Genomic DNA, 56,198 nt, shown 5'->3' with positions numbered 1-56,198 from the left:
CGGCCGCCAAGATCTGGCGGTACGAGGTGGAGGTGAGCGACGCGAAACCCTACGAGGCCGAGATCCCGCAACCCGATGATCCGGAGGGTGATGCCGACGGGATGAAACTCGCTGCCCTGATCCCCCGGCAGGTGCACTACCTGGCGCCGACCGGCTGACCGGAGCCGTGCGGCGGGGGCCGCGGCGCCGCACGGCCGCGCACCGACGCGAGGTGCCACCGGAGGGCGTCGGTGCGGGAAAGCATGCCGAGGGGCTCGGGGGGCCTTCGGCATGCCCGGCGGCGAACCACGCGCGTCCCTCGGCGTGGAGTGTCGGCTGGGTGCTGCGTGTGTGAGGCAGAGGGCGCGCTGGGGGTGCGTGGTAAAGGCCCAGTGAGCGCTTGCTGGGTGCGTACAAGAGGGCTGTGAGTGCGCGGCTGCTGGGCCGGTTGTAGGACGGGTGCCTCAGTCGATCGCGAACGTGCGCAGGACCAGGCCGGTCCTTGGTTTCGGGCCGAAGGAGGTGGATTTGCGGGGGACTCGTTCGCCGCCGGCGGCGACGGCCAGCACGTCGTCGATGGCGAGCGGCTTGAGGATCACAGCGGTCCCGCCCATACGGATGGCCAGCTGTACGGCGGCGTCCGTGTCGTGGTGGACGATGCGTACGTGCTCCTCGTCGTCGCGCAGGCCCCACACGAACGGCAGGACGAACTGGGCGAGGATGGAGGTGTTGAGGGAGTTCCAGCGCTCCGAATGATCGGGCGGCATGGCGCGGGCCAGCTGCACCGGGTCCGGATCAGTCAGCAGGTGGACGCCGCTTTCGCCGACGAGGAGGAACGAGGGCTCTGCGGCTCGCTCAAGCGCGGCCAGGCCCTGGGCCAGGTCGTTGTGGTCGTGCACCTGCCATGAGCCCTTGGCCTTCGCGGCGGCTTCGGTCGGCGGGAGGCCCGGGATCACGCGGTGGATGGCCTTGAGGTCGGGTGGATACGCGCTGGTGTCCACCAGCAAGGCCAGACCGAAGTCCCAGGGGCCCACGGACGGTTCGCCGCCGGGCGGCTGCTGGGACGGTGCTTGGGGGTGGTGGGCGGCGCGTACCTGGCGCTGGAGGACGCGGTACGTCGCGTACCGGTGGTGGCCGTCGGCGATCAGGGCCTGGCGGTCGTGGAGGTCGGCGTTGATCGCGGTGATCTCCGCGTCGTCCGTGATCGCCCACAGCCGGTGGGTCAGGCCGTCTTCGGTACGGGCCGAGACGAGGGGCCGCCGGTTCGAGGCCACCTCGTCCACCAGGCGGGTGGTTGTGCCGTTCCCGCCCTCGTACAGGAGGAAGATGGGCTCCAGGTTGGCCTGGGTGGTGCTCATGAGCGCGAGCCGGTCCGCGATGGGGCCCGGGAGGACGTTCTCGTGGGGAAGGACGATGTGCTGCGCCGGGTCCGTCAGGCCCACGTCCCCGATGAGGCCGCGCTGGAGGATGCCCGGGCCGCGCTGCTCGTACACGTAGAGCCCCGGCACGTCGTCGGGCACCAGCACGCCTGAGGCCAGCCAGGCTCTCAGCGTGTCCCTGGCCTCGGTGTAGCGAGTGTGGAGCGGTGCTTCTCCGGTCAGGGAGGCAGAGTCGGGGCGGAATTGGGCCGACGTGCTGGATTCTGGGGCGCTTGGGGCAGTTGGTGCCCTGCCGGGTTCTGGGTCGGCCGGAGCGAGGCCGGGGGCGGGAGCGGGAGCGGGGGTACGAGCGGGGGTGGGAGCGGGGGTACGAGCGGGGATGGGAGCGGAGGTGGGAGCGCGGGTGGGGCCGGGTTCTGGGCTGGCCGATTCGTCTTGAGGGCCGGTGGGGTTGGGTTGGTCGCCCGTTGGTGCGCCGGTGACAGCGGAGGCGGAGTTGAGGTGGTTGTCGGTTGGTCCGGTGGTGGCAATGGAGGTGCTACCGGGTTGGTCGTCGGTGGGTGGATGGTCGGCGGTAGCGGTGGGGGGTGGGGTGGAGGTGTGGTTCGCGGGTTCCCCGGGGGTGGAGGGGTGGTGGTCCGCGGGGTCGACTGGGGGTTTGGCATCGGGGTCGGGAGTGGAGTTCCGGGTGGCTGGTGTGGCGCTGGAGGAATCGCTGCGGGGAGAGCAGGGAAGGATGAGGCGTACGACGTTGTTCGGGTGAGAGTCCAGAAGGACCTCCACGTCGGCGTCGGAGATCAGGTCGTACGGTGGGGAGGTCACCTTGGCGGGATCTTCGACAGCGAAACGCACGCCACGGAAGGGCCGTAGCACGAGGCCATCCGGCACCGGCAGTTCAGGAGTCCCCATACCGGGCATGCTGCCATAAATGCTTGCGCCTTCCCGACGTCGCCCCATGGTTGTAGTCGTGCCCGTTCCCAGCAGGGCGGGGCAGGGTCCCCCCGTACAGCGATGAAGGAGTCCTCACGCATGGCTCAAGAGGGAAACATTCATGATGAGAGCTCGGGCGCTCCCGGCGGTGGTGTTTACGACTGGTACCAGCGGGGGGTCAAGTTGCTGAAAGAGGGGAGCCCCGCGGCCGCGGCGGCGTTGCTGGAGCGGGCCGCGGCGGCCGAGCCCGAATCGCGCAGCATTTTGGAGGCGCTGGCCCGGGCGCAGTTCAACTCCCGGCAGTACGCCGAGGCGGCGGCCAGTTTCCGGCAGATCGTGGATGCCAATCCGGCTGAGGACTACGCCTATTTCGGGCTCGGGTTGTCGTTGTGGCGGACGGGGGATGTGGAGGCGGCTCAGGAGCCGCTGGCCATCGCGGTGGCCATGCGGCCCGATGAGCGGCACTACGTGTCGGCCTTGAAAAGCGTGCGTGCGACCTTGCGTGCTCGACGGGGAATGTGAGCCGGCCCGCACGCACGACCTCGCCGGCCCATTGTGGAGATCTTCGGTCAGGCGTCGTGGCGGTGGGCGTTGGCGGTGATGGCGGCCTGAAAATACGCCGCCAGGCCCGGAGCCGTTCGGTCGATGGAGGCGGTGAAACGGGGGTCCGCGACGTACATGTCCCCGAGACCGCGGTGGATCTCGTAGGTGCAGTCGTAGCACCAGCGGGTGATGTGGGCGCGGTGCTCCTCCGCCAGGTCCATGGCCAGGTCGCCGTCCGCCGGGGCACCCGAGCGCATCGCCTCCGCCATGCGGGTGGCGATCTCGCCCGCCTCCGCCATGAACCGCTTCCAGTCCTCCTTCGTGTACGACGACGAGCGGCGCATCGCGTCCGTCCAGGCATCCGTGCCGCCCCAGCGCCGCTCGGCCTCCGCCGCGTGATCGTCCGGGTCGAAGCCGCCGAACAGCTCGGCGCGGTCGTCCGCGGTGAGGTTGAGTTTCGCGGGCATGGTCATCCTTACGTCATCCTTCCTGCGGGCGGGTACGAAGGCGACGCTAAAGTCTCACGCAGCGTGAGAGTCAAACGGGAAGAGGCGCTGTGCTGATCGACGGCTATGACACCCTGCTGCTCGACCTCGACGGCGTGGTCTACCTGGGCAGGCAGGCGGTGCCGGGAGCTCCGGCGGCGCTGGAGGAGGCCCAGCGGCGCGGGGTGCGGCTGGCGTACGTGACCAACAACGCCTCCCGCACACCCGCCGCCATCGCCGGCCACCTGCGTGAGCTCGGCGCGCCCGCCACGGCCGCCGACGTGGTGACCTCCGCCCAGGCCGCCGCCCGGCTGATCGCCGAGAGGGTGGCGCCGGGCGCGAGCGTGCTCGTGGTGGGCGGGTCCGGCCTGCGGCTGGCGGTACGGGACCAGGGGCTCCGGCCCGTGTCTACCGCCGCCGAGTCGCCGGTCGCCGTGGTGCAGGGGATCGCGCCCGGTCTGTCGTACGGGCTGCTGTCCGAAGGGGCGCTGGCGGTGCGGCAGGGGGCGTTGTTCGTGGCGTCCAACGGGGACAGCACGATGCCGACCGGGCGGGGCGAACTGCCCGGTAACGGGGCGATGGTACGGGTGATCGCCACCGCTACCGGGGTCGAGCCGGTCTACGCGGGCAAGCCCGATCCGCCGTTGCACCGGGAGTCGATGATCCGTACGGGGGCGCGGCGGCCGCTGGTCGTGGGCGATCGGCTCGACACCGACATCGAGGGCGCCTCCAACGCCGGGGTCGAGAGCCTGCTGGTGCTGACCGGAGTGGCCACGGCGGCCGACGTGCTGACGGCGGAGCCGCGGCATCGGCCCACGTACGTCGGCGAGGACCTGCGGGCGCTGCTCCAGCCGTATCCCGAGGTGCGGGACGGGGCCTGCGGGGGGTGGCGGGCCCGGTGGCAGGAGGGGGCGCTGCACCTCGACGGCGACGGCAGCCGGATCGATGGGCTGAGGGCCGCCTGTGACGCCGCGTGGGCGGCGGCCGGCACGGGACGGGCGGAGGAGGACGCGGTGAAGCCGGTCCTCGATCGGCTCGGGGGTTAGGAAGCCGGGCCTCGATCGGCTCGGGGTGAGGGAGGTAGGGCGTCGGCTGCACCTGGTGCGTGAATTGGGTGGTCGGTCGGTTCAGGGGGGCGGGTCTCGGGGGTGGTTGGTTCAAGGTGGGTGGGTGTCGGGGTGCTTGGTCCAGGGTGGGTGGGTGTCGGGGGTTGATCGGTCAGGGAGTGCGGGTGGTGCGGGGCTGGTGGGTCACGTGACGCGGTCGGCGGTCTGGCGGGTGAACTGCCAGGCGCCCACCGCCAGGAGCAGGACCGACGCCAGCACCAGCACTCCCAGCGACACCGGCAGAGCCCCGCCCCACCCCTGCAGCACCAGCAGCCGCATCGCCTCGATCGCGTACGTCAGCGGGTTGGCCCGCGCCACCGCCTCCATCCACCCGGGCATCGCCGACAGCGGCACGAACGCGTTGCTCATGAACAGCAGCGGCAGCGAGGCGAAGCCAGTAATGGCGAAGAACGTCCCGTGTGAGGGCACCGCGCACGCCAGAGCCATCGCCGCGGCCGTGAGAGCCAGCGTCAGCAGCGCCGTGGCCACGAGGATGGCGGGCACTCCGAGCGGGCCCGAGGCGGGTCGTACGCCGAGAGCGAGCGCCACGAGGAGGATCACGAGCACCTGGGCCGAGTTCATCCCCACCTGGAACACGAACCGCGACACGATCAGCGAGCTGCGCCTGATCGGCATGCTGAGCAGCTTGTCCAGATAGCCCGTCTCCTTGTCGAACAGCAGCGGCATCGCCGCCGAGATCCCGTTGCCCACCACCGTGAAGGCGATGATGCCGGGCACCGCGAACGCGATGTAGTCGCCCGTCCCCACCACCCGCGGATCCACCGCCCCGCCCATGGCCCCGGCGAAGAACACCAGCCACACGGCCGGCTGCAGCACGCTGAACAGCAGGTTCAGGCGTTCCCTCAGCATCATGAGCAGCCAGCGCCGGGACAGGGCCAGCACCTCCTGGGACCACATCAGTGCAGCTCCTCTCGCAGCGCGTGACCGGTGTGCCGGAGGAACACCTCGTCGAGGGAGGCCGCCCCTAGCGCGGACTTCAGCTCGGCGGGCGTGCCGGTGACCACCTGCCGCCCGCGGTCGATGATCGTCAGCCGGTCGCAGAGGCGGTCCGCCTCGTCCATGTAGTTGGTCGCCAGCAGCACGGTCATGCCCTCGTCGCAGAGGGAGCGGATGTGGTTCCACATGTGGTGGCGCGACTGCACGTCGAGGCCGAGCGTCGGCTCGTCGAGGATCAGCAGCTCGGGCCGGTGCAGCAGCCCGCACGCCAGGTCGAGGCGCTTCTGCATGCCGCCGGAGTACTCCTGCACGAGCCGGTCGGCGCTCTCCGACAGCCCCACCAGCTCCAGCACCTCGTCGGCCCTGGTCTTCACCCGCCGCCTCGGTGCGTGGTAGAGGGCCGCCTCGATCTCGGCCTTCTCCCGGCCGGTCAGCATGTAGTAGCCCATGGAGGAGACCTGCTGCATCACGTAGCCGATCCGCCGGCGCACCTCTTCCGCCGCCCGCACCACGTCGTACCCGCAGACACGGGCCGTCCCCGCGCTCGGGGGCAGCAGCGTGGAGAGCATCCTGATCGTGGTGGTCTTGCCCGCGCCGTTCGGTCCCAGCAGGCCGAAGATCTCCCCTGGCGCGATGGCCAGGGTGAGGCCGTCGACGGCGGGGTGGTCGCCGAAGGTACGGCTCAGGCGTTCCGTGTCGATGATCAGACCCAATTTTGTTCGCCCATCGCCTAATAGTTAACGAAACCATTAAATAACTGGGCGACGGGACGGGTCAACGCCCCCGGGCCGGTCCCGTCAGATCACCTGGACCGGCTTCTCAGACGGGGGCGTCAGATGAGCCTGCGCAGGCGCAGCAGGTCGCCGAAGCTAGCGTCGATCTTCACCCGCCCTCCGAGCAGCGCCCGCGCCAGGTCCAGCTCCCCGTCGACCAGCGCGATCAGGTCGTCGCTCACGATCGTGAGCTTGACGTCGGCGGGCTTGCCGTCCGCCGGCGGCTCCTCCGCGAACGGGTCGAGCCCCCCGTGGTGCAGCCGGCCGTAGAAGATCACGTCGAGGTCGGATACCCGGCAGCTGACCGTGCGCTCGACCACGTGCTTGGCGCGGTCCTCCTCGTCGATCTCGTCGAACTGGGCGACGAGCTTGGCCAGTGCCGCCCGGCACTCCTCGACGCTTGCCATGATGCGCATCCTTTCTTTCCTTTTGCGGACGGTAGCGTTCCACATCAGTAGCACCCCCGTATGAGCTTCAACGCGTGACACGCCTGCCAAGGTCCCGGGTGCTCGCGGGAGGCGTTACGGTCGAATCATGAGTGAGCTGCCGGAGGAGACCGGCGACGAGCGGGTCGACGCCATCGTGGCCGGCCTCGCCGGGCTGGGCGAGCTGCCCGTGAGCGCGCACGTCGCGGTCTTCGACGAGGCGTTCTCCGGGCTCGAGAGCACGCTCGCCGCCGTGGACGAGGCCCCCGCGGGGGAGCAGGGCGGCGGTCAAGGCGTTGGGCACGGCGGTGTGCAGGGCGTCGGCGGGCAGGGCCCCGGCTGGCAGGGTGGCGGCTGGCAGGGTGGCGGCGAGCAGGCCGCAGGACACCGGTGAGCCGCAGGATCCGGCTCGACAGCGAGCTGGTCCGCCGGGGCATGGCCAGGTCGCGCGAGCAGGCCGCCCAGCTCATCGAGGCCGGCCGGGTCAGCGTCGCCGGTCAGCGCGCCCGCAAGCCCGCCACCCAGGTCGACACGGCCTCCGCCATCGTCGTGGCCACCTCCGAGGACGGACCCGACTACGTCTCGCGCGGGGCGCACAAGCTGCTCGGCGCGCTCGACACCTTCGTCAACCTGTCGGTGGAGGGCCGCCGCTGCCTCGACGCGGGCGCCTCCACCGGTGGGTTCACCGATGTGCTGCTGCGCCGCGGCGCCGCCCATGTGCTGGCGGTCGACGTGGGCTACGGGCAGCTGGCCTGGTCGCTGCGCAACGATGAGCGGGTGACCGTCATGGAGCGCGTCAACGTACGCGACCTCACCCCCGACATGGTCGGCGAGCCGCCCACGCTGGTCGTGGGCGATCTGTCGTTCATCTCGCTGCGGCTCGTGCTGCCCGCCCTGGCCGAGGTCGCCGCGCCGCGGGCCGATTTCGTGATGCTGGTGAAACCGCAGTTCGAGGTGGGCAAGGAGCTGGTCGGGGCGGGTGGCGTCGTACGCGACCCCGAGCTGCGGGCGCGCTCGGTGCGCGACGCCGCGGCCAAGGCGGGAGAGCTGGGGCTGAGCGTGCGCGGCGTGACCGCCAGCCCGCTGCCCGGACCGTCGGGAAATGTGGAATATCTGCTCTGGATGGGCAAGGGTGAGGGCGAGCCGCAGGTCGCCGACCTCGAAGCCGAGATCCAGCGGGCCGTCGCGGAGGGGCCGCAATGAATCGCACCGTGCTGGTCGCCGTGCACACCGGGCGCGGCGCCGCCGTCGAGAGCGCCCGGCTGGTCATCAACCGGCTGGTCGACGCCGGCATCACCGTCAGGGTCCTGGACACGGAGGCCGGCGACATCGGCTGCCCCCGCGTCGAGGCGGTGCCCGGCGACCCGAGCGCCGCCAAGGACGCCGAAGTCATGATCGTGCTCGGTGGCGACGGCTCGCTGCTGCGCGCCGCCGAGCTGGCCAGGCCCGCCGGCACGCCGCTGCTCGGCGTCAATCTCGGGCATGTCGGATTCCTGGCCGAGGCCGAGGTGGCCGACCTGGCCGCGGCGGTCGACAGCGTCGTGGCCGGCCGCTACGACGTCGAGGAGCGGATGACCGTCGATGTTCTCGCCCGGCAGAACGGCCGGGTGCTGGCCGACACCTGGGCGCTCAACGAGGCCACTGTGGAGAAGCAGGAGCGCATGCTGGAGGTGGTCGCCGAGATCGACGGGCGGCCGCTGTCCCGGTGGGGGTGCGACGGCGTGATCTGCGCCACCCCGACGGGCTCGACCGCGTACGCGTTCTCCGCCGGGGGTCCGGTGGTCTGGCCCGAGGTCGAGGCGCTGCTCATGGTGCCCATCAGCGCGCACGCGCTGTTCGCCAAGCCGCTGGTGGTCTCGCCGCGCTCCACGCTGGCCGTGGAGATCCTGCCCGACACGCCTGGCGGCGTACTGTGGTGCGACGGGCGCCGCAGGTTCGAGCTGCCGTCGGGGACGCGGGTCGAGGTGCGCAGGGGCGCCGAGCCCGTACGCCTGGCGCGGCTGCACGGCGTGGAGAGCACGGGCGCGCCCTTCACCGACCGGCTGGTCGCCAAGTTCGAGCTTCCTGTCCAGGGGTGGCGCGGAAGGGTGCGACCCTGAGTGAATGGAGGGGAGAGCGCGTAGGATCACGTGGGCACGGTGGACCGCATCGAGCGGGCCGGCGCGGGCGGCAGGCTGCTGCTCCCGCGGCGGGTCGCCTCCGGCGGTCCAGCGCGGGCAGCGGCGTCAGACACGGCAGTGAACGGGAGTGGGCAGTGCGACCAAGGGTCGAGGAGGTCCGCATCCAGGGGCTCGGCGTCATCGACGAGGCCGTGCTCGACCTTTCGCCTGGCTTCAACGTGGTCACCGGCGAGACGGGCGCGGGCAAGACGATGGTCGTCACCGGGCTCGGGCTGCTGTTCGGCGGCCGGGCCGATCCTTCGCGCATCCGGCCGGGAGCCGACCGGGCGACCGTGGAGGGCACGCTGGTCATCGAGCCGGGCGGGCGCGTCTCGCAGCAGGTCGAGGACATCGGCGGCGAGGTCGAGGACGGCGAGCTGATCATCTCTCGCACGGTCTCCGCCGAGGGCAGGTCCAGGGCGTGGCTGGGCGGGCGCACGGTGCCCGTGGGCACCCTGACCTACCTCGCCGACGACCTGGTGGCGGTGCACGGGCAGATGGACCAGCAGCGGCTGCTGCAGCCCGCCAGGCAGCGGGCCGCGCTCGACCGCTACGCCGGTAACGAGCTGGTCAAGCCGCTGCGGGCCTACACGCAGGCGTACAAGCGGCACAAGCAGGTGGGTGCGTTGCTCGACGAGCTCACCACCAGGGCCAGGGAGCGGGCGCAGGAGGCCGACAGGCTGCGCTTCGGGCTGGAGGAGATCGAGAAGGTCGACCCCAAGCCGGGCGAGGACGCCGACCTGCGCGGTGAAGAGGAGCGGCTCTCGCACGCCGACGCGCTGCGCAGCGCCGCGACGACCGCGCACACGGCGCTGCTCGGCGACCCGATGGAGGCCGCGGGCAGCCCGCACGACGTGATCTCCCTGCTGGGGGAGGCGCGCGCGGCCGTGGAGGCCGTACGCGACTTCGACGCCCAGCTCGCCGGGGTGGCCGACCGGCTGGCCGAGGCCGGATACCTGATCTCCGATGTGGCCACCGACCTGGCTTCGTACGCGGAGTCGATCGAGGCCGACCCGGCGCGGCTGGCCGCCGTGCAGGAGCGACGGTCGCTGCTGTCCGGCCTGATCCGGAAATATGCCGAGGACAGCGCCGGCGTTCTGGCCTGGGCGCAACAGTCCGCCGCCCGCCTCGCCGAGCTCGAAGGCGACGACGAGCGGATCGACGAGCTGACCCGCGAGCACGAGGAGCTGACCGCCCGGCTCACCGAGCTGGCCGCCGAGCTCACCAAGGTGCGCGAGGCCGCCGCCGAGCGGTTCGGCCAGGCGGTGACCGAGGAGCTGACGGCGCTGGCCATGCCGCACGCCAGGGTCGTGGTCCAGCTCACCCAGAGCGCGGAGTTCGGGCCGGAGGGCCGCGACGAGGTGGAGCTGCGGATGGCGGCCCATCCCGCGGCGCCGCCGCTGCCGCTCAACAAGGGCGCCTCCGGCGGCGAGCTGAGCCGGGTGATGCTCGCGATCGAGGTGGTCTTCGCCGGTGCGGATCCGGTGCCGACGTTCGTCTTCGACGAGGTCGACGCGGGGGTCGGCGGCAAGGCCGCGGTCGAGATCGGGCGCAGGCTGGCCAGGCTGGCCCGCACCGCGCAGGTGATTGTGGTAACTCACCTGCCGCAGGTGGCGGCGTTCGCCGACCAGCATCTCGTGGTGGAGAAGGCGAGCGATGGCAGCGTCGTGCGCAGCGGTGTGGTCACGCTCAACCACGAAGGCAGGGTACGCGAGCTCTCCCGCATGCTGGCCGGGCTGGAGGACTCTGAGCTCGGCCGGGCGCACGCGGAGGAGTTGCTGGGGCTCGCGGCCGCAGACAGGTGATCCTGGGTGACATAGCGGACACGCCGCGTCATGCGTGGCCCCCGCGCTGTTTCGCTCTGGCAGGATGGTCTTGATGAAGGTTCCGGGAAGCAGGATGCCGGGCCTCCGCGGTAGGAAGGTCGGTGACCTTCCCGGTGTAACGGCAGTGGCGAGAATCGACCGGCGTACCAAGAGGCTGACAAAACGCCTCCAGCCCGGAGAAATAGCGATTATCGACCACGTTGACGTTGACCGGGTCAGCGCGGAGGCGCTCGTCGCATGCGGTGCTTCGGCCGTGGTCAACGTCGCCGCGGGCATCAGCGGCCGCTACCCCAACCTGGGGCCACAGATTTTGCTGGAAGCCGGCGTGCCGTTCGTGGACAACGCCAACCAGGAGCTGTTCGAGCGGGTCAAGGACGGCGACGTCGTACGCGTCTGCGACGGGGTCGTCTACCTCGACGACGACGTGATCGGCAAGGGTGAGGAGCAGACGGCCGAGGCCGTCGAGTCCGCCATGGCGGAGGCGCGTGCCGGTCTCGCCGTGCAGATCGAGGCTTTCGCCGTCAACACGATGGAGTACGTTCGCGGTGAGGGCAAGCTTCTCATCGACGGAGTCGGCGTGCCTGAGATCCGCACCCCCATGGAGTGCAGACATGTCCTCATCGTGGTGCGCGGTTATCACTACAAGGAAGACATCGCCACCCTGCGCCCGTACATCCGCGAATACCGGCCCGTCCTCGTCGGCGTCGACGGCGGGGCCGACGCGCTGCTGGAGGCGGGTTACCTGCCCGACGTGATCGTCGGCGACTTCGACTCGGTCTCCACCAAGGCCCTCACCTGCGGCGCCGAGCTCGTCGTCCACGCCTACCGCGACGGCAGGGCCCCCGGCCTGGAGCGCGTCCACCAGCTCGGCCGGGAAGCGGTGATCTTCCCCGCCACCGGCACCAGCGAGGACATCGCGATGATCCTCGCCGACGACAAGGGCGCCGAGCTGATCGTCGCGGTCGGCACCCACGGCACGCTGGAGGAGTTCCTCGACAAGGGGCGCTCCGGTATGGCCAGCACCTTCCTCACCCGGCTGATCATCGGCAGCAAGCTCATCGACGCCAAGGGCGTCAGCAGGCTCTACCGCAGCCGCATCACCACCTCGCAACTGCTCCTTCTCGTGATCACCGCGCTGATCACGATGGGGATCGCGCTCGTACTGTCGCCACTCGGCCAGACCTGGCTGAACGGCCTGCAAGACGCATGGAACGCGTTCATCTTCTGGCTGGTCGGACTCTTCTCGTGATCGATTTTCGCTACCACCTCGTCTCCATCGTCGCGATCTTCCTGGCCCTCGCGGTCGGGATCGTGCTGGGCACCACGCTGCTGCAGGAACCGGCGATCAAGTCCACCCAGGAGGTCGCCGCGGGGCTCACCGCGTCCAACGACGAGCTGCGGGCGCAGATCGACACCCTGCGCGGGCGCGAGGCCGGCAACGACACCTTCATCGCCTCCGTGACGGCCGACCTGGTGGCCGGCGAGCTGTCGGGCCAGCGGGTGCTGCTGGTCGAGGCGCCGGGCTCCAACACCGCCCAGCGCGAGGCCGCCGAGCAGGTGCTCGACCAGGCAGGCGCCGAAATCTCCGGGCAGGTCACGCTGACCGAGAAGTTTTTCGACCCCAAGGGCCGGGGCGTGCTCGACGGCCTGGTCGACCAGCTCAAGCCGGTCAACATGGTCTTCCCCGCCACCGCCACGAGCTGGGACCGCGCCGCGGCGCTGCTCGCCGCCACGTTCGTCACGACCGACCAGACCCAGAGCGGCACCCCCAACCCGGCCACGGCCGACGTCATCAGCACGTTCGAGACCGGCGGGCTGCTCAGCACGGAGGGCGAGCCGGGCAAGCGGGCCACGCTCGTGGTGATGTTCGCGCCGGAGAAGCCGTACGAAGGGGAGAACGCCGAGGCCCAGGCGGGCGCGATCGTCTCCGTCGCCGACGGCCTCGACGTCGGGGGCAAGGGCACGGTGCTGGCCGGGCTCGCCGCCGCCGGTGCCCTGCCCGGCGACGCGATCAGCACCGTACGCGACGAGGGCGAGGTCTCCAAGCGCGTGTCCACCGTGGACACGGCCGATATGCCCGTGGGCCGCGTCGCGATCGTCTACTCTCTCCGGGAGCAGCTGTCCGGTCGCGCCGGCCAGTACGGCATGGGCAAGGGGGCCTCGGCCCCCGTTCCCCCGGTGACGTCCGCGACTCCGTCCCCCACCACCCAGTCAGGGAGCTGACATGCCTGCCAGCCGGGCCCGTGGCCTGCTCTACGCCCTCGCCGGCGCCGCGATCGGCGCGGTGGCCGCCCGAGCCGCCTACGCCGGGTTCACCCGCAACCGGCCCGCCGAGCTGAGCGGCCGCTGGACCAGGAAGAACCACCGCGGCGAGCCCATCACCCTGCTCGAAGGCCCGGCCTTCGTGGCCGGCTCCGGCGCCGCCGCCGCGCTCGTGCCCGGCCTGACCCCCCGCGTACGCGCGGCCGCGCTGCTCGCGGGCGCCGGCAGCGGCGCGCTCGGCGCCTACGACGACCTCTACGGCACCACCTCCTCCAAGGGCTTCAAGGGGCACCTGAGCGCCCTCGCCCGCGGCGAGGTCACCAGCGGCGCCGTCAAGATCCTCGGCATCGGCGCCACCGGGCTGGGCGCCGCCGCCCTCGTCTCCCAGGGCCCGGTGGACACCCTGGTCAACGGCGCCGCCATCGCCGGCACCGCGAACCTCGCCAACCTCTTCGACCTGCGTCCCGGCCGCGCCATCAAGGTGGGCCTGCTGACCGGCGGGCCGCTGCTGGCCGCCTCGCTCCTGCGCGGCTCGCCCGCCGCTGCCGCGCTCGCCGCCGTCCCGCTGGGGGCCGCCGCGGCGCTGCTGCCCGATGACCTCGGCGAGCGCGCCATGCTCGGCGACGCCGGCGCCAACGCCCTGGGCGCGCTGCTCGGGCTCGCCGCCGTGACCACGCTCGGCAGGCCCGGCCGCTACACCCTGCTGGGCACCGTCGTGGCCCTGACGGCGGCCGCGGAGAAGGTCAGCTTCACCAAGGTCATCGCCGGGAACCCGGTGCTCAACCGCCTCGACATGCTCGGCCGCCGCCCGGTCGACCCCGTGTGATCCCCCGGCGCGACTGTCGGTCCGGCCTGCCAGGATGTCTGCGTAAGCGTTGATCCGCTGGGGCAGGGGAGGCCGGGTGGGTGTGGTGACGGCGCGGGGCGTCGCGGGCGGTGCGCTGCTCATCGGGGCGATCACCGTGCTGGCGCGCGTGGCCGGGTTCGCCAAGCAGTACGCCTTCGCCCAGACCGTCGGCACCAACTGCCTGGCCACGGCCTACATGACGGCCAACCAGATCCCCAACATCGTCTTCGAGGTGGTCGTCGGCGGCGCGCTGGCGGGGATGGTCGTCCCCGTGCTCGCCGGGGCGGCCGACCGGGATGCGCGGGACCGGGCCGGGTGGATCGGCTCGGCGCTGCTGACGTGGGTGGTCGTCGTGCTCGTCCCGCTGGGCGTGCTCACGGCGCTGCTCGCCGGGCCGGTCGTGGGGCTGTTCTTCGGCACCGCCCTCGACGGGTGCGACGTGGGCGCGGTGACCGCGGTCGCCACCCGGATGCTGGTCGTCTTCGCCCCGCAGATCCCGCTCTACGGGGTGGCCGTGGTGCTCTACGGCGTGCTGCAGTCGCACAAGCGGTTCGCCGGGCCCGCGGTCGCGCCGCTGGTGTCCAGCATCGTGGTCATCGTGGCCTACCTGCTGTTCGTGCCGTTCAGCGGTGGCGTGAGCGATCCCGCCGGCGTTCCCGGGCCCGCCGAGCTGGCGCTGTCGGTGGGGACGAGCCTCGGTGTGCTGTCGCTGGTGCTGGCCGTGGTCGGGCCGGTGGCGCGGCTGGGGCTGCGGTGGCGGCCGACCTTACGGTTCCCCGCCGGGGTGGCCGCGCAGGTGCGCAGGCTCGCGCTGGCCGGCATCGCGGCGCTGCTCGCCCAGCAGGCGGCCATGGTCGTGGTCCTGGTGCTGTCGAACAAGGCCATCGGCAACGCGGCCATCGCGGTGTACAACTACGCGTGGGCGATCTACCTGGTGCCCTACGCGGTGCTGGCCGTGCCCATCGCCACCAGCGCGTTTCCCCGGCTGGCCGCGCAGGCGGGCGACCCGGGGGCCTTCGCGGCGCTCGCGGCGCGCACCACCCGGGCGGTGGTGCTGGTGTCGGGGCTGGCGGCCGGGGTGCTGGCGGCCACGTCCGGGCCCGGGGCGGTCGTGTTCCTCGCCGGCAAGAGCGAGGTGCCGGCCGCGGAGCTGGCGGCGGCGATCGCGCTGTTCGCGCCCGGCCTGGTGGGATACGGGCTCATCGCTCACCTGAGCCGGGTGCTGTACGCGGCGGGCCGGGGGCGGGCCGCGGCCACCGGGACCGTGGTGGGGTGGGGCGTCGTGATGGTCGCCCAGACCGTCTTCGTGCTGGTGCTGCCGGACGAGTGGGAGATCGGCGGGATGGCGCTCGGGATGAGCGTGGGCATGAGCGTGGGCGGGGCCGTGCTGCTCGGGTCCGTGGTGCGGGCACGGGGGAGCGCGGCCGTGGCTGGGCTGCTCAGGGCGTCGGGGGCGGCGGTCGCCGGTGGGGTGCTGGGGTACCTCGCGGGGGCGGGCGTGGTGCGGTGGCTCGGGGCGGGCGGCATCTGGCCGAACGTGGGGTCAGCCGTGCTGGCCGCGGTCGTGGCGCTGGTCGTGGGTGCGGTGGTGGTGGCGGTGGTGGACCGGGCGGACGCCGGGGCGGTGGCCGGGCTGCTTCGCCGGGGCGGCTCGGGGTGAGGCGTTCGGTCGGGTTGTGCGGCATGGAGGAGGGAGCGGGTCTTGCGGGTGGCTTTTGTGTTGAGCACCACGTCCGGTGGCACCGGGCGGCACGTGCTCATGCTGGTGGAGGGGCTCGTACGGCGGGGGCACCAGGTGCTGGTGGCCGGGCCACGGAGCGTGGAGGAGCAGTTCTCGTTCGGCGGTGCGGGGGCGAGGTTCGCGGAGGTGCGCGTCTCCGACCGGCCGCACCCGGTCAACGACCTCCGCGCGGTCCTGGCGATCAGACGGCTGACCCGGGGCGCCGACGTGGTGCACGCCCACGGGCTGCGGGCCGGGGCGCTGGCCGGGCTGGGGCGGCGCGGGCCGGTGGTGACCCTGCACAACGCGCTGACCGCGGGCGGGTTCGTGGGGTACGTCTACGGGGCGCTCGAACGGATCGTGGCGCGCCGGGCCGGGCACGTGCTGGTCGTCTCGCCCGACCTCGGCGAGCGGATGACCCGGCTCGGCGCCCGCGACGTACGGGACGCCCTGGTGGCGGCGCCCGTGCCTCCGCCCGCGAAGCGGACACCGCCGGAGGTCAGGGCCGAACTGGGTGCCGGCGAGCGGCCCATCCTGCTCACCGTCGCCCGGTTGGCCCAGCAGAAGGGGCTGGAGACGCTGCTCGACGTCGCGGCCGGGTCGTGGCGGGGCGAGCCGCTGTTCGTGGTGGCGGGGGAGGGTCCGCTGCGCGGGGAGCTGCAGCGCAGGATCGACGCCGAAGGGCTTCCCGTCAGGCTGCTGGGCAACCGCGACGACGTGCCCGATCTGCTCGGCGCCGCCGTCGCCCTCGTGATGCCGAGCCGGTGGGAGGGGCAGCCGCTCACGCTCAGGGAGGCGCTCATGACCGGAACCCCGGCCGTAGCCTCGGAGGTCGGGGGGATTCCGGGAATCCTGGGAGAGGCGGGAATCCTGGTGCCGTACGGGGATGTCGAGGGGTTCCGCAAGGCCGTGAATGAGCTGCTGTCAGTGCCCGGAGCTGCGGAAAGACTGGCTACGGCGGCCGCTCGGCGGGGGCGGGAGATGCCCCGTGGCGACGACGCCGTGGAGAGCGTGCTGGCGGTGTACAGGGGGTGAGGGCCGGAGGATGATTAGGTGCGGTCGATGCGTTCTCATATACTGCCTGGGTTAGGGAGGGGAGTATCCCTTCGCGACAGCCTCGTCATCACGGTGCAGCCCCGCTCCACGGGGCCCCCGGGGCTGCCGGTCCGCAGATGTCCGCGGGCGGGAGAGACCTCCGGCAATGAAGCGTGCATGCCGGAGGGTCTGAGTGAGCGAACCTTTGTGGGCCTGGATCGCCGTTATCGGCGGTCTTCTTGTTGTCCTCGCCATTGACTTGTGGATCGTCGACCGCGGAGAAGCCCGAGAGTTCTCCATGCGGCAGGCGGGATACTGGGTCTCGTTCTACGTCGCGCTGGCCGTGGCCTTCGGATTGCTGCTGTGGGTGACGACCGGCGCCGACAGGGCCGGGGAGTTCTTCGCCGGCTACATCACCGAATACAGCCTCAGCGTCGACAACCTGTTCATCTTCTTCATCATCATGAGCCGGTTCGCCGTCCCCAAGGCCTACCAGCACAAGGTTCTGCTCGTCGGCATCCTGCTCGCGCTCGTGATGCGCGGTATCTTCATCGCCCTGGGCGCCGCGGCGCTCGAGCGGTTCAGCTGGCTGTTCTACGTCTTCGGCGCATTCCTCGTCTACACCGCGATCAACATCGTCCGCCAGCACCTCAAGGGCGACGAAGAGGAATTCAACGAGAACGTCGTGCTGAGGTGGGTGCGCCGGGCGTTCCCGACCACCGAGACCTACGTCGGCTCCAAGGTCACCGTCAAGATCGACGGCAAGCGCATGGTGACCCCGATGCTCATCGTGATGGTCGCCATCGGCAGCACCGACCTGCTCTTCGCGCTCGACTCGATTCCGGCCATCTTCGGGCTCACCAAAGACCCCTTCATCGTCTTCACGGCCAACGCGTTTGCCCTGATGGGGCTGCGTCAGCTCTACTTCCTGCTGGGTGGCCTGCTGCAGCGGCTCGTCTACATCAGCTACGGTTTGGCGTTCATCCTGGGGTTCATCGGGGTTAAGCTCGTATTGGAGGCGTTGCACTCCAGCCATGTCTCCTGGGCGCCCGAAATTCCCATCTGGGTGTCGCTCTCGGTCATCGGCGCCACCATGGTCATCACCACTGTGGCGAGCCTGATCAAAGCCCGCATCGACGCGCGCAAGGGCGAGGAAACGCATCCGGAGCAGGTCTAGCGAAAAGGGCTTCGAGGCGCTTTGCTTGTGTAGTTGTGCCGTGCCACAGTTACTCGTTCGGTAACATCACGGCAAAGCGCCCAGTCCAGAAACCACCAAAGGTTGTACGTGTCCGACGATTCTGCTAAGCCGAGCCGTATGAGGCTCGCGCGCGGGGTCTCCCCGTGGCTCCTCCCGACGGCGGCCGCGGCGGCCGCCTCCGCGCTGCTGACGCGCCGAGACCGGCGATGGGCGCTGGCGGCGGTGCCGCTGAGCGCGCTCGCCGGGGGCATGCTCTGGTTCTTCCGCGACCCGCACCGCACGCCGGGGGAGGGGCGCATCCTGTCGCCCGCCGACGGCGTGGTGCAGAGCATCGATCCCTGGCCGGACGGCCGCACCAGGGTCGCGATCTTCATGAGCCCACTGAACGTGCACGTCAACCGTGCCCCTCTTGCGGGAAATGTCGCCTCCGTGCAGCATGTGGCAGGTGGGTTCCTGCCGGCGTTCAACAAGGACAGCGACCAGAACGAGCGCGTGGTGTGGCATTTCGAGACCACGCTCGGCGACATCGAGATGGTGCAGATCGCGGGTGCGGTGGCGCGCAGGATCGTGCCGTACCTGAGTGCCGGCGCGAAGGTCACGCAGGCCGAGCGGATCGGGCTCATCAGGTTCGGTTCCCGGGTCGACATCTACCTTCCCGAAGGAATCTCCCCCGCGGTGTCCGTGGGTGAGAAGACGGTTGCGGGGGTGACCAGAATTGACCGCGGCTGACGCCGGTAGCTGGCAGGCGGAAGAGGAAGAGCCTCGCGGGCCCGTCGGCAAGGCGTTCCGCCTGTCCGCCGCGGACTCGCTGTCCCTGGGCAACGCCGTCTGCGGTTTCCTCGCGGTGTGCGTGCTGGCGTACTCCGCCATCCAGCAGCTCCAGGTGGACGGCGGGCGCTTCACGCCCGCGCCCAGCTACTTCGCCACCGCGATCGTGCTGCTCCTCATCGGTGCGACCTGCGACCTGTTCGACGGGCTCGTGGCGCGCCGCTTCCGGGCCTCCGCGATGGGCGCCGAGCTGGACAACCTGGCCGACGTCATCAGCTTCGGGTTCGCGCCCGCGTTCATGGTGGTGATCTGGGGCGGGTTCACCAATCAGGTGCCCTTCGCCGCCGTGGTCACCGCGGCGGCGGCCGTGCTGGTCGCCGGTGTCGTACGCCTGGCCAGGTTCGCCTGCGTCAAGACCAAGAGCGGCGACTTCATGGGGCTGCCCATCCCGATGGGCGCGATGACCGTGATCTCGATCGTGCTGCTGTTCCAGCCGAGCATCTGGTCGCTGCTGGCCGTGTTCGGCGTGGCCTGGCTGATGGTCAGCCGCATCGAATATCCCAAGCCGAAGGGGCAGCTCGCCGCGGTGGTCCTGGGCTGGATCATGGTGAACGTGGCGTTCCTGACCTTCTGGGTCGCCTGGCCCGAGGGCGGCGACCTGCCGATCAAGATCGGCGCGACCATGCAGATCGCGCTCGTCGCCGCGATCCCGCTGCGGGTGCTGTTCTACAAGCGCGAGCAGCGTAAGGAGGCTCAGCGCATCGGTCACTGATGCGCTGAGTGGTGCGATTTTTCGTCTTACTTCGGTTTTGCTTGGGGCTTGGAGCGTCGTGCCCCGCTTGCCGTAAGGGGCGGGCTCGTCGGCCTGGTGCCGTCGTGCCCGCCCCTTACGGCTTTGCGCGCGGGATCGCCTTACCAGCCCCTGGCCTTCCACGCCGGCAGGGCCGGGCGCTCCACGCCCAGCGTGGTGTCCTTGCCGTGGCCCGGGTAGACCCAGGTCTCGTCGGGCAGGCGGTCGAAGACCCGCTCCACCACGTCGGTGTAGAGCTGGGTGAAGCGCTCGGAGTCCTTCCACGTGTTGCCGACGCCGCCGGGGAACAGGGAGTCGCCGGTGAACAGGTGGTGGCCGGCCGCCGGGCCGCCGTCGTACAGCAGGGCGATCGAGCCGGGCGTGTGGCCGCGCAGGTGGATGACCTCAAGGGTGATCGCGCCGAAGGTGATCGTGTCGCCGTGTTCGACCGTGCGGTCCACGGCCACCGGGAGAGCGGGTGCGTCGAGGGGGTGGGCGATCACCTGGGCGCCCGTCACCTTGGTCATCTGCTCCAGCGCCTGCCAGTGGTCGCCGTGCTGGTGGGTGGTGACGATGGCGCCGACCGGCTGGTCGCCCATCAGAGCGAGCAGGCGGTCGGAGTCGGCGGCGGCGTCGATCAGCAGCCCCTCGCCGGTCTCGGTGCAGCGCAGCAGGTAGGCGTTGTTGTCGTACGGGCCGACGGCGAGCTTGCAGATCGTCAGCGCGGGCAGCTCGCGCACGTCGGCGGGGCCGCCGACCTGGACGTCACCTGTATAGGTCATGGGTAGTCCTCTGAGGGCGTCGTGGGCAGATCAGCGGGGGCCGGCATCGTCAGCCACGGTGGCGGCTCTGGAAGACTCGCGCCCCCGGGGCCGGGTATGAACGACTGCCCCACGGGCAACAGACTAACGCCCTCACCGCCGGACCTGCCGGTGAGCCAGGCAAGCATGTCGCGCATCGTGCCCTGGACGGCCGGGCCGGTGCCGAGGTCGCGCCAACGGGCGAGGATTTCGGTCACGCCTTCGGCCTGGCTTTCGGCCGCCGGCGCTGATGCGTTCGTCGTGGGGCGATCGGTCGCGGCCGGGCGATGAACGGTCGCGCCCGGGGGGTGCTCGGCTGGGTGCGCGGCGGGCTTGGCCGCGCGGTGTCCGGTGGCGTGGGTGGGGCGTTCGGCGAGGAAGATGATCTCGCTCACCGTGCTGTGGTCGCGTGGCCAGGTGGCCAGGCAGTCGTGCAGCTCCCTGCGTACGAACGAGTCCGGCCAGTCCTCCGGGCCGTACCCGGCGGCCAGGTCCACGTGGTGGAAGCCGATCTCGCGCAGGCGGCGTACCAGGATGTACCAGGCGGGATGGGGCGGCGGGCGCATGGGCTCCACCTGCGCCGACCAGGCCCTGGCGGGGAGATCGCGGATGGCGGCGGCCAGGCGGGCGGAGCGCTCCTCGAGGTCGGCCAGGTGGCGGGCGGCCGGTCGGGCGGCGGTGGCCTCGATCTCGGCGGTCCGGGCCTCGAGGGAGGGGTACTGAGGGGTGCGGACGCCGGTCCTCGCCCAGGTCAGGAGGTTGAGATGGGAGTCGGCGTTCCTGGCGACGTGGCTGAGGACGTGACCCCTGGTCCAGCCGGGCAGGAGCGAGGGGGCGGCGATGTCGGCGTCGGACAGGGACGCGGCCGTGGCCAGCAACTGGTTGGTGGCCGAGGCCAGCTCGGCCTGCAGGGCGGGTAGGACGGTCATGTCTTGATATTTCATCATTTAGGGTGTCGGCACTGGGGAGGGCATAAAACAGCAGGTCAGGAGGTTGAATGTTGAAGGGCTCCTGCCTGGTCGGGAGATGGCCGTAACCTGTGAGGGACGGATTTTCGGAGGCCGGGGATCGGGCCACCGAAATTGTCGGAGCCCCCGTCTACCATCCCCCGTGGACCTATCCGCCTTTCGACTTCCGGGATCGCCGTGGCAGACCGCCTGATCGTGCGTGGTGCACGAGAACACAACCTCAAGGACGTCTCGCTGGACCTCCCGCGAGACTCGCTGATCGTCTTCACCGGCCTGTCCGGCTCGGGTAAGTCGAGCCTCGCCTTCGACACGATCTTCGCTGAGGGGCAGCGGCGCTACGTCGAGTCCCTGTCGGCCTATGCCCGCCAGTTCCTCGGCCAGATGGACAAGCCGGACGTCGACTTCATCGAGGGCCTGTCGCCGGCCGTCTCCATCGACCAGAAGGCCACCAGCAAGAACCCGCGCTCGACCGTCGGCACGATCACCGAGGTCTACGACTACCTGAGGCTGCTGTGGGCCCGCATCGGGAAGCCGCACTGCCCGGTGTGCGCGCGCCCGATCGCCAGGCAGATGCCGCAGCAGATCGTCGACCGGGTGATGGACCTGGAGGAGGGCACCCGGTTCCAGGTGCTCGCGCCGGTCATCAGGGGCCGCAAGGGCGAATACGCCGAGCTGTTCCGCGAGCTGCAGACCAAGGGCTTCGCCAGGGCCAGGGTCGACGGCACCGTCGTACGCCTGGAGGAGCCGCCGACGCTGAAGAAGTACGAGAAGCACGACATCGAGGTCATCGTCGACCGCCTGTCGGTCAAGGAGTCGGCGCGGCGCAGGCTCACCGACTCGGTCGAGACGGCGCTGCAGCTGTCCGGCGGCACGATCACGCTCGAGTTCGTCGATCTTCCCGAGGACGACCCCAACCGCGAGCGCTTCTACTCCGAGCACCTCTACTGCCCCTACGACGACCTGTCGTTCGAGGAGCTGGAGCCGCGCTCGTTCTCCTTCAACTCCCCGTTCGGCGCCTGCCCCGAGTGCACCGGCCTGGGCACCAAGATGGAGGTCGACCCCGACCTGGTGGTGCCCGACCCCGAGCGCACGCTCGGCGAGGGCGCGATCCACCCCTGGTCCGGCGGTCACACCAGCGAATACTTCGCCAGGCTGATCGAGGCGCTCGGCCACACGGTCGGCTTCACGCTCGACACGCAGTGGGAGAGGCTGCCGAAGAAGGCGCAGAAGTCGCTGCTGTACGGCCACGACGAGCAGGTGCACGTCCGCTACAGCAACCGCTACGGCCGGCAGCGCTCCTACTACACGACCTACGACGGCGTCATCCCGTGGGTGCAGCGCAGGCACGCCGAGGCCGAGAGCGACTCGGCGCGCGAGCGGTTCGAGGGCTACATGCGCGAGATCCCGTGTCCCGCCTGCAAGGGGGCCAGGCTCAAGCCGGTCACCCTGGCGGTCACGGTGGCCGGGAAGTCGATCGCCGAGGTCGCGGCCATGTCGATCGGCGAGTGCGCCAAGTTCCTGGCCGCGCTCAAGCTGTCCGACCGCGACATGCACATCGCCGAGCGGGTGGTCAAGGAGATCAACGCCCGCATGGGCTTCCTGCTCGACGTCGGGCTCGACTACCTGACCATGGACCGCGCCGCCGCCACCCTGGCGGGCGGCGAGGCGCAGCGCATCCGGCTCGCCACGCAGATCGGCTCCGGCCTGGTCGGCGTCCTGTACGTCCTCGACGAGCCGTCCATCGGCCTGCACCAGCGCGACAACATGCGCCTGCTCGACACCCTGATCAGGCTGCGTGACATGGGCAACACGCTGATCGTGGTCGAGCACGACGAGGACACGATCGCGGCGGCCGACTGGGTGGTCGACATCGGTCCGGGCGCGGGCGAGCACGGCGGCCAGGTCGTCGTATCCGGCACCGTGCAGGACCTCCTCAGCAGCGAGGAGTCGATGACCGGGGCCTACCTGTCCGGGCGCAGGAGCATCCCGATCCCCGCGAAGCGCCGCAAGCGCGACCGGAAGCGGCAGATCACCGTCAAGGGGGCGCGCGAGCACAACCTCAAGGGCGTCGACATCGACTTCCCGCTGGGCGTGTTCACGGCCGTCACCGGGGTGTCCGGGTCCGGGAAGTCGACGCTGGTCAACGACATCCTCTACAGCGCGCTGGCCAAGGAGCTCAACGGGGCGCGCACGGTGCCGGGGCGGCACTCCCGGATCAACGGCATGGACCAGGTGGACAAGGTCGTCCACGTGGACCAGTCGCCGATCGGGCGTACGCCGCGCTCCAACCCGGCCACCTACACCGGCGTGTTCGACCACGTACGCAAGCTGTTCGCCCAGACGACCGAGGCGAAGGTGCGCGGCTACCAGCCCGGGCGCTTCAGCTTCAACGTCAAGGGCGGGCGCTGCGAGGCGTGCGCGGGCGACGGCACCATCAAGATCGAGATGAACTTCCTGCCCGACGTCTACGTCCCCTGCGAGGTCTGCCACGGCGCCCGCTACAACCGGGAGACGCTGGAGGTCCACTACAAGGGCAAGACGATCGCCGAGGTGCTGGACATGCCGATCGAAGAGGCGCTCGGCTTCTTCGACGCGATCCCCGCGATCAAGCGTCACCTGCAGACGCTCAACGACGTGGGGCTGGGCTACGTACGCCTCGGGCAGCCGGCCACGACGCTGTCCGGCGGCGAGGCGCAGCGGGTCAAGCTCGCCTCCGAGCTGCAGCGGCGGCAGACCGGGCGGACGATCTACGTGCTCGACGAGCCGACCACCGGTCTGCACTTCGAGGACATCCGGCGGCTGCTCGGGGTGCTCGGGCGGCTGGTGGACGGCGGTAACACGGTGATCGTCATCGAGCACAACCTCGACGTCATCAAGACCGCTGACTGGATCATCGACATGGGGCCCGAGGGCGGGTCGCGTGGTGGCACGCTGGTGGCCAGCGGCACTCCTGAGGAGGTCGCGCTGGTGGACGAAAGCCACACGGGGCGGTTCCTGCGCAAGATCCTCGCCCTCTGACGCCCCGCCTGTCCGACCCCGTCGGCCCGGCCGCGTGTACGGCCGCCGGGCGGGCGGGGGTTCGGTGGAAAGGGGCATGATCGCGGCCTGGCCGCCGCCGTCGAGCGCGCGCCTGCCACCCGATGACCGGACCGAGGGGGTCCGTCAATAGGGTTGAGTTCGGGTAACAGCCACACCTCCGGGGGGCAAAGGCGACACGGGGGTCGGGCATCGACAACAGGTACGGATCGGGGGCGGAGCCATGTCCGAAAACGGGTTGGGACGGCGGGAGATGCTCGGCGCGGCAGGCGTCGCGGCGTGCGGGCTGGCGCTGGCCGCGTGCGGCACGGGGGGTGCCGAGGCCAAGCCGAGCCTCAAGGGCAAGGTCCTGGTGAAGACGGCCGACGTGCCGGTGGGCGGGGGCAAGCTGCTCGAGGACCTGAAGGTCGTGGTGACGCAGCCGACGGAGGGCGTCTACAAGGCGTTCAGCGCGCTGTGCACGCACAAGGGCTGCCAGGTCAGCACACCCAAGGACAACGTGATCAGGTGCGCCTGCCACGGCAGCGAGTTCGCCACCGACAGCGGGAAGGCCACCAAGGGCCCGGCCACCGCGCCGCTGGCCTCCTTCCAGATCAAGGTCGAGGGCGACGGCATCGTGGTCGTCTGAACAGGTAATAGTGCGTAGTTACCGGGATTGGCATCGGGCACGCTGAACCGGCGCCAGGGCGCTGGCCGTACCTGAAGTGAAAGCCAATCTGGGAGGACGCACCATGACGGAAACGACGCGGCGGACGGTGGTGTTCGGTGCCGGGAGCGCTGGGCTGGCGGCCGTACTGACGGCTTGCGCGAGCTACGGCGCGCCGACGACGGAAGCGAACGAGGAGCCGTCGGCCCCCGAGGAGGAGGCGTCGTCCGCGGCCCCGAAGAAGAAGAGCGAGTCGAAGGCCAAGGCGCTGGCCGACACCAGTGACATCCCCGAGGGCGGCGGGAAGGTCTTCAAGAACCAGAAGATCGTGGTGACGCAGCCGACGGCGGGGGAGTTCAAGGCGTTCACGGCGGTTTGCACCCATGCCGGCTGTACGGTCGCCACCGTGTCGAACCAGACCATCAACTGTCCCTGCCACGGGAGCAAGTTCAACATCGCGGACGGCTCCGTGGCGGACGGTCCGGCGAGCGACCCGCTGGAGGAGAAGCAGATCAAGGTCGACGGGGACAAGATCAGGCTAGCTTGACCCAGGTCTCATGAATTTCTCACCTGAGTGCGTTTGGGTGAGGCGCATGGGACAAGACCTTCAGAGCCGCAGGGCGGTGTTCGCAAGCGTCGGAGCGGGTGGCCTGGCGCTGGCGATCACCGCGTGCAGCGGCGGCACCGACACTGCGCAGACGGCGGACACCGCCACCGAATCGAGCGCGCCCCAGGCGAGCACGCCGGAGTCCAGCGCGCCGCAGGCAGGCGGCGCGCTGGCCAAGACCGCCGACATCCCCGTGGGCGGCGGCACGGTCTTCAAGGATCAGAAGATCGTGGTGACGCAGCCGACGGAGGGCGAGTTCAAGGCCTTCAGCGCGATCTGCACGCACAAGGGCTGCCCGGTCGGCAGCGTCGAGGGCGGCACGATCGTGTGCCCGTGCCACAACAGCAAGTTCGCCATCGCGGACGGCGCGGTGGCGGGCGGCCCGGCGGAGAAGCCGCTGCCGGCCCAGGCGATCAAGGTCGAGGGCGACCAGATCATGCTGGCATAGCAGGCCGGATCGGGACGTGCCCGCCGTACCTTCGCGAAGAGTACGGCGGGCCACCTTGTCGGTGAGGGCTACTAGGCTGGCAACGTGGCGAGATCAGCGGGCAGCACCTTGAGTTTCCGGCCCAAACCGGGGTCGATCCCCGAGTCCCCCGGGGTCTACCGGTTCAGGGACGCGCACGGCCGGGTGATCTACGTCGGCAAGGCCAAGAGCCTGCGGCAGCGGCTCAACTCCTACTTCGCCGACTTCTCGGCCCTGCACCCGCGCACGCAGTCGATGCTGACCACGGCCGCCGACGTCGACTGGACGGTCGTCGGCACCGAGGTGGAGGCGCTGCAGCTCGAATACTCCTGGATCAAGGAGTTCGACCCCCGCTTCAACGTCAAATACCGCGACGACAAGTCCTACCCCTACCTCGCGGTGACCATGGGCGACGACTTCCCGCGCGTGCAGGTCATGCGCGGCGCCAAGCGCAAGGGCACCCGCTACTTCGGCCCCTACTCCCACGCCTGGGCCATCCGCGAGACCGTCGACCTGCTGCTGCGCGTCTTCCCGGTGCGCACGTGCAGCGCCGGGGTTTTCAAGCGGGCCGGGCAGATCGGCCGGCCCTGCCTGCTCGGCTACATCGACAAGTGCTCGGCGCCCTGCGTCGGCCGGGTGACCCCGGATGAGCACCGCGACCTGGCCGAAGACTTCTGCGACTTCATGGCCGGCAACACCGGCCGCTTCATCAAGCGGCTGGAGAAGGACATGCGCGAGGCCGCCGCCGAGCAGGAATACGAGCGGGCGGCCCGGCTGCGCGACGACATCCAGGCGCTGCAGCGGGCGCTGGAGAAGCAGGCGGTCGTGCTCGGCGAGGGCACCGACGCCGACGTCATCGCGCTGGCCGAAGATCCGCTCGAAGCCGCCGTACAGGTCTTCTACGTACGCGGCGGCCGCATCCGCGGCCAGCGCGGCTGGGTGGTCGACAAGGTCGAGGAGACCACGCCGGGCGAGCTCGTCGAGCAGTTCCTGCTGCAGATGTACGCCGAGGCCGGCCCCGAGTCGATGCCCCGCGAGGTGCTCGTGCCCGCGCTGCCGCCCGACAACGAGGCGGTCGCCGAGCTGCTGACCGAGCAGCGCCGCGCCCGCGTCGAGGTGCGCGTGCCGCAACGGGGCGACAAGAAGTCGCTGATGGAGACCGTCGAGCGCAACGCCAAGGAGTCGCTCGCGCAGCACAAGGTCCGCCGCGCCGGCGACCTGACCACCCGCAGCAAGGCGCTGCAGGAGATCGCCGACGCGCTCGACCTCGACCAGGTGCCGCTGCGCATCGAGTGTTACGACGTCTCCCACCTGCAGGGCGAGAACGTCGTGGCGTCGATGGTGGTGTTCGAGGACGGCCTGGCCCGCAAGAGCGAATATCGGCGCTTCGCCGTCAAGACCAAGGAGGGCGACGTCGCCTCGATCCACGAGGTGATCATGCGCCGGTTCCGCCGCTACCTGGAGGAACGCTCCGCCACCGGCGAGCTGGCGCCCGACGACGACAGCGGCCACGGGCCCATCGACCCGGAGACGGGCAAGCCGCGCAAGTTCGCCTACCCGCCCAACCTCGTCGTGGTCGACGGCGCCGGCCCGCAGGCGGCCGCCGCGCAGCGGGCCCTCGACGAGCTCGGCATCGACGACGTGTTCGTGTGCGGCCTGGCCAAGCGGCTGGAGGAGGTGTGGCTGCCCGGCGACGACCAGCCGGTGATCATGCCACGTTCAAGCGAGGGTCTCTACCTGCTGCAACGTGTGCGAGACGAAGCACACAGGTTCGCCATCACCTACCATCGTTCCAAGAGGTCCAAGACGGTGAAGGAGAGCGCGCTCGACAGCGTGCCCGGCCTCGGGCCGGCGCGCAGGCAGGCGCTGCTCAAGCACTTCGGCTCCGTGAAAAAGCTACGCGAGGCCACTGCCGCCGAAATCTGCGAGGTTCCCGGCATCGGCCCGTCCATCGCCGAGGTCATCGTGTCGACGCTGAAAGGAGAGTCACCTTGATCTCGCCAGGATGCCAGGGTGTTCGCACCGCACGTCCATACGGCCCCGCCCGCCACGGCGGCCGGGCCACCTGGGAACGGCCGGACGGAGGCAGGCCATGAACGCCGCCGCACGTGGAGGCGCGAACGCCGCACCCGGCGCCGCGAGCCCCGCACGTGACGAGGCGAGCCCCGCACGTGACGAGGCGAGTCCCGCGCGTGGTGAGGCGGGCGCCGGGCGGGATGACGCGATGAGCACCGAGCCGGCGTTCGTCATCGTCACCGGCATGTCCGGGGCCGGGCGCAGCACCGCCGCCAAGGCACTGGAGGACCTGGGCTGGTTCGTCATCGACAACCTGCCGCCCGGGCTGCTGTTCGCGATGGCCGAGGAGGCGGGCAAGGTCAAGCTGGCCGCCGACAAGGTGGCGGCCGTCGTCGACGTGCGCAGCCTGGCCTTCACCACCGATCTCAACGCGGCCATCGAGGAGCTCGAAGGGCGCGGCGTACGCGTGCGGGTGGTGTTCCTGGAGGCCAGCGACGAGGAGCTGGTGCGCAGGTTCGAGAACGTCCGCAGGCCCCACCCCCTCCAGGGCGAGGGGCGGCTGGTCGACGGGATCACGCGCGAGCGCGGGATCCTGCGGGAGGTGCGCGCGAACGCCGACCTGGTGATCGACACCTCCACGCACAACGTGCACGACCTGCGCAACAAGATCGTCGCCTACTTCGGCGGGGAGGACCGGCCCGGGCTGCGGCTCAACGTCGTGTCGTTCGGGTTCAAGTACGGGCTGCCCGTCGACGCCGACCTCGTGGTCGACTGCCGGTTCCTGCCCAACCCGCACTGGGTGCCCGAGCTGCGGCCGATGAACGGGCTCGACGCGCCCGTCAGCGACTACGTCCTCGGGCAGCCGGGGGCCAAGGAGTTCCTCGACGCGTACGAGGAGGTCCTGCAGGTGGTCGCCGCCGGCTACGCGCGCGAGGGCAAGAGCTATGCGACGCTTGCGGTGGGTTGCACGGGTGGCAAGCACCGCAGCGTGGCCATGGCCGAGCAGGTCGCCGCCCGCCTGCGCGACCGCGGGATGGAGGTCCAGGTGAGCCACCGGGATGTGGGGCGGGAGTGACCGATGAAGACCGCGAAGCTGCTTTGCCGCATGCGGTAGAGGGTCCTTCGGATGATGGGCCGGGCTATGTCCGGCTCGGGCCGCCGGTCGTGGCGCTGGGCGGAGGACACGGGCTTTACGCGTCCCTGTCCGCATTACGGATGGTCACCGACCGGTTGACCGCCGTGGTGACCGTCGCCGACGACGGCGGGTCCAGCGGGCGGCTGCGCCGCGAGCTCGGCGTGCTGCCGCCCGGCGACCTGCGCATGGCGCTGGCCGCGCTGTGCGGCGACGACGAGTGGGGCAGCACCTGGAGCGAGGTGGTGCAGCACCGCTTCCGCAGCGAGGGCGAGCTGCACGGGCACGCCGTCGGCAACCTGCTGATCGTGGCGCTGTGGGAGCTGCTCGGCGACCCCGTGGCCGGGCTCGACTGGGTCGGGCGGCTGCTGGGCGCGCACGGCCGCGTGCTGCCGATGGCCTCCGTGCCGCTCGACATCGTGGCCGAGGTGGAGCTCGACGGCGTCATCTCGACCGTACGCGGGCAGGTGGCGTGCGCCCTGACCCCCGGCCGGGTGCAGGCGATCTCCCTCGTGCCCGAGGACCCGCCGGCGCGGCCGGAGGCGGTCACGGCGGTGCTGGAGGCCGACTGGGTGGTGTTCGGGCCCGGGTCGTGGTTCACCAGCGTGCTGCCGCATCTCAAGGTGCCCGAGCTGGCCAGGGCGCTGCACAGCACCAGGTCCAAACGGCTCGTCACGCTCAACCTGGCCCCCCAGGCGGGCGAGACCGACGACTTCTCCCCCCAGCAACATCTGGAGGTGCTCCGGCAGCACGCCCCCGACCTGTCGATCGACGTGGTGCTCGCCGACACCGGGATCGTGGACGACCCCGACGCCCTGGAGAAGGCCGCCGCCGCGCTCGGCGCGCGCCTTGTCATGGCCGACGTGGCCGCCGCCGACGGCTCCCCGAGGCATGACCCACGACGTCTTGCCTCCGTCCTGGACGAGATTTTCCTCTCGAAGCGTTGATCCTGGTCGGCGTGGCGCGAAGGTGCGAGAGACTCAAGGGAGCCGGTCTGAATGGGGGAGAGGACTAACGCATGGCGATGACAGGTGTGGTGAAAGACGAACTGAGCCGCCTGCCGGTGCTCAAGCCGTGCTGCCGAAAGGCGGAGGTTTCGACGCTGCTGCGGTTCGCCAGCGGCCTGCACCTGGTGGGCGGGCGGATCGTGATCGAGGCCGAACTCGACACCAACGCGACCGCACGGCGGCTGATCAAGGACATCGGCGAGGTGTTCGGGCACAAGGCGGAGGTGCTCGTGCTCGCGCCCGCCGGGCTGCGCAAGGGCTCGCGGTACGTGGTGCGCGTCTACCGCGACGGTGAGGCGCTGGCCCGCCAGACGGGTCTCATCGACAACCACGGCCGCCCGGTGCGCGGCCTGCCCCGCCAGGTGGTGGCGGGGGCCGCCTGCGACGCGGAGGCCGCCTGGCGCGGCGCCTTCCTGGCGCACGGCTCGCTGACCGAGCCCGGACGGTCGATGTCGCTGGAGGTCACCTGCCCGGGGCCCGAGGCCGCGCTGGCGCTGGTGGGCTCGGCGCGGCGGCTGAAGATCCACGCCAAGGCGCGCGAGGTGCGCGGCGTGGACCGGGTCGTGGTGCGCGACGGCGACGCGATCAGCGCGCTGCTCACCCGCCTCGGGGCGCACGACAGCGTGCTCGCCTGGGAGGAGCGGCGGATGCGCCGCGAGGTCCGGGCCACCGCGAACCGGCTGGCCAACTTCGACGACGCCAACCTGCGGCGCTCCGCGCGGGCCGCGGTGGCGGCGGGGGCGCGGGTGCAGCGGGCGCTGGAGATCCTCGGTGAGGAGGCGCCCGAGCATCTGGTCGTCGCCGGGCGGCTGCGGGTGGAGCACAAGCAGGCTTCGCTGGAGGAGCTGGGGCAGATCGCCGATCCGCCGCTGACCAAGGACGCGATCGCGGGGCGGATCCGGCGGTTGCTGGCGATGGCGGACAAGCGGGCGTCCGATCTGGGCATCCCCAACACTGAGGCCAATCTCACAGTGGACATGCTCGCCCCGTGAGGGGGTGCGGCGCGTCCTGGGTCGTCCGGCGAAACGTGCCGGACGGCGCGGGCTTACGGGTGGCACGGGGCGCGTTAGCCGGGGTGGCTGGGCGGTGTGGCCGGTCGGCCGGGCACGGCGGACGGCGCGTCTCGGCCGGAGTGGTCGGGCGGCCCGGCACGGCGGACGGCGCGTGGCGGCCGCGTGGCCGGGCGGTGTGGCCGGTCGGCCGGGCGCGGGCTGATGCTTGTGGCGGCTGGGCGGGCTGGGGTGGTGCCCGCCGTGCCGTAAGCGCCTGTCCTTCGGGTGAGAAGGGGCTGGCCGCTGGTCAGTCGCCGGTGGACTTGCGGGGGGTGAACAGGTCGGCGGCGGGCTTCGGGGAGGGTTGCTGGGCGGGCTCGAACGGGGCCCGGTACTCCGGCTCCTGCGTCTCCTCCGCTTCCGGGGCGGCCGCCTGGGCGCCCCGGGCGCGGCGTACGCGTACGACCCGGAGGTTGACCAGGGCGAAGGCGGCCACGGCCGCCACGGCGATGCACAGCCAGGCCGCCCACGACTCCGCCAGCGGCGCCCGGTAGAGGGACAGCGCGTCCGGCAGGCCCGCGTTGAAGTTGGGCAGGTTGATGTCGTCCATGCCACCGGGTGCCCGCCCGCCGGGTGAGCGCAGGGCGGTGCCGATCAGCACGGACGAGCCGGTGACCTGCCCGGCCAGCACGGCGCCGCCCGCGTACAGCGCCGCGACCGGGAGCAGGACGAGGCTGTGCGGGCGTACGGCGCCGATCGCGAGGGCGACCAGTACGGCGATCAGCAGCGACAGGGCCAGCGAGATGGGCAGCCCGCCCCCGAACTCCATCACGGCGTCCGGCATGCTGCCCTGGAACAGGACGGCCGCCCCCAGACCCGCCGCGCACACGAGCGCCGCGAGCAGACCTACGACGAGCCCGGATAGTAGGCCGGACCGCTTATGTGACATCTCAGCCCCCAGAGAATGCACGAATTTACTCCGACGAGTCGGGCACTTTACTCGAACCTCGCAAAACGTGTCGCCAGAACCGCGATTCACATGCTGGTACCTGCAGTGGTCTAAACCAATTTGGGTCCGATAAGGTTCGTGGTTGAGGTTTCAGCCCGCCATCTGTTCGAGGAGATCGGTTCCCGTGAGCATCCGCGTAGGCGTCAACGGCTTCGGCCGCATCGGTCGCAACTTCTGGCGCGCTGTCGCCGCCAGCGGCAAGGACATCGAGATCGTCGCGGTCAACGACCTGACCGACAACGCGACGCTTGCCCACCTGCTGAAGTACGACAGCATTCTGGGCCGCCTGCCGTACGAGGTGAAGGCCACGAGCGATGAGATCACCGTCGACGGCAAGGCGATCAAGGTCTTCGCCGAGCGCGACCCGGGCAAGCTGCCCTGGGGCGACCTCGGTGTCGACGTGGTCGTCGAGTCGACGGGCCTGTTCACCGACGCCACCAAGGCGAAGGTGCACGCCGACAACGGCGCGAAGAAGGTCATCATCTCCGCCCCGGCGAAGAACGAGGACGTCACCGTCGTCATGGGCGTCAACGACGGCGACTACGACCCGGCCAGGCACACGATCATCTCCAACGCCTCCTGCACCACCAACTGCCTGGCGCCGATGGCCAAGGTCCTGCACGACACCTTCACCATCGAGAAGGGTCTGATGACCACCATCCACGCCTACACGCAGGACCAGAACCTGCAGGACGGCCCGCACAAGGACCTGCGCCGCGCCCGCGCCGCCGCCCTCAACGTGGTGCCCACCTCCACCGGCGCCGCCAAGGCCATCGGCCTGGTTCTGCCCGAGCTGAAGGGCAAGCTCGACGGCTTCGCCATGCGCGTGCCGATCCCCACCGGCTCGGCCACCGACCTCACCGTCGACGTCAGCCGCGACGTCACCGTCGAGGAGGTCAACGCCGCGGTCAAGGCCGCCGCCGAGGGCCCGCTCAAGGGCATCATCAGCTACACCGAGGACGAGATCGTCTCCTCCGACATCGTGACCGACCCGGCCTCGTGCATCTTCGACGCCGGCCTCACCAAGGTCATCGGCAACCAGGTGAAGGTCGTCGGCTGGTACGACAACGAGTGGGGCTACTCCAACCGCCTCGCCGACCTGATCGAGCTGGTCGGCCGCGGTCTCTGACGCGACGCGGCAGGAGCGGAACAAGGAGCATGAGCATGCGCACGCTCGACGATCTCGACGTGAAGGGGCGGCGCGTGCTCGTGCGCGCCGACCTCAACGTCCCCCTCGACGGGGAGACGATCACCGACGACGGCCGCATCCGGGCGTCGGTTCCGACGATCAAGACCCTGGTCGGCAGGGGCGCGAAGGTCGTCGTCTGCGCCCACCTGGGCAGGCCGAAGGGCCAGGCCGACCCGAAATACTCGCTCAGGCCCGTGGCGGCGCGCCTTGGCGAGCTGCTCGGCCAGGACGTGGCCTTCGCCACCGACGTGGTCGGCGACAGCGCGACGAGCACGGTTGACTCGCTCCAGGAGGGCCAGGTGGCCCTGCTGGAGAACCTGCGCTACGAGCCGGGCGAGGAGTCCAAGGACGACGCCGAGCGCGGCGCGTTCGCGCGGCGGCTGGCCGGGCTGGCCGAGCTGTACGTGGGCGACGGCTTCGGCGCGGTGCACCGCAAGCACGCCAGCGTCTACGACGTGCCCGAGCTGCTGCCGCACGCGGCGGGCGGGCTGGTCGAGGCCGAGGTCGAGGTGCTGAGGAAGCTGACCGAGGACACCGAGCGCCCCTACGTGGTGGTGCTGGGCGGCGCCAAGGTCTCCGACAAGCTCGGCGTCATCGCCAACCTGCTGACCAAGGTCGACCGGCTGCTGATCGGCGGCGGCATGGCCTACACCTTCCTCAAGGCCCAGGGCCACGAGGTGGGCAAGTCGCTGCTCCAGGAAGACCAGCTCGACCAGGTGCGCGGCTTCCTCGAGCAGGCCGTCGAGCGCGGGGTGGAGCTCGTGCTGCCCGTGGACGTGCTGGCGGCGGTCACGTTCGCGGCCGACGCGAAGCACGACGTGGTCGAGGCCACGGCCATCCCGGCCGACCGGGAGGGGCTCGACATCGGGCCCGCGACCCGCGAGCTGTTCGCCGCCAAGCTGGCCGACGCCAGGACCGTCTTCTGGAACGGGCCGATGGGCGTGTTCGAGTTCGACGCGTTCTCCGGCGGCACCAGGGCGGTGGCCGAGGCGCTGATCTCGTCCGACGCCTTCACCGTGGTCGGCGGCGGCGACTCGGCGGCGGCCGTGCGTAAGCTGGGCCTGCCGGAGGACGGTTTCTCTCACATTTCCACCGGTGGTGGGGCCAGCCTCGAATACCTCGAGGGCAAGACCCTTCCCGGACTCGCGGCCCTGGAGGACTGAGTTGCAGCGGAAGCCGCTCATCGCCGGCAACTGGAAGATGAACCTCAACCACTTCGAGGCCATCGCGCTGGTCCAGAAGCTGGCCTTCGCACTCAACGACAAGGACTTCGACAAGGTCGAGGTGGCCGTCCTGCCGCCGTTCACCGACCTGCGCAGCGTCCAGACCCTGGTCGACGGCGACAAGCTCAGGATCGTGTACGGCGCCCAGGACCTGTCCCAGCACGACGGCGGCGCCTACACCGGTGAGGTGTCGGGCGCCATGCTGGCCAAGCTCGGCTGCATCTACGTGACGATCGGCCACTCGGAGCGCCGCCAATACCACGGCGAGGACGACGACCTGATCAACGCCAAGGTGCAGACCGCCTACCGGCACTCGCTGACCCCCATCCTGTGCGTGGGAGAGGGCCTGCTGGTGCGTCAAGAGAACGGTCACATCGCGCACTGTCTCGGCCAACTCGACGGGGCGCTGCGCAAAATCACCGCCGAGCAGGCAAAATCGATAGTGGTGGCCTACGAACCGGTGTGGGCGATCGGCACCGGCGAGGTGGCCACCCCCGAGGACGCCCAGGAAGTCTGCGGAGTGTTGCGAGTCAGACTCGCTGAGCTCTACGACGCCGAAGTGGCCTCGGGGATCCGTATCCTTTACGGAGGCTCGGTCAAGTCAGGCAATATCGCAGGGATCATGGCTCAGCCCGATGTCGACGGCGCGCTCGTGGGCGGTGCCAGCATCGACGCCGGGGAGTTCGCGAAGATCTGCCGATTCTCCGATATGCCAGGCTAACTGAGTCGTTCTGGGGGTGCGACTTGACATCAGGTCGTACCCTCAAGAGGCAAGTTTGAATCGTCACGCGTAACAGAGCACTGAAGGAACAGGCATACCGTGGAAATCGGAATCTCCATCGCCCTCATCCTGGCGAGCGGCCTCATGATCCTGCTCGTCCTGCTCCACAAGGGCAAGGGTGGCGGCCTGTCTGACATGTTCGGCGGCGGTTTCTCGTCGAACTTCGGTGGTTCCTCGGTGGTGGAGCGCAACCTCGACCGGCTGACCGTCATCACGGGCACCGTCTGGTTCGTCTGCATCATCGCTCTCGGCCTGCTCATGAGGCCCTGAGCAACAGAAGTTAACGCGTGACAGTGATTCTCCCCCCGTGTCTGTACGCGGGGCGATCGAGCGAGGAGTTCATCCGTGGGTAGTGGCAACGCGATCCGTGGCAGCCGAGTCGGCGCCGGCCCGATGGGGGAGGCCGAGCGCGGCGAGGCGGCTCCGAGAGTGCGGGTCTCGTTCTGGTGCGCCAACATGCACGAGACGCGCCCCAGTTTCGCCAGCGACGCGGCGGTCCCCGAGCTGTGGGACTGCCCACGTTGTGGCCTCCCAGCCGGACAGGACGAGGAGGCCCCGCCTGCCCCGCCCAAGAATGAGCCGTACAAGACGCACCTGGCCTACGTGAAGGAGCGCCGGAGCGACAAGGACGGCAAGGCGATCCTCGAGGAGGCACTGGAGCGCCTGCGCAACAACAAGTCCCCCTGGTAGTGGTCATGACGAAGGGGCCCGGGAAGCAGCTTCCCGGGCCCCTTCGGCGTGCTGCTAGCGGCTCTCGTGGACGGCCACGCCGTCCACGAACGTCATCCGCACCCGCGTCGTCCAGATCTCGCCCGGCGGGAGCTCGAACGGGTCGCGGTCCAGCACCACCAGGTCGGCCGGGCGGCCCGGCTCGATGACGCCGGCCGGGGAGCGGTTGATCCAGGCCGAGCCGGCGGTGTACGCGGTCATGGCCGTGGCCAGGTCGAGGCGCTGGCCGGGCAGGAACGGGGTCTGCGCCGTCGGGTAGTCCGCGTGCACGGAGCTGCCCGGCTCGGTGCGGTTGACCGCCACGTGCATGCCCTGCAGCGGGTCGGCGTTGGAGACCGGCCAGTCGCTGCCCGCGCAGAACCGGGTGCCGTGCGCCAGCAGGTCGGCGAACGGGTATTGCCACGACGAGCGCGGCTCGCCCAGGTACGGCAGCGTCAGCTCGTCCATCTGCGCGTGGTGCGTGGCCCACAGCGGCTGCAGGTTGGCCGTGACGCCCAGCGCGGCGAAGCGCGGCACGTCGGAGGGCTCGATGATCTGCAGGTGGGCGATGTGGTGCCGGTTGGCCGGATCGGTGCCCTCGAAGCTGTCCAGGGCCTCGCGCACGGCCCGCTCGCCGATGGCGTGGAAGTGCACCTGGAAGCCGTGCCGGTCCAGCTCGGCGACGTATTCCCGGAGCTTGTCCGGATCCACGTACGACAACCCCGTGCCCCCGCACAGGCAGTACGGCTCCAGCGTCGCGGCCGTGAAGTTCTCCGTGATGCCGTCCTGCATGATCTTGACCGAGCCGGCGCGGAAGCGGTCGAGCCCCTCGGCGGCGGCCCGGCGCGCCAGCAGGTCCTCCACCTGGTCCAGCCCCCGCGTCCGGTCCCACCACAGTGCCCCCACCACGCGCGCCCGGAGCCGTCCTGAGCGGGCCGCCGCCAGGTAGGTGGGCAACTGGTCGTCCGAGCCCGCGTAGGAGCCCACGATGGCGTCCTGCCAGCCGGTGATGCCCAGCGAGAACAGGTGCCGCTCCGCCTCCGCCAGCGCGTCCTCCAGGTCCTGGGCGGCCGGGCGGGGGGTGAGCAGGCCGACGAGGTCCATCGCGCCCTCGTGCAGGACACCGGTCGGCTCTCCGGCGGCGTCGCGCTCGATGCGGCCGTCGGCGGGGTCGGGGGTGTCGCGGGTGATGCCGGCCCGTTCGAGCGCGCGGCCGTTGACCCAGGCGGCGTGGTGGTCGCGCTGGATCAGGTAGGCGGGGCGGTCGAGGAAGTCGATCTGGTCACGGTGGGGAAGGCCGCCAGGAAATGCCGACATGTCCCAGCCGCCGCCATCAATCCACTCTTTATCAGGATTGTTCGCCGCGTAGTCTGCGATCTTTTCTACGTACGCCTCAAGCCCGAAAACCTCTGACAAATCGCACTTTGCTCGTTCCAGGCCCGCCTGCACGGGATGGATGTGCGCGTCCGTGAAACCCGGCACCAGCAGACCGCCGTCCAGATCGACCGTCTCGTGGGCCTGCCGCGACAGGTCCCCCTCCGGTCCCACGGCGGCGATCACGCCGTCACGCACCAGCACGGCCTCGGCCAGAACGCCCTTCGGGGTGAAGGCGCGGCCCCCTCGGAAGAGGATGTTCATGGGGGGTCTCCCTTTCTCGATCGCTCTATCTTCCCGCTCCTGCTCAGTGACCGGTGATGAGGTCGGCGAAGCGGGCCAGGACCGAGGTGCGCGGCATCGTGCGCTCGCGGTGGTCGGCCATCCGGTAGAGCCGGTACATCGCGTGCACGCCCACCCAGCGCAGCGGCTCCGGCTCCCAGGAGCGCACCCGGCGGCCCACCCACGGCAGCGCGGTCAGCTCCGTCTCCTCGCCGAGGATCAGGTCGCGCAGCGTGCGGCCGGCCAGGTTCGTGGTGGTCACGCCGTGGCCGGTGTAGCCGCCCGCCCAGCCCAGGCCCGTGGCACGGTCCACGTGGACGGTCGAGCACCAGTCGCGCGGCACGCCCAGCACGCCCGACCAGGCGTGCGCGATCGAGGAGGAGCGGGCGGCGGGGAAGAAGTCGGTCAGCAGCCGCCACAGGGCCTCGACGGTCCACTCGTGGGTGTGGCCGCGCGCGTCGACCCTGGAGCCGTACAGGTACGGGCGGCCGCGCCCGCCGAAGGCGATGCGGTCGTCGGCGGTGCGCTGGGCGTACATGTAGTAGTGGGCCATGTCGCCGAGCAGCTCGGCGCCCTGCCAGCCGACCTCGTCCCAGAAGGAGGCGGGGAGGGGCTCGGTGACGATCATTGAGCTGTTCATCGGGAGCCACTGGCGGCGCAGGCCGCGCAGGAGGGCGGTGAAGCCCTCGGTCGCGCGGATCACATGGCCCGCCGACACCGTGCCGTACGGGGTGACCGCCCGGTGCGGGGCGATCTCGGTGACCGGGGTGCGCTCGTAGATGGGCACGCCGAGGTCGCGTACCGCCCTGGCCAGGCCCTGGGCCAGCTTGGCGGGCTGGATGCGCGCGCAGTGGGGGCTCCAGGAGGCCGTGAGGGCCCCGGAGACGCGTACGTGCTCCGAGGGGTCCACCAGGCGCAAATCGGGCTCCAGGATGCCCCAGGAGCGGGCGGAGGCCACCGTCTCGCGCAGCCGGGCCGCCTGGGCGGGGGTGCGGGCCACGTTCAGGACGCCGCCCTTGACCAGGTCGCAGTCGATGGACTCCTTCTCGCAGACCGCGATGACCTCGTCGATCGAGGCGTACATCTCGCGCTGCAGCCGCCGGGCGCCCTCCCCGTACCGCTCGTGCGAGCCGGCCAGGTCGCCGGTCAGCCAGCCGCCGTTGCGCCCGGACGCGCCGAACCCGGCGAACTCCTGCTCCAGCACCACCACGCTCAGGGACGGGCGGGCCCGCTTGAGGTAGTACGCGGTCCACAGGCCCGTGTAGCCGGCGCCGACGATGGCCACGTCGGCCTGGAGGTCGCCGCCGAGCCGGTGGCCGGGGGAGGGTACGCCGGAGGACCGGTACCAGAAGGAGACGTCGCCGTTCACGAACCCGGACGACAAAGGGGCACGCACGCTCATGGCGACATATCCTCCTATATCGGGATAAGTCGGCGCATCTCGCGACGAAATACGCAATGAAACACATCGTTAGCGACCGTGTAACAGCCGCCCGGCATGCTCGTGTGCATGGGATTCTTGCGCATCCGCACCACGGTGGACGAGCGACCCGGCCGGCTGGCCTCGCTGGCCGCGGCCCTGGCGGCCAGGGGCGGCAACATCCTCGGCCTGAGCGTACAGTCCGACACCGACGGCACCGTCGACGAGTTCGTCGCCGACATCCCGGCCAGTCCCGAGACCGTGCGCGAGGCTCTGGAGGCGGCCGGTGGCCGCCGGGTCCAGGTGGTGCCCGCCACCGCCCACGAGCTGACCGACGAGCCCACCAGGGCGCTGCTGCTGGCCTCCAGGCTGCGCTCGATGCCGTGGCGGCTGCCCGAGCTGCTGGCCGAGCTGCTGCGCGCGGACGACGCCCGGTGGATCTATGGTGAAGCGGTGAGTGATCTTCCCGACCCGACCCAGCTCGTCGTGCCGGTCGCGCCCAGGCGCGCGGTCCGGCTGCGCCGCGCCGAGCTGCCGTTCACGCTGACCGAGGCGGCCAGGGCGGCCTCCTTCGCCAGGCTCGCCCAGCCCGCCACCGAGCAGGCCGGCGGCGAGCGCGGGGTCAAGCTCGCCGACGGGGCCGAGGTCACCGTGCGCCCGCTCACCTCCATCTACCGCGAGGCCGTGCGCGACCTGCACGACCGGTGCTCGCCGGAGTCGCGCAGGTTCCGCTACTTCACCTCGATGCCCGCGCTGCCGCCCCGCATGTTCGACCGGCTCTGCGACCGCAGCAGGGGATACTCGCTGGTCGCCGGGCACGACGGGCAGGTCGTGGCGATGGCCAACCTCATGTTCACCCCGGATCCCGGCATCGCGGAGATGGCATTCCTGGTCGAGGACCGCTGGCAGGGGCGCGGTCTGGGCACGGCGATGGCGCGGATGCTGGTGCGGGCGGCCCGCGATCTCGGCTACGCCGAGGTCAGGGCCACCATGCTGTCCGACAACGCGAAGATGCGCAGGCTGCTGATCTCCCTGGGCGCCACGCTCAGCTACACCGAGGACCCCGGCGTCGTGGAGGCGCGGCTGCCGGTCGGCACGATGGCCCCGGCCTAGGATCCCAGGCTCAGCCCAGGCCCGCCTCGTCGTCGCCTGTCTTGCCGGCATCCGGGTCCCGCCGGATGCCCAGGTGGCGTTCGATGCGCTCCAGGCTCTCCTGGATCTGCGTGAGCCGCTCGCCCAGCATGGAGCCGCCGGCGAAGAACATCTCGGCGGGGCGTTCCTTGGGGCCGCGGCCCACGCGGTCCAGCACGCGCTGGCGTACGTCCGCCAGCTCCGCCCCGGCGTCCGCGAGCCCCTGGGCGGCCAGCCCCTCGCCCTCCCTGATCAGCCCGAGCAGGATGTGCTCGGTGCCGATGTAGTTGTGGCGCAGCTGCAGCGCCTCGCGCAGCGACAGCTCCAGGACCTTCTTGGCCCGCGGCGTGAACGGGATGTGCTCCCCGGGCGCTTTGCCGCCGCGGCCGACCTCGCGCTCGACGAACGCGCGTACGTGGCCGAGCTCCACGCCGCAACTGTCGAGCACCAGCGCGGCCAGTCCCTCGCCCTCGTGGATGAGGCCGAGCAATAGGTGCTCCGTGCCGATGTAGTTGTGGTTCATCATCCGCGCCTCCTCCTGGGCGAGGACGACGACCCTGCGCGCACGGTCGGTGAAGCGTTCGAACACCGGGGGCCTCCGTTCGGCTGGGGCTGCCTCCACTATGCGCTACAAAGCCGGTGATGTGGGGTATTTGTCCTGTGTGGATCTTGACGAGGTGGCGGACCGGCTGTACGCGTTGCCGCCGTCCGAGTTCACCGCCGCGCGTACGGCGGAGGCCCGCGCGGCCAAGGACGCGGGCGAGGCGGGGCTCTCGCGTGACATCGCGAAACTTCGCAGGCCGACGGTGTCCGCCTGGGCGGTGAACCGGCTCTCCCGCGAGCATCCCGACGAGCTGGCCGAGCTGCTGGAGGTGGGGGAGCGGCTGCGCGCGGCCTGGGCGGAGCAGGACGCCGACGAGCTGGCCGCGCTGACCCAGCGCCGGGCCGAGGTGACCGGGAAGGTCGGCAGGCTCGCCAGGCAGGCGGCCGGCCTGTCGCCCGCGGCGGGGACCGAGGTGGACCAGACCCTGGACGCCGCCCTCGTGGACGCCGACGCGGCCGCGGAGGTGCGCCGCGGGCGCCTGGCCAAGCCCCTGCACTACAGCGGTTTCGCGCCCGCCCCCATCCCGCGCGAGCGGCCGGCCGCGCGGAAGCGGAAGACGCCGGAGGACGAGGCCGCCGAGGCCAGGCAGCGCGAGGAGGCCGAGGCGAGGAAGGCCGAGGAGCGCGCGGAGGACGAGGCGGCGCACCGGGAATGGCGCCAGGCGCTGGACGCGGCCGAGAAGGAGCACGACGAGCGCGCGGAGAAGGTGAAGCGGCTGGAGGGGAAGCTGGCCAAGGCGCGCAAGAGGCTCGAGGACAGCCGGCAGCGGCTGGAGGTGACGCGGCGGGAGGAACGGCACGCGCGGCAGCGTCTGGAGCGGTAGGGTGTACGAAACGGTTTCGTACACTTAGGAGTTGCGATGACGACCTGGACCCCCGCCTCCATGCCCGACCAGACCGGCAAGACCGCCATCGTGACCGGCGCCAACAGCGGCATCGGCCTGCCCACCGCGCTGGAGCTGGCCCGGCACGGCGCGCACGTCGTCGTGGCGGCGCGCGACCCGGAGAAGGGCGGCGAGGCGGTCGCGCGGATCCTGCGGGAGGTGCCGGGCGCCCAGGTGGAGTACGGGCGGCTCGATCTGGCCGACCTGGACTCGGTCAGGCGGTTCGCCGAGGGCGTGGACAAGGTGGACCTGCTGATCAACAACGCCGGCATCGGCATGGTCCCGAGGCGGGAGACCAAGGACGGCTTCGAGCTGCAGTTCGGCACCAACCACCTGGGGCACTTCGCGCTCACGGGCCTGCTGCTGCCGCTGCTGGTCGCCAGGCCCGGCGCCCGGGTCGTGACCGTGTCCAGCGACGCCCACTCGGTCGGCCGGATCGACTTCGACAACCTGGACCTGGAACGCGGCTACGGCCGCATGTCCGCCTACGGGCGCTCCAAGCTCGCCAACCTGCTGTTCACGCTGGAGCTGCAGCGGCGGGCCACGAAGGCGGGGATCGACCTGAAGAGCATGGCGACCCACCCCGGCATGACGGCCACGCGGATCGTCAAGCTGGGGCCGTTCCAGCCGCTCCTGGGCGTGTTCCTGCAGTCGGCCGAGGCCGGCGCCGTGCCCTCGCTCTACGCCGCCACCTCGCCCGACGTGCGGGGCGGCGAGTATTTCGGGCCCAAGGCCAAGCTGCTGGAGCCGTCGCAGGCGGCCCGGTCGGAAACGACCGCCGCACGGCTGTGGGACGTGTCCAGCGAGCTGACGGGCGTACGATTCGAGAAGTTCGCCAATCTCTGAAGGACGTGCACGTGGCTCCACTCGACCCTGAGCGTGACAGGGCCATTCTCGACGCCACGATGGAGCTGCTGTCCGAGGTCGGCTACGACCGCATGACGGTCGACCAGATCGCCAAGCGGGCCAGGGCCAGCAAGGCCACCATCTACCGGCGCTGGGCGGGCAAGCCCGAGCTGGTGGTCGACGTCATCTGCCGGCGCTTCGACACGGACGCGCCGCCCGGCGAGGACACCGGCTCGCTGCGCGGCGACCTGGCCTCGATCTTCCGTGGCCTGTGCGAGGCGGTGGAGCGCAAGCACACGCTCGTCATCGGGCTGTCCTCGACGCTGGTGTCCAACCAGGAGCTGGCCCGCACGCTGCGCGCCCACATGCCGGCGAAGAACCTCGGCGACGTGCGGGCGCTGCTGGAGCGCGCCGTCAAGCGCGGCGAGCTGGCCGGGCCGGTCGATCCCGGGCGCCTGTTCGGGCTGGCCGAGGCGCTGGTGTGGCACCGCATGATCTTCGCGGGGCCGCCGTTCGAGGCGGCGTTCGTCGAGGAGTCGGTGGACGGCGTGCTCATGCCGGTGGTCAGGGACTGGGCGGGCTAGTCGCCCGGGCCAGGTAGGCACAGACGGGAAAACCCTCTCCCGCGTACGGCTCCGCGAGCCGGAGATAGTGGCCCCTGATGCGCTCGACCGTCTCCGGCGGCTGGCCGGCGATCATCGCGAACCGGGGCCCGCCCGCCTGCACGATGTCCGTCCACCAGGTCGCGAGATCCACCCGGTGACGCCACCTGACGGTCTCCACGGCCGCCCCGGCGAAGCCGGCGCCCGCCAGCAGGGCGGTGAAGCGCCGCGGGGTGTCGTGGGAGGTGAAGGGGCGGGCCGGGGGGTCGTAGGGGACGCGGGCGGCGGCGATGGCCTCGGTGAAGACGTTCGTGGCGGTCATCTCGTCGGACTTCCACCAGGTCAGGGCGAGCGCCCCGCCCGGACGCAGCACGCGGTGCAACTCCCTGAGCGCCGCGGCGGCGTCGGGCACATGATTGATGACGAAATTTCCGGCTATCGCGTCGAACTGCCCGTCCTCGAACGGGAGGTCGGGCAGCGCGGCCAGCCGGACGGTCGCGTACGGGTGGCGCCGGGAGGCCAGCTCCAGCATGCCGGGATCGGCGTCCACGGCGGTGACCTCGGCGCCCACCGCGAGCGCCGCCGCCGTCACCACTCCGGTGCCGCAGCCCACGTCGAGCAGGCGGGGGGCGCGGACCTGGCAGGCCGAGGCGAGGAGGGGACCGACGGTGTGGGAGCTGAGGTGGGCGAAGCCGCGATCGTACGCTTCGGCGTTGGTCACGCGGCCCAGCCTAGCCCAGCCGCCGAACCTCACATTCTGATGTGAGATTTCCCCCTAAAGGCTGTTTTTTCGGGAAATGTCGCCCCTAATGTCATCCGCATGACCATCGACGCCTTCATCGACGCCCTCCCCAAGGTCGAGCTCCACGTGCACCTGGTGGGCTCGGCCTCGGTACCCACCGTGCTGGAACTGTCGCGCCGCCACCCCGGCACCGAGGTGCCCACCACGGAGGAGGAGCTGCGCCGCTTCTACACCTTCACCGACTTCCCGCACTTCGCCCGGGTGTACCGGGCCGTCAACGCGCTGGTCCGCGAGCCGGAGGACGTGGCGACCCTCGTGCTCGGGCTGGCCCGCGACCTCGCCCCGCAGGGAGCCCGCTACGTGGAGCTGCAGGTCACGCCGTACGCCCACCACATCGTCGGCATGCCCATGCGCGAGGTCACCGAGGCCCTGGACCTGGCCGCCCGCCGCTCGCTGGCCGACCACGGCGTCGAGATGGCCTACATCTTCGACATCCCCGGCGAGTACGGCGAGGAGGCCGCGAAGATCACCCTGGAGCACGCCCTCCAGGAACCTCCCGCCGCGCTGGTAGGTTTCGGCATCGGCGGGATCGAGCAAGAGCGCCCGAAATATCGGGACGCCTACCGTTCGGCGTTCTCGGCCGCCCGGGCGGCGGGCCTGCACAGCGTCCCGCACGGCGGGGAGATGTCCGGCCCGGAGACGATCTGGGAGGTCATCGACGGCTACGGCGCCGAGCGCATCGGCCACGGCATCAACTGCCTGTCCGACCCCCGCCTGGTGGCCCACCTGCGCGAGACCCAGCTCCCGCTGGACGTGTGCCCGACCTCCAACCTGTGCACCGGCCAGATCTCCCGCATCGAGGACCACCCGCTGCCCCGGATGCTGGAGGAGGGCCTGTACGTCACGCTGAACAGCGACGACCCGCCGATGTTCGCCACGACGCTGGCCGAGGAGTACCGGGTGGCGGCCGGGGTGTTCGGCTTCGGGAAGGAGGAGCTGGCGCTGCTCGCGCGCAACGGGGTGCGGGCGTCCTACCTGGCAGAGGAGCGCAAGCGGATGCTGGAGGCGGAGATCGACGCGCTGGTCGCCGCCTCGTAGCCGCCGGGCCCGCGCGGGCGCCCGGAGACCACGCTGGCAGACCTCAGGGGGACGCGATCCGGCCCAGGCCCGGCGGGATCTTGCTCGCCGCCGCCCGGTCCAGCAGGAACAACGTCCGCCCCCGGCCCCGCGCCCCCGCCGCCGGCACCTGTACGGGACCCGAGTCCGACAGGGCCAGCCGGACCGCGCCCGACTTCTCCTCACCGGCCGCCACCACCCACACCTCGCGCGAGGCGTGGATGGCCGGCAGCGTCAGCGAGATGCGCGTCGGCGGCGGCTTGGGCGAGCCGTGCACCGCCACCACCGGACGCGTGTCGTAGAGCGCGGGCATCCCCGGGAAGAGCGAGGCCACGTGGGAGTCGGGGCCCATGCCGAGCAGCATCACGTCGAAGTTCGGCACCGGCCCGTGGTCCTCCGGCCGGGCGGCCTTGCGCAGCTCGGTGGCGTAGGCGTCGGCCGACTCCTCGGCCGACATGCCCGAGTCGGGGCCGCGCATGACGTGCACCCGCTCCGGGTCCACGTCCACGTGGTCCAGCAGGGCCTCACGGGCGCCGGTCTCGTTGCGTTCCTTGTCGCCGGTGGGGACGAAGCGCTCGTCGCCCCACCAGACGTCCAGGCGCCGCCAGTCCACGGCGTCCCGGGCGGGCGTGGCGGCGATGGCCGCCAGGGTGGCGATGCCGACCGTGCCGCCCGTCAGCACGATCGAGGCCGAACCCTTGGCCGACTGCACGTCGACCAGCCGGGTGATGATCCGCGCCGCCACGGCCTTGGCCAGGACGTCGGCGTTGCGGTGCACGACGATGCTGGGAACGCTCACTGTCATCCCTTGTACGTCCTGGCGAACCGCTTGACCGCGGCCTCGTAGATCTCGTCGGTGTCGAGCCTGCGCAGCTCCTCGGCCAGCAGCTCCGAGGTCTGCCGCCGGGCCAGGGCCACGTTCCTGTCGGGCTGGCCGGGGCGGGAGAGCGTGGCCAGGCGGGCGTCGGACCTGGTCACCGTCAGATCACCCTCGCCGAGCTGCAGGCGTACGGAGGTCAGGCCGGGCCCCTGCGAGTCGGCGACCCTGATCGGCGCCCCGAGCCGCTCCGACAGCCACGCGGCCAGCAGCGGCGCGCTCGGGTGACCCGCCGCGGCCTCCACGACGCCCTTGCGCACCTTGCCCACCGGCTGGTCGAACGCGGCCGCCAGCAGGCTGCGCCACGGCGTCAGCCGGGCCCAGGCCAGGTCGGTGTCGCCGCGGGCGTATCCCTTGGCCCGGACCACCAGCGTCTTGACGCCGCCGTCGTCGAAGCCCTTGGCGTCGGTGATGCGGCGCTGCGCCAGCGCCCCGATCGCGTCCTTGGACGGCACGTCGGGAGCCGAGCCCGGCCACCACGCCACGACCGGCGTGTCGGGCAGGAGCAGCGGGCTGACCACGGAGTCGGCGTGCTCGGTGAGCTCGCCGTACAGGCGCAGCACGACCACCTCGCCGGGCGTGTTCTCGCCGATCCGCAGCTCGGCGTCGAGCCTGATGGGCTCGTCCTCCTCGCGCTTGATCACCACGATGATGCGCGACGGGTGCTCGCGGGCCGCCTCGGTGGCGGCGCGCAGCGCGTCGTACTGGTGGCGCTCCTCGCTGATCACGACGAGCGTGAGCACCATGCCGATGGCCGGCGCCCCCATCTGGTGACGCAGGTGCGTGAACTGGGCGGCGATCTTCCCGGCCGTGGTGTCGGTGAGCATAAAGGTCGTCATCTAGAGCCTCCTCCACACGCGGCCGTCGCGGGCCATCATCGCGTCGGCGGACTCCGGCCCCCACGAACCGGACTCGTAGCCCTCCGGCTGCCCCTGGGTGGCCCAGAACTCCTCGATCGGGTCCAGGATCTTCCACGACAGCTCCACCTCCCGCTGGTGCGGGAAGAGCGGCGGGTCGCCGATCATCACGTCGAGCAGCAGCCGCTCGTACGCCTCCGGCGACGACTCCAGGAACGACTCGCCGTAGGCGAAGTCCATGGAGACGTCGCGGACCTCCATCTGCGTCCCGGGCACCTTCGAGCCGAAGCGCACCGTGATGCCCTCGTCCGGCTGGACCCGGACCACCAGGGCGTTCTGGCCGAGGATCTCCGTGTCGTCCTTGCTGAAGGGCAGGTGCGGCGCCCGCTGGAACACCACGGCCACCTCGGTGACGCGGCGGCCCAGGCGCTTGCCGGCGCGCAGGTAGAACGGCACCCCGGCCCACCGCCGGTTGGCGATCTCCAGCTTGACGGCGGCGTACGTCTCGGTGGTGGACTCGGCGGAGATGCCGTCCTCCTGCAGGTAGCCGACGACCTTCTCGCCGCCCTGCCAGCCCGCCGAGTATTGCCCGCGCGCCGTGTTGAGCCCCAGGTTGGCCGGCAGCTGCACGGCCTTGAGCACCTTCTCCTTCTCCCGCCGCAGCGCGGAGGCGTCGAAGGACGTCGGGTCCTCCATCGCGACCAGCGCGAGCAGCTGGAGCAGGTGGTTCTGGATCACGTCGCGGGCCGCGCCGATGCCGTCGTAGTAGCCCGCGCGCCCCCCGATGCCGATGTCCTCGGCCATGGTGATCTGCACGTGGTCGACGAAGCTGCGGTTCCAGATCGGCTCGTAGAGGTTGTTGGCGAACCTCAGGGCCATGATGTTCTGGACGGTCTCCTTGCCCAGGTAGTGGTCGATCCGGAAGATCGAGCTCTCGGGGAAGGCCGAGGTGGTGATCTCGTTCAGCTCGTGCGCCGACTTCAGGTCGTGCCCGAACGGCTTCTCGATGACCACCCGCCGCCACGACCCCTCGGGCGCGTCGGCCAGCCCGGTCCGCTTGAGCTGCTCCACCACCACGGGGAAGAACTTCGGCGGCACCGACAGGTAGAAAGCGTAGTTTCCGCCGGTGCCCCGGGTCTCGTCGATCTCAGCCAAGGCCATGGCCAGCGCGTCGAACGCCCCGTCGTCCGAGAACTCGCCGGGCACGAAGTGGATGCCCTCGCGGATCTGCTTCCAGACCTCCTCGCGGAAGGGAGTCCGGGCATGAGCCTTGACGGCGTCGTGCGTCAGCTGGGCGAAATCCTGGTCCTTCCAATCCCGCCGGGCGAACCCGACCAGCGAGAATCCGGGTGGCAACAGCCCCCGGTTCCCCAGGTCGTAAATCGCCGGCAGCAGCTTGCGCTTGGCCAGGTCACCCGTCACGCCGAACAACACCATCACGCATGGTCCCGCCACCCGGGGCAACCGCTTGTCGCGCGGGTCGCGCAGCGGGTTGGCGGCCGCCACTTCCAAGGTGGTGGAGGTGCCCGCGACGGCCGCCGCCACGGTGGCGGCCTCCTCCGCGGGTGCTGCCGGGTCAGTCATCTCAAGCCTCCTGTGCGGCTGCGAGCAAACGCGCGACTCCCGCCGCGCGGTCGGTCAGATGCAGGCGTACGGCCGGACGCCCGCGGGTTTCCAGCGCCCCCAGATCACCGAGCGCCTGGGCGAGCTGGAGCCGGCCCAGCGAGTAGGGGGCGCCGGGGACGGCGACGTCCTCGGAAACCTCCCCGGTGATCAGCAGGAACACCCCGTTCTGCGGCCCGCCCTTGTGGTATTGCCCGGTCGAGTGCAGATAGCGGGGCCCCCACCCGAACGTCACCGGCCGGTTCGTGCGCAGCGCGAGCAGGGCCCGCAACGTCGCCGGATCGGCCATCATCCAGGCGTCCGTCATCTGCTCGAAGTCGGCCCCGTCGGGCACCGGAGCGTCGAAGGCCGCCAGCCGGTCGAGGTAGGCCAGGACCGCCAGGTAACCGTCGCCCGGGATCGCGTGCAGCAGCTCGGCGAACAGCCCGGGCAGGTCCTTGGCCGTCGCCGACCCGTACGCCTCGACCGGGCCGTCCACGAACGCCGGCGCGCCGGCCGGCAGGTCGGGCAGGGCCAGCAGGGTCGCGGTGTTCTCCTTCGACTCGGCCACGTTCGGCTGGTCGAAGGGGTCGATCTCCAGCAGCGACCCGACGATGGCGGTGGCGTATTCCCAGACCAGGAACTGCGCGCCCAGCGGCCCGTCCACGCGTACGTCCCCGACGTCCGAATCGATCGCGACGATCAGCTCGTCGCCGCTCTCGTTGGGATCGGCGCCCACGACCGGCAGGATCCCCCTGCCCTGCTTGCCGGTGGACTCGGCGACGAGCTGCTCGATCCAGTCGGGCAGCCCGGTGATGGGCGAGAGCTGGTCCTCCAGCACCAGCTTGTCGCGGCCGGCCAGCGCCGCGCCGCCGAGCGCGGCCCCCAGGTCGAGGCCCGGGTTGCCGGTGTCGCGCGACAGCAGCGGCAGCACCTCGTCCGCCTCGTCGAGCAGCCGCTCCACGTCGGCGCCCGCCAGCGCGGCGGGCACCAGCCCGAACGCCGACAGCGCCGCGTAGCGGCCGCCCACGTCGGGCACGGCGAGCACCAGCTCGTAGCCGCCGTCCACGGCCCGCCGCTCCAGCGGCGAGCCCGGGTCGGTGACGACCACGATGCGGCTCGCGGGCGCCAGGCCCGCGTCGGCGAAGAGCCGCTCGTAGACGCGCAGGTGGCAGTCGGTCTCCACGGTCGAGCCGCTCTTGCTGGCCACGACCACGACCGTGGATTCGAGCTGGTCCGTCAGGGCGCGGCGGGCCTGCCCCGGGTCGGTGGTGTCGAGCACCGTGAGCGGCACGTCGGCGGTGTTGCAGATGACCTCCGCCGCCAGCGACGAGCCGCCCATCCCGGCCAGGACCACGTTCGTCAGGCCCGCGGCGCGGGCCCGGCCGGCGAGCTCGCCCAGCACGGGCAGGAGCTCGCGGGAGGAGCGGGGCAGGGTCAGCCAGCCGAGCCTGACCGCCGCCTCCGCCTCGGCGTCCTCACCCCACAGCGTGGGGTCGCCGGCGGCGAGCCGCGCGGGCACGCCGTCGGCGATGAGGCGCCCCGCGACGGAGGAGGCGGCCGAGGCCACCCCCTCCTCGCGGTAGGAGACCTCCATCACGGAACCAGGTTCTTGGTGACGCTCTCGAGCAGCTCGTTCCAGGACGCCTCGAACTTCTCCACGCCCTCGTCCTCCAGCACCTTGACCACGTCGTCGTAGTCGACGCCGGCTTCCTTGAGCGCGGCCATGGTGTTCCAGGCCTGCTCGTAGAAGGGGCGCACGGTGTCGCCCGTGATGTTGGCGTGGTCGGCCGTGGAGTCGAGCGTCTTCTCCGGCATCGTGTTGACGGTGCCGGGGGCGACGAGCTGGTCGACGTAGAGGGTGTCGGAGTATTCGGGGTTCTTGACGCCGGTCGAGGCCCACAGCGGCCGCTGCGGGCGGGCGCCCGCCGCGCGCAGGCGCTGCCAGCGCTCGGAGTTCATCACGTCCTCGAACGCCGCGTACGCCAGGCGCGCGTTGGCCACGCCCGCCTTGCCCTTCAGCTCCGGCTTGCCCAGCTTGTCGAGCCGCTTGTCGATCTCGGTGTCGACGCGGCTGACGAAGAACGAGGCCACCGACTCGATCGTGGCCAGGTTGAGGCCCTTGGCCTGCGCCGCCTCCAGCCCGGCCAGCCAGGCGTCCATGACGGCGCGGTAGCGCTCGAGGGAGAAGATCAGCGTGACGTTGACGCTGATGCCCTCCGACAGCGCCTGCGTGATCGCGGGCAGGCCCTCCAGGGTCGCCGGGATCTTGATGAACAGGTTGGGCCGGTCCACCATCCACCACAGCGAGCGGGCCTCGGCGACCGTCTTCTCGCTCTCGCGGGCCAGCCGCGGGTCGACCTCCAGCGAGACGCGGCCGTCCACGCCGCCGGAGGCGTCGTAGACCGGGCGCAGCACGTCGGCGGCCCAGCGGATGTCGTAGGTGGTGATCGCGCGTACGGCCTCGCCCACGTCGACGCCGCGCACGGCCAGGTCGTGGAGCTGGGCGTCGTAGGCGTCGCCCTTGCTGAGCGCGTTGGCGAAGATCGTCGGGTTGGAAGTCACCCCGACGACGTTCTTCTCGCGGATCAGCTGTTCCAGGTTGCCGCTGCGCAGGCGCTCGCGGCTGATGTCGTCAAGCCAGATGGCCACGCCCTGGCCGGACAGCTTGTTGAGGATCTCGCTCATCTTTTCTTCAGTTTCCCGTCGTCTCGCCCTTGTCCTGACCCAGCTTGGCCAGGCTCGCCTTCGCCGCGGCCGCCACCCGCTCCGCCGTCAGACCGAACTGCTCGTACAGAGTCCTGTACGGCGCGGAGGCACCGAAGTGTTCGAGGCTGACCACTTCGCCGCACTCGCCGACGAATTCGTGCCAGCCGAGCGCGATGCCCGCCTCGACCGCGACGCGAGCCCGGATCGACGAGGGCAGAACCGTCTGCCTATATGCGGATTCCTGCCCCTTGAACCACTCAACACACGGCATCGAGACCACTCGCGTGGGGATGCCCTGCGCCTCGAGCAGTTCGCGGCCGTCCACCGCGATCTGCACCTCGCTGCCCGTGGCGATGAGGATGACCTTCGGCTGGCCGTCGGACGCGTCGCGCAGCACGTAGCCGCCGTGGGCCACGCCGTCGGCGCTGGTGCCCTCGTAGACGGGCAGGTTCTGCCTGGTCAGCGCCAGGGCGGCGGGCCGGTCGGTGTGCTCCAGCACGGCCTTCCAGGCGTACGCCGTCTCGTTGGCGTCGGCCGGGCGCACCACGTCGAGGCCGGGGATCGCGCGCAGCGCCCACAGGTGCTCGATCGGCTGGTGGGTGGGGCCGTCCTCGCCCAGGCCGATGGAGTCGTGCGTCCACACGTAGGTGACCGGCAGCTTCATCAGCGCGGCCAGGCGTACCGACGGGCGCATGTAGTCGGAGAAGACCAGGAACGTGCCGCCGTACGGGCGGGTGCCGCCGTGCAGGGCGATGCCGTTGAGGATGGCGCCCATGGCGTGCTCGCGGATGCCGAAGTGCAGCGTGCGGCCGTAGCGGTTACCGGGGAACTCCTTGGTCTGGTATTCCTCCGGGATGAAGGACGGCTCGCCCTTCATCGTGGTGAGGTTGGACTCGGCCAGGTCGGCCGAGCCGCCCCACAGCTCGGGCAGCACCGGCGCGAGCGCGCCCAGCACCTCGCCGGACGCCTTGCGGGTGGCGACCGAGGCGCCCACCTCGAACGAGGGCAGCGCGGTGGCCCAGCCGGCCGGCAGCTCGCGGTGCGAGATGCGGTCGAGCTCGGCGGCCCGCTCGGGGTTGGCCAGGCGCCATTCGGCGTAGGCCTTCTCCCACTCGGCGTGGTCGGCGCGGCCGCGCTGGGCGATGCCGCGCACGTGCTCCAGCACCTCGGCCGGCACGTGGAAGGTCTTGGCCGGGTCCATGCCCAGCACTTCCTTGGTGGCGGCGACCTCCGCCTCGCCCAGGGCCGAGCCGTGGATCTTGCCGGTGTTCTTCTTGTTGGGGGCCGGCCAGCCGATGATGGTGCGCAGCCGGATGAACGACGGCCGGTCGGTCTCGGCCTTGGCCGCCTGCAGGGCGTCGTAGAGCGCCTGGACGTCCTCGACGTAGTCGCCGGAGGCGGTCCAGTCGACGCTCTGGGTGTGCCAGCCGTAGGCGTCGTAGCGGGCGACCACGTCTTCCGACAGGGCGATCTGCGTGTCGTCCTCGATGGAGATGTGGTTGTCGTCGTAGATGACGATGAGGTTGCCCAGCTTCTGGTGGCCGGCGATCGAGCTGGCCTCGTGGCTGATGCCCTCCTCGATGTCGCCGTCGCTGACGAAGCACCAGATGTGGTGGTCGAACGGCGAGGAGCCGGCCTCGGAGTCGGGGTCGAACAGGCCGCGCTCGCGGCGGGCCGCCATCGCCATGCCGACCGCGTTGCCCAGGCCCTGGCCGAGGGGGCCGGTCGTGGTCTCCACACCCGCCGTGTGGCCGTGCTCGGGGTGGCCGGGGGTCAGGCTGTCCCACTGGCGCAACCGCCTGAGGTCGTCCAGCGTGAGGCCGTAGCCCGACAGGTAGAGCTGGATGTAGAGCGTCAAGCTCGAGTGGCCGCACGACAGCACGAACCGGTCACGCCCGAGCCACCCGGGATCGGTGGGGTCGTGACGCATCACGCGCTGGAAAAGCAGGTATGCGGCGGGGGCCAGGCTCATGGCGGTGCCGGGATGACCCGAGCCCGCCTTCTCCACTGCGTCCATGGCCAGGGCTCGAACGACGTCGACCGCCTGCTTGTCCAGGTCGGTCCATTCAAGGGCTGGCACGAGTTCGGTGCTCAAGTGCTCGGTCTCCGGAATCTAGTTGTCATTGGTCTGCCGGTCGGCTGTCCCGCCCGAGACGGGCCGCCTTCCGGCGGCCTGCCGCAGGTTGCGCGCCCGCGCCTACACGGGACCCTAACCGAGTGGGGCTGGCGATCGATTCCCATCCCACCCTCGCGTGTCCATGTACGGCGCAAGCCCCCCATTGGCCGGACCGGCCGACCCTGCGACTACAGTTTGTTTGTTCGCAGGGGCGTCACGGCGCCCGCCCATGGATCCGCTCTTTACAGAGGTTACGCGTTGACTCCGCACAGGCTGGAAGCGCCTTGACGGTGCTGACCAACAGGCAGGCGACGGCCCCCTCACCGCAGGTGAAGGCGCCGCGCTCGATAGGCATGACCATCAGGGCCTACATCGCGCTCACCAAGCCGCGGATCATCGAGCTGCTGCTGATCACGACGCTGCCGGTGATGTTCCTCGCAGCGGGCGGCCTTCCGCCGCTGTGGACGTCGATCTCGGTCATGGTGTTCGGCACCCTGTCGGCGGGCAGCGCCAACGCGCTCAACTGCTACGTGGACCGCGACATCGACCAGAAGATGCGCCGCACCCGCCGCCGGCCGCTGGCCAGGCACCAGGTCTCGCCGCGCGGGGCGCTGGTGTTCGGCATCGTGCTGGGCATCCTGTCCACCGTGGGGCTGTGGCTGACCACCAACTGGCTGGCCGCGGTGCTGGCACTCGCGGCGATCCTGTTCTACGTGCTGGTCTACTCGATGATCCTCAAGCGGCGCACGGCCCAGAACATCGTCTGGGGCGGCATCGCGGGGTGCATGCCGGTGATGATCGGCTGGGCCGGCATCACCGAGCGGCTCGACTGGGCGCCGCTGGTGCTGTTCGGGGTGGTGTTCTTCTGGACGCCGCCGCACACCTGGACGCTGGCCATGCGTTACAAGGAGGACTACGCGGCGGCCAAGGTGCCGATGCTGCCCGTGGTGGCCACCGAGCGCCGGGTCGTGCTGGAGTCGATCGCCTACACCTGGGCGACCGTGCTGTGCTCGCTGGCGCTGTGGCCGGTGGCCGGCACCACGCTGTTCTACCCGGTCGTGGCCGCCGTGCTGGGCGTCATGTGCCTGTGGGAGGTGCACCGCCTGCTGGCCCGGCTCAACGCCGGCAAGAGCGGTGTCGACCTGCGGCCCATGCGCTTCTTCCACTGGTCCAACGCCTACCTGGCGCTGCTGTTCCTCGCCGTGGCGATCGACCCGCTGCTCGCCTGACCCGTTCCGGCCCGGCCGTCGCGCCGGGCTTTTTTCCATCCGTATCATGCACATATGAATAGCTCTTCAGGTGTTTGTGACGGGGCTGGACGGGTGCGTGGTGCAGGAGCCGGACGCCGCCCGGGTCGCGGCCACCCGCGACCGGCTCGTCACGCCTGAGGAGGCCACGCGGCTGGCCGAGCTGTTCCGGCTGCTCGGCGACCCCACCAGGGCCCGGCTGCTGTACGCGCTGCTGGAGGCGGGGGAGCTGTGCGTGTGCGACCTGTCGGACGCGGTCGAGGTGACCGACACGGCGGTCTCGCACGCGCTGCGCCTCCTGCGTACGGCGGGCATCGTGGCCGGCCGCAGGGCCGGCCGGATGATCTACTACCGGCTGGCCGACGCCCATGTCCGCATGCTGCTCGACCTGAGCCGGGAGCATCTGAAGGAGACCGGATGAGCGGAGGTCACGGGCACGGGCACGGTCATGGCCTGAGCGCGGAGGCCGACCGGCGCTGTCTGATCGGTGCGCTGGCGCTCATCCTCGGCTACATGGCGGTCGAGGTGGTCGCCGGTGTGGTCGCCAACTCGATCGCGCTGATCTCCGACGCCGCCCACATGCTGACCGACGCCAGTGCCATCGCGCTGGCCCTGATCGCCATGCGCATCGCGGCCAGGCCGGCCAGGGGCGCCTACACCTTCGGCTACAAGCGCGCCGAGATCCTCTCCGCGCAGATCAACGGGGTGACGCTGCTGCTCCTGGTGGCGTACTTCGTCTATGAGGGCGTGCGCAGGCTCCTGGAGCCGCCCGAGGTGGACGGGCCGGTCGTGGTGGTCACCGCCGTGGCCGGGATCGCCGTCAACGCGCTGGCCGCCTGGCTGCTGTCCAGGGCCGACCGGCGCAACCTGAACGTCGAGGGCGCCTTCCAGCACGTGCTCAACGACATGTACGCGTTCATCGCCACGGCGGTGTCCGGCCTCGTGGTCTGGCTGACCGGCTTCCGCCAGGCCGACACGATCGCCGCCCTCGTCGTGGCCGCGCTCATGCTGAAGGCCGGCTGGGGGCTGCTGCGCGACTCCGGCCGCGTGCTGCTCCAGGCGGCGCCCAGCGACCTCGACCCGGACGAGATCGGCCGCCTGCTGGCCGCCGAGCGGGACGTGGAGGAGGTGCACGACCTTCATGTCTGGACGGTGACGAGTGGGTACCCCACACTGTCGGCCCACGTGCTCGTGGCGAAGGGCTCCGACTGTCACCGGGTGCGCACGCGGCTCGCCGACCTGCTGCACGAGCGGTTCGAGATCGGCCACACCACGCTCCAGGTCGACCACGGCATCCCCGGCCTCGACCGGCACTGCGCGGACCCGCACGGACCCCGGCACTCTGATCCGTTAAAGTCACCCTATGGCGACCCGTGATCCACGCTGGGTGTTGAAGGACCGCCCGTCGTTCGCGTTGATCATCGGGCTGGTCCTCACCGGCATCTGCGCTCTGGTCTCGTTCTCCTTCGACGTGTTCAACGGCGCGCCGGTGCAGTTCTTCATCGCCCTGGCGCTGGCGCTGGCGCCCGTGCCGCTGCTGCTGGCGGCGGTGCTGGCGCTCGACCGGATGGAGCCCGAGCCGCGCAGCAACCTCGTCTTCGCCTTCGCGTGGGGCGCGGGCGTCGCCGTGCTGGTCGCCGGTGTGATCAACTCGCTCAACCTGCACTACATCATCGACACCGCCAAGCTGTCGGAGGCCAGCGCCCGCAACATCGCGGCCACGTTCGGCGCCCCCGTGGTGGAGGAGACGATGAAGGGCCTGGTGCTGCTGGGGCTGCTCAGGTTCCGCCGGGCCGAGCTGGACGGCCCGACCGACGGCATCATCTACGCCAGCATGGTCGGCCTCGGCTTCGCCATGAGCGAGAACGTCAGCTACTACATCTCCGCGCTGTCCGGGCAGGGGTTCAAGGGGCTGGCGGTCACGGTGGTCCTGCGCGGGATCCTGTCGCCGCTGGCGCATCCGCTGTTCAGCTCGATGATCGGGGTCGGCGTGGCGTACGCGGCCCAGCGGGGCGGCCCCGAGCGGGT

General features: G+C 70.9%; 54 protein-coding genes and 2 pseudogenes (2 of these 56 only partly in view). 37 read left to right on the top strand and 19 right to left on the bottom strand.

Annotation, left to right across the window (positions count from 1 at the left end; all coding sequences use genetic code 11):
* On the top strand, positions 1 to 158 hold the 3' end of the coding sequence (locus tag ACBJ59_RS33395) for a single-stranded DNA-binding protein (protein WP_375114164.1). 253 nt of this gene lie to the left of the window's left edge; 158 of the gene's 411 nt are visible here — the last part of the coding sequence; its start codon lies off the left edge, out of view; it ends in the stop codon at positions 156 to 158.
* Between the two features lie 285 nt (positions 159 to 443).
* Here the strand turns inward: ACBJ59_RS33395 and ACBJ59_RS33390 are convergent, their stop codons facing one another.
* A complete protein-coding gene (locus tag ACBJ59_RS33390) occupies positions 444 to 1,739 on the bottom strand; it encodes a DUF1015 family protein (RefSeq protein ID WP_375114178.1) in 1,296 nt (431 codons plus the stop codon).
* 345 nt (positions 1,740 to 2,084) lie between these two features.
* A pseudogene (locus tag ACBJ59_RS33385) lies at positions 2,085 to 2,267 on the bottom strand (DUF1015 family protein); the annotation flags it as partial.
* Between the two features lie 120 nt (positions 2,268 to 2,387).
* On the opposite strand from ACBJ59_RS33385, the gene ACBJ59_RS33380 reads away from it, so the two are divergent.
* On the top strand, positions 2,388 to 2,810 hold the full coding sequence (locus tag ACBJ59_RS33380) for a tetratricopeptide repeat protein (RefSeq protein ID WP_375114163.1): 423 nt from the start codon (positions 2,388 to 2,390) through the stop codon (positions 2,808 to 2,810).
* A gap of 47 nt (positions 2,811 to 2,857) precedes the next feature.
* On the opposite strand, the gene ACBJ59_RS33375 is transcribed toward ACBJ59_RS33380, so the two are convergent.
* Positions 2,858 to 3,298, bottom strand: coding sequence for a TipAS antibiotic-recognition domain-containing protein (locus ACBJ59_RS33375; RefSeq protein ID WP_375114162.1), 441 nt, complete (start codon positions 3,296 to 3,298; stop codon positions 2,858 to 2,860).
* Positions 3,299 to 3,387: 89 nt separating this feature from the next.
* Between ACBJ59_RS33375 and ACBJ59_RS33370 the strand changes: the two genes are divergently transcribed.
* Positions 3,388 to 4,362, top strand: coding sequence for an HAD-IIA family hydrolase (locus ACBJ59_RS33370; protein WP_375114161.1), 975 nt, complete (start codon positions 3,388 to 3,390; stop codon positions 4,360 to 4,362).
* Positions 4,363 to 4,566: 204 nt separating this feature from the next.
* Here ACBJ59_RS33370 and ACBJ59_RS33365 read toward each other — a convergent pair whose 3' ends face one another.
* The 3 genes from ACBJ59_RS33365 to ACBJ59_RS33355 all read right to left on the bottom strand — a co-directional run bounded on the left by ACBJ59_RS33365 (position 4,567) and on the right by ACBJ59_RS33355 (position 6,568).
* Complete coding sequence (locus ACBJ59_RS33365; RefSeq protein ID WP_375114160.1) at positions 4,567 to 5,340, bottom strand: ABC transporter permease; 774 nt, start codon at positions 5,338 to 5,340, stop codon at positions 4,567 to 4,569.
* Positions 5,340 to 6,092 (bottom strand): ABC transporter ATP-binding protein, encoded by a 753-nt coding sequence (locus ACBJ59_RS33360; RefSeq protein WP_375114159.1) that lies wholly within the window; start codon positions 6,090 to 6,092, stop codon positions 5,340 to 5,342. Before ACBJ59_RS33360 ends, ACBJ59_RS33365 begins: the two co-directional genes overlap by 1 nt.
* 119 nt (positions 6,093 to 6,211) lie before the next feature.
* Positions 6,212 to 6,568: an SCP2 sterol-binding domain-containing protein gene (locus ACBJ59_RS33355; protein WP_364120410.1), complete on the bottom strand. Its 357-nt coding sequence runs from the start codon at positions 6,566 to 6,568 to the stop codon at positions 6,212 to 6,214.
* A 118-nt stretch (positions 6,569 to 6,686) separates the two neighbouring features.
* Between ACBJ59_RS33355 and ACBJ59_RS33350 the strand changes: the two genes are divergently transcribed.
* From ACBJ59_RS33350 to pssA, 12 genes are all read left to right on the top strand, one after another.
* The gene (locus tag ACBJ59_RS33350; RefSeq protein WP_375114158.1) at positions 6,687 to 6,971 is read left to right on the top strand and encodes a hypothetical protein; all 285 of its coding nucleotides are present in this window, start codon (positions 6,687 to 6,689) and stop codon (positions 6,969 to 6,971) included.
* Entirely contained in the window at positions 6,968 to 7,780 is an 813-nt protein-coding gene (locus ACBJ59_RS33345; protein ID WP_375114157.1) for a TlyA family RNA methyltransferase, read from the top strand. The genes ACBJ59_RS33350 and ACBJ59_RS33345 overlap by 4 nt, the downstream gene beginning before the upstream one ends.
* On the top strand, positions 7,777 to 8,676 hold the full coding sequence (locus ACBJ59_RS33340) for an NAD kinase (RefSeq protein WP_364120402.1): 900 nt from the start codon (positions 7,777 to 7,779) through the stop codon (positions 8,674 to 8,676). Before ACBJ59_RS33345 ends, ACBJ59_RS33340 begins: the two co-directional genes overlap by 4 nt.
* A 155-nt stretch (positions 8,677 to 8,831) precedes the next feature.
* The gene (recN, locus tag ACBJ59_RS33335; RefSeq protein ID WP_375114156.1) at positions 8,832 to 10,541 is read left to right on the top strand and encodes a DNA repair protein RecN; all 1,710 of its coding nucleotides are present in this window, start codon (positions 8,832 to 8,834) and stop codon (positions 10,539 to 10,541) included.
* Positions 10,542 to 10,614: 73 nt separating this feature from the next.
* On the top strand, positions 10,615 to 11,811 hold the full coding sequence (gene steA, locus ACBJ59_RS33330; RefSeq protein ID WP_375114155.1) for a putative cytokinetic ring protein SteA: 1,197 nt from the start codon (positions 10,615 to 10,617) through the stop codon (positions 11,809 to 11,811).
* A complete protein-coding gene (locus ACBJ59_RS33325) occupies positions 11,808 to 12,785 on the top strand; it encodes a copper transporter (protein WP_375114154.1) in 978 nt (325 codons plus the stop codon). Before steA ends, ACBJ59_RS33325 begins: the two co-directional genes overlap by 4 nt.
* A gap of 1 nt (position 12,786) precedes the next feature.
* Positions 12,787 to 13,650, top strand: a complete 864-nt coding sequence (locus tag ACBJ59_RS33320; RefSeq protein WP_375114153.1) for a hypothetical protein — start codon at positions 12,787 to 12,789, stop codon at positions 13,648 to 13,650.
* A 76-nt stretch (positions 13,651 to 13,726) separates the two neighbouring features.
* Positions 13,727 to 15,331, top strand: a complete 1,605-nt coding sequence (gene murJ / locus ACBJ59_RS33315) for a murein biosynthesis integral membrane protein MurJ (protein ID WP_375114152.1) — start codon at positions 13,727 to 13,729, stop codon at positions 15,329 to 15,331.
* A 57-nt stretch (positions 15,332 to 15,388) separates the two neighbouring features.
* On the top strand, positions 15,389 to 16,426 hold the full coding sequence (locus tag ACBJ59_RS33310) for a glycosyltransferase family 4 protein (protein ID WP_375114151.1): 1,038 nt from the start codon (positions 15,389 to 15,391) through the stop codon (positions 16,424 to 16,426).
* A gap of 193 nt (positions 16,427 to 16,619) precedes the next feature.
* Positions 16,620 to 17,603, top strand: coding sequence for a TerC family protein (locus ACBJ59_RS33305; protein ID WP_364120383.1), 984 nt, complete (start codon positions 16,620 to 16,622; stop codon positions 17,601 to 17,603).
* A gap of 138 nt (positions 17,604 to 17,741) precedes the next feature.
* Positions 17,742 to 18,353, top strand: coding sequence for a phosphatidylserine decarboxylase (locus ACBJ59_RS33300; RefSeq protein ID WP_375114150.1), 612 nt, complete (start codon positions 17,742 to 17,744; stop codon positions 18,351 to 18,353).
* Complete coding sequence (pssA, locus tag ACBJ59_RS33295) at positions 18,340 to 19,164, top strand: CDP-diacylglycerol--serine O-phosphatidyltransferase (RefSeq protein ID WP_364120377.1); 825 nt, start codon at positions 18,340 to 18,342, stop codon at positions 19,162 to 19,164. The genes ACBJ59_RS33300 and pssA overlap by 14 nt, the downstream gene beginning before the upstream one ends.
* 140 nt (positions 19,165 to 19,304) lie before the next feature.
* On the opposite strand, the gene ACBJ59_RS33290 is transcribed toward pssA, so the two are convergent.
* A complete protein-coding gene (locus ACBJ59_RS33290) occupies positions 19,305 to 19,964 on the bottom strand; it encodes an MBL fold metallo-hydrolase (RefSeq protein ID WP_375114149.1) in 660 nt (219 codons plus the stop codon).
* A complete protein-coding gene (locus tag ACBJ59_RS33285) occupies positions 19,961 to 20,911 on the bottom strand; it encodes a maleylpyruvate isomerase N-terminal domain-containing protein (RefSeq protein WP_375114148.1) in 951 nt (316 codons plus the stop codon). Before ACBJ59_RS33285 ends, ACBJ59_RS33290 begins: the two co-directional genes overlap by 4 nt.
* Positions 20,912 to 21,127: 216 nt before the next feature.
* Between ACBJ59_RS33285 and uvrA the strand changes: the two genes are divergently transcribed.
* The 8 genes from uvrA to whiA all read left to right on the top strand — a co-directional run bounded on the left by uvrA (position 21,128) and on the right by whiA (position 30,852).
* On the top strand, positions 21,128 to 23,968 hold the full coding sequence (gene uvrA, locus ACBJ59_RS33280) for an excinuclease ABC subunit UvrA (RefSeq protein ID WP_375114147.1): 2,841 nt from the start codon (positions 21,128 to 21,130) through the stop codon (positions 23,966 to 23,968).
* A gap of 241 nt (positions 23,969 to 24,209) precedes the next feature.
* Entirely contained in the window at positions 24,210 to 24,614 is a 405-nt protein-coding gene (locus ACBJ59_RS33275) for a Rieske (2Fe-2S) protein (RefSeq protein WP_375114146.1), read from the top strand.
* A gap of 103 nt (positions 24,615 to 24,717) precedes the next feature.
* Positions 24,718 to 25,179 carry a Rieske (2Fe-2S) protein gene (locus ACBJ59_RS33270; protein ID WP_364120362.1) on the top strand — a complete coding sequence of 154 codons (462 nt, stop codon included), beginning with the start codon at positions 24,718 to 24,720 and terminating at the stop codon, positions 25,177 to 25,179.
* Positions 25,180 to 25,225: 46 nt separating this feature from the next.
* The gene (locus tag ACBJ59_RS33265) at positions 25,226 to 25,687 is read left to right on the top strand and encodes a Rieske (2Fe-2S) protein (RefSeq protein WP_364120359.1); all 462 of its coding nucleotides are present in this window, start codon (positions 25,226 to 25,228) and stop codon (positions 25,685 to 25,687) included.
* Positions 25,688 to 25,795: 108 nt separating this feature from the next.
* Entirely contained in the window at positions 25,796 to 27,700 is a 1,905-nt protein-coding gene (uvrC, locus tag ACBJ59_RS33260; RefSeq protein WP_375114177.1) for an excinuclease ABC subunit UvrC, read from the top strand.
* A gap of 229 nt (positions 27,701 to 27,929) precedes the next feature.
* A complete protein-coding gene (rapZ, locus tag ACBJ59_RS33255; RefSeq protein WP_375114145.1) occupies positions 27,930 to 28,796 on the top strand; it encodes an RNase adapter RapZ in 867 nt (288 codons plus the stop codon).
* 89 nt (positions 28,797 to 28,885) lie between these two features.
* Positions 28,886 to 29,800, top strand: a complete 915-nt coding sequence (gene yvcK / locus ACBJ59_RS33250; protein ID WP_375114176.1) for a uridine diphosphate-N-acetylglucosamine-binding protein YvcK — start codon at positions 28,886 to 28,888, stop codon at positions 29,798 to 29,800.
* A 71-nt stretch (positions 29,801 to 29,871) separates the two neighbouring features.
* On the top strand, positions 29,872 to 30,852 hold the full coding sequence (gene whiA, locus ACBJ59_RS33245; protein WP_185103354.1) for a DNA-binding protein WhiA: 981 nt from the start codon (positions 29,872 to 29,874) through the stop codon (positions 30,850 to 30,852).
* Positions 30,853 to 31,159: 307 nt separating this feature from the next.
* Here whiA and ACBJ59_RS33240 read toward each other — a convergent pair whose 3' ends face one another.
* A complete protein-coding gene (locus ACBJ59_RS33240; RefSeq protein ID WP_375114144.1) occupies positions 31,160 to 31,801 on the bottom strand; it encodes a hypothetical protein in 642 nt (213 codons plus the stop codon).
* Positions 31,802 to 31,985: 184 nt separating this feature from the next.
* Here ACBJ59_RS33240 and gap point away from each other — a divergent pair, with 184 nt between their 5' ends.
* The 5 genes from gap (at position 31,986) to ACBJ59_RS33215 (ending at position 35,744) form a co-directional block, all read left to right on the top strand.
* Positions 31,986 to 32,990: a type I glyceraldehyde-3-phosphate dehydrogenase gene (gene gap, locus ACBJ59_RS33235; RefSeq protein ID WP_375114143.1), complete on the top strand. Its 1,005-nt coding sequence runs from the start codon at positions 31,986 to 31,988 to the stop codon at positions 32,988 to 32,990.
* A gap of 35 nt (positions 32,991 to 33,025) precedes the next feature.
* Positions 33,026 to 34,213 (top strand): phosphoglycerate kinase, encoded by a 1,188-nt coding sequence (locus ACBJ59_RS33230; protein ID WP_375114142.1) that lies wholly within the window; start codon positions 33,026 to 33,028, stop codon positions 34,211 to 34,213.
* Position 34,214: 1 nt separating this feature from the next.
* Entirely contained in the window at positions 34,215 to 34,994 is a 780-nt protein-coding gene (tpiA, locus tag ACBJ59_RS33225; RefSeq protein ID WP_375114141.1) for a triose-phosphate isomerase, read from the top strand.
* A gap of 99 nt (positions 34,995 to 35,093) precedes the next feature.
* Positions 35,094 to 35,324 (top strand): preprotein translocase subunit SecG, encoded by a 231-nt coding sequence (gene secG / locus ACBJ59_RS33220; protein WP_090942947.1) that lies wholly within the window; start codon positions 35,094 to 35,096, stop codon positions 35,322 to 35,324.
* Positions 35,325 to 35,399: 75 nt separating this feature from the next.
* Positions 35,400 to 35,744, top strand: coding sequence for an RNA polymerase-binding protein RbpA (locus ACBJ59_RS33215; protein ID WP_090942943.1), 345 nt, complete (start codon positions 35,400 to 35,402; stop codon positions 35,742 to 35,744).
* Positions 35,745 to 35,798: 54 nt separating this feature from the next.
* Here ACBJ59_RS33215 and ACBJ59_RS33210 read toward each other — a convergent pair whose 3' ends face one another.
* Together ACBJ59_RS33210 and ACBJ59_RS33205 are read right to left on the bottom strand one after the other, a co-directional pair.
* Positions 35,799 to 37,400: an amidohydrolase gene (locus ACBJ59_RS33210; RefSeq protein WP_375114140.1), complete on the bottom strand. Its 1,602-nt coding sequence runs from the start codon at positions 37,398 to 37,400 to the stop codon at positions 35,799 to 35,801.
* 43 nt (positions 37,401 to 37,443) lie between these two features.
* The gene (locus ACBJ59_RS33205) at positions 37,444 to 38,820 is read right to left on the bottom strand and encodes an NAD(P)/FAD-dependent oxidoreductase (RefSeq protein ID WP_375114139.1); all 1,377 of its coding nucleotides are present in this window, start codon (positions 38,818 to 38,820) and stop codon (positions 37,444 to 37,446) included.
* A 108-nt stretch (positions 38,821 to 38,928) separates the two neighbouring features.
* Here ACBJ59_RS33205 and ACBJ59_RS33200 point away from each other — a divergent pair, with 108 nt between their 5' ends.
* Entirely contained in the window at positions 38,929 to 39,951 is a 1,023-nt protein-coding gene (locus tag ACBJ59_RS33200; protein WP_375114138.1) for a GNAT family N-acetyltransferase, read from the top strand.
* Positions 39,952 to 40,141: 190 nt separating this feature from the next.
* Here ACBJ59_RS33200 and ACBJ59_RS33195 read toward each other — a convergent pair.
* Positions 40,142 to 40,558 (bottom strand): annotated as a pseudogene (locus tag ACBJ59_RS33195) (Clp protease N-terminal domain-containing protein); the annotation flags it as partial.
* 73 nt (positions 40,559 to 40,631) lie between these two features.
* On the opposite strand from ACBJ59_RS33195, the gene ACBJ59_RS33190 reads away from it, so the two are divergent.
* Genes ACBJ59_RS33190 through ACBJ59_RS33180 form a run of 3 tightly spaced genes read left to right on the top strand, consistent with a single transcriptional unit; the run spans position 40,632 to position 42,886 of the window.
* Positions 40,632 to 41,396 carry a hypothetical protein gene (locus ACBJ59_RS33190; protein WP_375114137.1) on the top strand — a complete coding sequence of 255 codons (765 nt, stop codon included), beginning with the start codon at positions 40,632 to 40,634 and terminating at the stop codon, positions 41,394 to 41,396.
* A 36-nt stretch (positions 41,397 to 41,432) separates the two neighbouring features.
* The gene (locus tag ACBJ59_RS33185) at positions 41,433 to 42,302 is read left to right on the top strand and encodes an oxidoreductase (protein ID WP_375114136.1); all 870 of its coding nucleotides are present in this window, start codon (positions 41,433 to 41,435) and stop codon (positions 42,300 to 42,302) included.
* Between the two features lie 11 nt (positions 42,303 to 42,313).
* Positions 42,314 to 42,886 (top strand): TetR/AcrR family transcriptional regulator, encoded by a 573-nt coding sequence (locus ACBJ59_RS33180; RefSeq protein ID WP_375114135.1) that lies wholly within the window; start codon positions 42,314 to 42,316, stop codon positions 42,884 to 42,886.
* Here ACBJ59_RS33180 and ACBJ59_RS33175 read toward each other — a convergent pair.
* The gene (locus ACBJ59_RS33175; protein WP_375114134.1) at positions 42,867 to 43,625 is read right to left on the bottom strand and encodes a class I SAM-dependent methyltransferase; all 759 of its coding nucleotides are present in this window, start codon (positions 43,623 to 43,625) and stop codon (positions 42,867 to 42,869) included. The two genes, ACBJ59_RS33180 and ACBJ59_RS33175, sit on opposite strands and share 20 nt — an antisense overlap.
* Positions 43,626 to 43,724: 99 nt before the next feature.
* Between ACBJ59_RS33175 and add the strand changes: the two genes are divergently transcribed.
* On the top strand, positions 43,725 to 44,744 hold the full coding sequence (gene add / locus ACBJ59_RS33170; RefSeq protein ID WP_375114133.1) for an adenosine deaminase: 1,020 nt from the start codon (positions 43,725 to 43,727) through the stop codon (positions 44,742 to 44,744).
* Between the two features lie 43 nt (positions 44,745 to 44,787).
* Here the strand turns inward: add and pgl are convergent, their stop codons facing one another.
* The 6 genes from pgl to tkt are packed head-to-tail and all read right to left on the bottom strand — an operon-like array spanning position 44,788 to position 52,824.
* Complete coding sequence (gene pgl, locus ACBJ59_RS33165; protein WP_375114132.1) at positions 44,788 to 45,561, bottom strand: 6-phosphogluconolactonase; 774 nt, start codon at positions 45,559 to 45,561, stop codon at positions 44,788 to 44,790.
* A gap of 2 nt (positions 45,562 to 45,563) precedes the next feature.
* The gene (locus ACBJ59_RS33160) at positions 45,564 to 46,478 is read right to left on the bottom strand and encodes a glucose-6-phosphate dehydrogenase assembly protein OpcA (protein WP_375114131.1); all 915 of its coding nucleotides are present in this window, start codon (positions 46,476 to 46,478) and stop codon (positions 45,564 to 45,566) included.
* Positions 46,479 to 48,080: a glucose-6-phosphate dehydrogenase gene (gene zwf / locus ACBJ59_RS33155; RefSeq protein WP_364120309.1), complete on the bottom strand. Its 1,602-nt coding sequence runs from the start codon at positions 48,078 to 48,080 to the stop codon at positions 46,479 to 46,481.
* Between the two features lies 1 nt (position 48,081).
* Positions 48,082 to 49,695, bottom strand: a complete 1,614-nt coding sequence (locus ACBJ59_RS33150; protein WP_375114175.1) for a glucose-6-phosphate isomerase — start codon at positions 49,693 to 49,695, stop codon at positions 48,082 to 48,084.
* Positions 49,695 to 50,786 (bottom strand): transaldolase, encoded by a 1,092-nt coding sequence (gene tal, locus ACBJ59_RS33145; protein ID WP_375114130.1) that lies wholly within the window; start codon positions 50,784 to 50,786, stop codon positions 49,695 to 49,697. The genes ACBJ59_RS33150 and tal overlap by 1 nt, the downstream gene beginning before the upstream one ends.
* Positions 50,787 to 50,793: 7 nt before the next feature.
* Positions 50,794 to 52,824: a transketolase gene (tkt, locus tag ACBJ59_RS33140; RefSeq protein ID WP_375114174.1), complete on the bottom strand. Its 2,031-nt coding sequence runs from the start codon at positions 52,822 to 52,824 to the stop codon at positions 50,794 to 50,796.
* Positions 52,825 to 53,207: 383 nt separating this feature from the next.
* Between tkt and ACBJ59_RS33135 the strand changes: the two genes are divergently transcribed.
* The 4 genes from ACBJ59_RS33135 to ACBJ59_RS33120 all read left to right on the top strand — a co-directional run.
* Positions 53,208 to 54,152, top strand: a complete 945-nt coding sequence (locus ACBJ59_RS33135; protein ID WP_375114129.1) for a heme o synthase — start codon at positions 53,208 to 53,210, stop codon at positions 54,150 to 54,152.
* A gap of 76 nt (positions 54,153 to 54,228) precedes the next feature.
* Positions 54,229 to 54,591 carry an ArsR/SmtB family transcription factor gene (locus ACBJ59_RS33130; protein ID WP_375114128.1) on the top strand — a complete coding sequence of 121 codons (363 nt, stop codon included), beginning with the start codon at positions 54,229 to 54,231 and terminating at the stop codon, positions 54,589 to 54,591.
* On the top strand, positions 54,588 to 55,547 hold the full coding sequence (locus tag ACBJ59_RS33125) for a cation diffusion facilitator family transporter (protein ID WP_375114127.1): 960 nt from the start codon (positions 54,588 to 54,590) through the stop codon (positions 55,545 to 55,547). Before ACBJ59_RS33130 ends, ACBJ59_RS33125 begins: the two co-directional genes overlap by 4 nt.
* On the top strand, positions 55,534 to 56,198 hold the 5' portion of the coding sequence (locus tag ACBJ59_RS33120) for a PrsW family intramembrane metalloprotease (RefSeq protein ID WP_375114126.1). Its footprint extends 526 nt past the window's final position; 665 of the gene's 1,191 nt are visible here — the first part of the coding sequence; it begins with the start codon at positions 55,534 to 55,536; its stop codon lies off the right edge, out of view. Before ACBJ59_RS33125 ends, ACBJ59_RS33120 begins: the two co-directional genes overlap by 14 nt.

Source organism: Nonomuraea sp. MTCD27, assembly GCF_041950495.1.
Lineage (GTDB): Bacteria > Actinomycetota > Actinomycetes > Streptosporangiales > Streptosporangiaceae > Nonomuraea.
Note: the sequence above shows the minus strand (reverse complement) of the source record. Positions and strands in the feature narration are given on the sequence as shown.

Bases quoted from the DNA above. Each gene is read 5' to 3' on its own strand.
- ACBJ59_RS33380 (WP_375114163.1), top strand. From the start codon at position 2,388: ATGGCTCAAGAGGGAAACATTCATGATGAGAGCTCGGGCGCTCCCGGC.
- ACBJ59_RS33375 (WP_375114162.1), bottom strand. From the start codon at position 3,298: ATGCCCGCGAAACTCAACCTCACCGCGGACGACCGCGCCGAGCTGTTC.
- ACBJ59_RS33365 (WP_375114160.1), bottom strand. From the start codon at position 5,340: ATGTGGTCCCAGGAGGTGCTGGCCCTGTCCCGGCGCTGGCTGCTCATG.
- ACBJ59_RS33355 (WP_364120410.1), bottom strand. From the start codon at position 6,568: ATGCGCATCATGGCAAGCGTCGAGGAGTGCCGGGCGGCACTGGCCAAG.
- ACBJ59_RS33350 (WP_375114158.1), top strand. From the start codon at position 6,687: ATGAGTGAGCTGCCGGAGGAGACCGGCGACGAGCGGGTCGACGCCATC.
- ACBJ59_RS33340 (WP_364120402.1), top strand. From the start codon at position 7,777: ATGAATCGCACCGTGCTGGTCGCCGTGCACACCGGGCGCGGCGCCGCC.
- steA (WP_375114155.1), top strand. From the start codon at position 10,615: ATGAAGGTTCCGGGAAGCAGGATGCCGGGCCTCCGCGGTAGGAAGGTC.
- ACBJ59_RS33320 (WP_375114153.1), top strand. From the start codon at position 12,787: ATGCCTGCCAGCCGGGCCCGTGGCCTGCTCTACGCCCTCGCCGGCGCC.
- ACBJ59_RS33300 (WP_375114150.1), top strand. From the start codon at position 17,742: ATGAGGCTCGCGCGCGGGGTCTCCCCGTGGCTCCTCCCGACGGCGGCC.
- ACBJ59_RS33290 (WP_375114149.1), bottom strand. From the start codon at position 19,964: ATGACCTATACAGGTGACGTCCAGGTCGGCGGCCCCGCCGACGTGCGC.
- ACBJ59_RS33285 (WP_375114148.1), bottom strand. From the start codon at position 20,911: ATGACCGTCCTACCCGCCCTGCAGGCCGAGCTGGCCTCGGCCACCAAC.
- ACBJ59_RS33275 (WP_375114146.1), top strand. From the start codon at position 24,210: ATGTCCGAAAACGGGTTGGGACGGCGGGAGATGCTCGGCGCGGCAGGC.
- ACBJ59_RS33270 (WP_364120362.1), top strand. From the start codon at position 24,718: ATGACGGAAACGACGCGGCGGACGGTGGTGTTCGGTGCCGGGAGCGCT.
- ACBJ59_RS33265 (WP_364120359.1), top strand. From the start codon at position 25,226: ATGGGACAAGACCTTCAGAGCCGCAGGGCGGTGTTCGCAAGCGTCGGA.
- rapZ (WP_375114145.1), top strand. From the start codon at position 27,930: ATGAGCACCGAGCCGGCGTTCGTCATCGTCACCGGCATGTCCGGGGCC.
- whiA (WP_185103354.1), top strand. From the start codon at position 29,872: ATGGCGATGACAGGTGTGGTGAAAGACGAACTGAGCCGCCTGCCGGTG.
- ACBJ59_RS33240 (WP_375114144.1), bottom strand. From the start codon at position 31,801: ATGTCACATAAGCGGTCCGGCCTACTATCCGGGCTCGTCGTAGGTCTG.
- ACBJ59_RS33230 (WP_375114142.1), top strand. From the start codon at position 33,026: ATGCGCACGCTCGACGATCTCGACGTGAAGGGGCGGCGCGTGCTCGTG.
- ACBJ59_RS33210 (WP_375114140.1), bottom strand. From the start codon at position 37,400: ATGAACATCCTCTTCCGAGGGGGCCGCGCCTTCACCCCGAAGGGCGTT.
- ACBJ59_RS33205 (WP_375114139.1), bottom strand. From the start codon at position 38,820: ATGAGCGTGCGTGCCCCTTTGTCGTCCGGGTTCGTGAACGGCGACGTC.
- ACBJ59_RS33200 (WP_375114138.1), top strand. From the start codon at position 38,929: ATGGGATTCTTGCGCATCCGCACCACGGTGGACGAGCGACCCGGCCGG.
- ACBJ59_RS33185 (WP_375114136.1), top strand. From the start codon at position 41,433: ATGACGACCTGGACCCCCGCCTCCATGCCCGACCAGACCGGCAAGACC.
- add (WP_375114133.1), top strand. From the start codon at position 43,725: ATGACCATCGACGCCTTCATCGACGCCCTCCCCAAGGTCGAGCTCCAC.
- ACBJ59_RS33160 (WP_375114131.1), bottom strand. From the start codon at position 46,478: ATGACGACCTTTATGCTCACCGACACCACGGCCGGGAAGATCGCCGCC.
- zwf (WP_364120309.1), bottom strand. From the start codon at position 48,080: ATGACTGACCCGGCAGCACCCGCGGAGGAGGCCGCCACCGTGGCGGCG.
- ACBJ59_RS33150 (WP_375114175.1), bottom strand. From the start codon at position 49,695: ATGGAGGTCTCCTACCGCGAGGAGGGGGTGGCCTCGGCCGCCTCCTCC.
- tal (WP_375114130.1), bottom strand. From the start codon at position 50,786: ATGAGCGAGATCCTCAACAAGCTGTCCGGCCAGGGCGTGGCCATCTGG.
- tkt (WP_375114174.1), bottom strand. From the start codon at position 52,824: ATGGACGCAGTGGAGAAGGCGGGCTCGGGTCATCCCGGCACCGCCATG.
- ACBJ59_RS33125 (WP_375114127.1), top strand. From the start codon at position 54,588: ATGAGCGGAGGTCACGGGCACGGGCACGGTCATGGCCTGAGCGCGGAG.